This window comes from Stenotrophomonas sp. YJH_SMC_27 (assembly GCF_059369815.1).
Window position 1 is genome coordinate 1 of record NZ_JCAFTA010000009.1, and the last position, 54,298, is coordinate 54,298.

Annotated in this window: 61 protein-coding genes, 1 pseudogene and 1 riboswitch (1 of these 63 cut by a window edge); of the genes and pseudogenes, 23 read left to right on the forward strand and 39 right to left on the reverse strand. The window is 65.7% G+C overall.

Features of this window, described 5'->3' with window-relative positions; all coding sequences use genetic code 11:
• Positions 1-184: 184 nt before the first annotated feature.
• Positions 185-418, reverse strand: coding sequence for a glutaredoxin family protein (locus AC5P7R_RS13905; protein WP_021202031.1), 234 nt, complete (start codon positions 416-418; stop codon positions 185-187).
• A gap of 100 nt (positions 419-518) precedes the next feature.
• On the opposite strand from AC5P7R_RS13905, the gene AC5P7R_RS13910 reads away from it, so the two are divergent.
• Together AC5P7R_RS13910 and AC5P7R_RS13915 are read left to right on the forward strand one after the other, a co-directional pair.
• Positions 519-1,901: an L-serine ammonia-lyase gene (locus AC5P7R_RS13910; protein ID WP_021202030.1), complete on the forward strand. Its 1,383-nt coding sequence runs from the start codon at positions 519-521 to the stop codon at positions 1,899-1,901.
• A gap of 203 nt (positions 1,902-2,104) precedes the next feature.
• Complete coding sequence (locus tag AC5P7R_RS13915; protein ID WP_019660062.1) at positions 2,105-3,100, forward strand: alpha/beta fold hydrolase; 996 nt, start codon at positions 2,105-2,107, stop codon at positions 3,098-3,100.
• A gap of 109 nt (positions 3,101-3,209) precedes the next feature.
• Here the strand turns inward: AC5P7R_RS13915 and AC5P7R_RS13920 are convergent, their stop codons facing one another.
• The 3 genes from AC5P7R_RS13920 to metX are packed head-to-tail and all read right to left on the reverse strand — an operon-like array spanning position 3,210 to position 6,537.
• Entirely contained in the window at positions 3,210-4,277 is a 1,068-nt protein-coding gene (locus AC5P7R_RS13920) for a homoserine dehydrogenase family protein (protein ID WP_111098790.1), read from the reverse strand.
• Positions 4,274-5,509, reverse strand: a complete 1,236-nt coding sequence (locus AC5P7R_RS13925; RefSeq protein WP_495213948.1) for an O-succinylhomoserine (thiol)-lyase — start codon at positions 5,507-5,509, stop codon at positions 4,274-4,276. The genes AC5P7R_RS13920 and AC5P7R_RS13925 overlap by 4 nt, the downstream gene beginning before the upstream one ends.
• On the reverse strand, positions 5,506-6,537 hold the full coding sequence (gene metX / locus AC5P7R_RS13930) for a homoserine O-succinyltransferase MetX (RefSeq protein ID WP_019660065.1): 1,032 nt from the start codon (positions 6,535-6,537) through the stop codon (positions 5,506-5,508). Before metX ends, AC5P7R_RS13925 begins: the two co-directional genes overlap by 4 nt.
• 77 nt (positions 6,538-6,614) lie before the next feature.
• Positions 6,615-6,733: riboswitch (SAM riboswitch) on the reverse strand.
• A gap of 147 nt (positions 6,734-6,880) precedes the next feature.
• Between metX and AC5P7R_RS13935 the strand changes: the two genes are divergently transcribed.
• The 4 genes from AC5P7R_RS13935 (at position 6,881) to AC5P7R_RS13950 (ending at position 12,285) form a co-directional block, all read left to right on the forward strand.
• Positions 6,881-7,765, forward strand: a complete 885-nt coding sequence (locus tag AC5P7R_RS13935) for a M23 family metallopeptidase (RefSeq protein WP_478435951.1) — start codon at positions 6,881-6,883, stop codon at positions 7,763-7,765.
• 66 nt (positions 7,766-7,831) lie between these two features.
• Positions 7,832-9,436, forward strand: coding sequence for a peptide chain release factor 3 (locus AC5P7R_RS13940; RefSeq protein ID WP_019660067.1), 1,605 nt, complete (start codon positions 7,832-7,834; stop codon positions 9,434-9,436).
• 153 nt (positions 9,437-9,589) lie between these two features.
• Positions 9,590-10,228, forward strand: coding sequence for a PAQR family membrane homeostasis protein TrhA (trhA, locus tag AC5P7R_RS13945; RefSeq protein WP_021202025.1), 639 nt, complete (start codon positions 9,590-9,592; stop codon positions 10,226-10,228).
• An 83-nt stretch (positions 10,229-10,311) separates the two neighbouring features.
• Positions 10,312-12,285, forward strand: coding sequence for an AsmA family protein (locus AC5P7R_RS13950; protein ID WP_227854421.1), 1,974 nt, complete (start codon positions 10,312-10,314; stop codon positions 12,283-12,285).
• Positions 12,286-12,772: 487 nt separating this feature from the next.
• On the opposite strand, the gene AC5P7R_RS13955 is transcribed toward AC5P7R_RS13950, so the two are convergent.
• Genes AC5P7R_RS13955 through mtgA form a run of 3 tightly spaced genes read right to left on the reverse strand, consistent with a single transcriptional unit; the run spans position 12,773 to position 14,979 of the window.
• The gene (locus AC5P7R_RS13955) at positions 12,773-13,204 is read right to left on the reverse strand and encodes a CBS domain-containing protein (RefSeq protein WP_019660070.1); all 432 of its coding nucleotides are present in this window, start codon (positions 13,202-13,204) and stop codon (positions 12,773-12,775) included.
• On the reverse strand, positions 13,164-14,183 hold the full coding sequence (locus tag AC5P7R_RS13960; protein WP_021204700.1) for a glycosyltransferase family 2 protein: 1,020 nt from the start codon (positions 14,181-14,183) through the stop codon (positions 13,164-13,166). The genes AC5P7R_RS13955 and AC5P7R_RS13960 overlap by 41 nt, the downstream gene beginning before the upstream one ends.
• 46 nt (positions 14,184-14,229) lie before the next feature.
• On the reverse strand, positions 14,230-14,979 hold the full coding sequence (gene mtgA / locus AC5P7R_RS13965; RefSeq protein WP_021204701.1) for a monofunctional biosynthetic peptidoglycan transglycosylase: 750 nt from the start codon (positions 14,977-14,979) through the stop codon (positions 14,230-14,232).
• 77 nt (positions 14,980-15,056) lie between these two features.
• On the opposite strand from mtgA, the gene hslO reads away from it, so the two are divergent.
• The 3 genes from hslO to AC5P7R_RS13980 all read left to right on the forward strand — a co-directional run bounded on the left by hslO (position 15,057) and on the right by AC5P7R_RS13980 (position 20,057).
• The gene (gene hslO / locus AC5P7R_RS13970) at positions 15,057-15,950 is read left to right on the forward strand and encodes an Hsp33 family molecular chaperone HslO (protein ID WP_021204702.1); all 894 of its coding nucleotides are present in this window, start codon (positions 15,057-15,059) and stop codon (positions 15,948-15,950) included.
• A gap of 116 nt (positions 15,951-16,066) precedes the next feature.
• A complete protein-coding gene (locus AC5P7R_RS13975; protein WP_019660074.1) occupies positions 16,067-16,915 on the forward strand; it encodes an XOO1806 family protein in 849 nt (282 codons plus the stop codon).
• Positions 16,916-17,300: 385 nt separating this feature from the next.
• Positions 17,301-20,057: a TonB-dependent receptor gene (locus AC5P7R_RS13980; RefSeq protein ID WP_021204704.1), complete on the forward strand. Its 2,757-nt coding sequence runs from the start codon at positions 17,301-17,303 to the stop codon at positions 20,055-20,057.
• Positions 20,058-20,195: 138 nt separating this feature from the next.
• Here AC5P7R_RS13980 and AC5P7R_RS13985 read toward each other — a convergent pair whose 3' ends face one another.
• Positions 20,196-20,798, reverse strand: coding sequence for a TetR/AcrR family transcriptional regulator (locus AC5P7R_RS13985; protein WP_005418411.1), 603 nt, complete (start codon positions 20,796-20,798; stop codon positions 20,196-20,198).
• A gap of 144 nt (positions 20,799-20,942) precedes the next feature.
• Here AC5P7R_RS13985 and AC5P7R_RS13990 point away from each other — a divergent pair, with 144 nt between their 5' ends.
• The 3 genes from AC5P7R_RS13990 (at position 20,943) to AC5P7R_RS14000 (ending at position 24,878) form a co-directional block, all read left to right on the forward strand.
• Positions 20,943-21,860, forward strand: a complete 918-nt coding sequence (locus AC5P7R_RS13990) for an alpha/beta fold hydrolase (RefSeq protein WP_021204705.1) — start codon at positions 20,943-20,945, stop codon at positions 21,858-21,860.
• Positions 21,857-24,334: an acyl-CoA dehydrogenase gene (locus tag AC5P7R_RS13995; protein WP_021204706.1), complete on the forward strand. Its 2,478-nt coding sequence runs from the start codon at positions 21,857-21,859 to the stop codon at positions 24,332-24,334. The genes AC5P7R_RS13990 and AC5P7R_RS13995 overlap by 4 nt, the downstream gene beginning before the upstream one ends.
• 76 nt (positions 24,335-24,410) lie before the next feature.
• Entirely contained in the window at positions 24,411-24,878 is a 468-nt protein-coding gene (locus AC5P7R_RS14000; RefSeq protein ID WP_227854420.1) for a hotdog fold domain-containing protein, read from the forward strand.
• A gap of 497 nt (positions 24,879-25,375) precedes the next feature.
• On the opposite strand, the gene AC5P7R_RS14005 is transcribed toward AC5P7R_RS14000, so the two are convergent.
• Positions 25,376-25,726, reverse strand: coding sequence for a DUF1304 domain-containing protein (locus AC5P7R_RS14005; protein ID WP_111098948.1), 351 nt, complete (start codon positions 25,724-25,726; stop codon positions 25,376-25,378).
• Between the two features lie 30 nt (positions 25,727-25,756).
• Positions 25,757-27,085: an NTP/NDP exchange transporter gene (locus tag AC5P7R_RS14010; protein WP_227854419.1), complete on the reverse strand. Its 1,329-nt coding sequence runs from the start codon at positions 27,083-27,085 to the stop codon at positions 25,757-25,759.
• A 284-nt stretch (positions 27,086-27,369) separates the two neighbouring features.
• Here AC5P7R_RS14010 and AC5P7R_RS14015 point away from each other — a divergent pair, with 284 nt between their 5' ends.
• A complete protein-coding gene (locus AC5P7R_RS14015; RefSeq protein WP_019660081.1) occupies positions 27,370-28,773 on the forward strand; it encodes a serine hydrolase domain-containing protein in 1,404 nt (467 codons plus the stop codon).
• A 239-nt stretch (positions 28,774-29,012) separates the two neighbouring features.
• On the opposite strand, the gene AC5P7R_RS14020 is transcribed toward AC5P7R_RS14015, so the two are convergent.
• From AC5P7R_RS14020 to AC5P7R_RS14160, 29 genes and pseudogenes are all read right to left on the reverse strand, one after another.
• Positions 29,013-29,507, reverse strand: coding sequence for a hypothetical protein (locus tag AC5P7R_RS14020; protein WP_019660082.1), 495 nt, complete (start codon positions 29,505-29,507; stop codon positions 29,013-29,015).
• A 774-nt stretch (positions 29,508-30,281) separates the two neighbouring features.
• On the reverse strand, positions 30,282-30,677 hold the full coding sequence (gcvH, locus tag AC5P7R_RS14025; protein ID WP_019660083.1) for a glycine cleavage system protein GcvH: 396 nt from the start codon (positions 30,675-30,677) through the stop codon (positions 30,282-30,284).
• A gap of 94 nt (positions 30,678-30,771) precedes the next feature.
• The gene (gene gcvT, locus AC5P7R_RS14030) at positions 30,772-31,884 is read right to left on the reverse strand and encodes a glycine cleavage system aminomethyltransferase GcvT (RefSeq protein WP_227852384.1); all 1,113 of its coding nucleotides are present in this window, start codon (positions 31,882-31,884) and stop codon (positions 30,772-30,774) included.
• A 134-nt stretch (positions 31,885-32,018) separates the two neighbouring features.
• Positions 32,019-32,450: pseudogene (locus AC5P7R_RS14035) on the reverse strand (NfeD family protein); the annotation flags it as partial.
• A gap of 1 nt (position 32,451) precedes the next feature.
• Complete coding sequence (locus tag AC5P7R_RS14040) at positions 32,452-33,411, reverse strand: SPFH domain-containing protein (protein ID WP_019660086.1); 960 nt, start codon at positions 33,409-33,411, stop codon at positions 32,452-32,454.
• A 66-nt stretch (positions 33,412-33,477) separates the two neighbouring features.
• The gene (locus AC5P7R_RS14045) at positions 33,478-33,780 is read right to left on the reverse strand and encodes an Mpo1-like protein (RefSeq protein ID WP_019660087.1); all 303 of its coding nucleotides are present in this window, start codon (positions 33,778-33,780) and stop codon (positions 33,478-33,480) included.
• A 125-nt stretch (positions 33,781-33,905) separates the two neighbouring features.
• On the reverse strand, positions 33,906-34,235 hold the full coding sequence (locus tag AC5P7R_RS14050) for a YnfA family protein (protein ID WP_010482716.1): 330 nt from the start codon (positions 34,233-34,235) through the stop codon (positions 33,906-33,908).
• Positions 34,232-35,071 (reverse strand): nucleoside triphosphate pyrophosphohydrolase, encoded by an 840-nt coding sequence (gene mazG, locus AC5P7R_RS14055; protein ID WP_111102081.1) that lies wholly within the window; start codon positions 35,069-35,071, stop codon positions 34,232-34,234. Before mazG ends, AC5P7R_RS14050 begins: the two co-directional genes overlap by 4 nt.
• A gap of 13 nt (positions 35,072-35,084) precedes the next feature.
• The gene (cysQ, locus tag AC5P7R_RS14060) at positions 35,085-35,888 is read right to left on the reverse strand and encodes a 3'(2'),5'-bisphosphate nucleotidase CysQ (RefSeq protein WP_021203306.1); all 804 of its coding nucleotides are present in this window, start codon (positions 35,886-35,888) and stop codon (positions 35,085-35,087) included.
• Positions 35,885-36,448: an ADP compounds hydrolase NudE gene (gene nudE / locus AC5P7R_RS14065; RefSeq protein WP_019660090.1), complete on the reverse strand. Its 564-nt coding sequence runs from the start codon at positions 36,446-36,448 to the stop codon at positions 35,885-35,887. The genes cysQ and nudE overlap by 4 nt, the downstream gene beginning before the upstream one ends.
• A 186-nt stretch (positions 36,449-36,634) precedes the next feature.
• On the reverse strand, positions 36,635-36,991 hold the full coding sequence (locus tag AC5P7R_RS14070; RefSeq protein ID WP_088431800.1) for a Mor transcription activator family protein: 357 nt from the start codon (positions 36,989-36,991) through the stop codon (positions 36,635-36,637).
• The gene (locus AC5P7R_RS14075) at positions 36,988-37,455 is read right to left on the reverse strand and encodes a regulatory protein GemA (RefSeq protein WP_088610859.1); all 468 of its coding nucleotides are present in this window, start codon (positions 37,453-37,455) and stop codon (positions 36,988-36,990) included. The genes AC5P7R_RS14070 and AC5P7R_RS14075 overlap by 4 nt, the downstream gene beginning before the upstream one ends.
• Positions 37,456-37,458: 3 nt before the next feature.
• Positions 37,459-38,361, reverse strand: a complete 903-nt coding sequence (locus tag AC5P7R_RS14080) for a recombination-associated protein RdgC (protein WP_125430034.1) — start codon at positions 38,359-38,361, stop codon at positions 37,459-37,461.
• 3 nt (positions 38,362-38,364) lie between these two features.
• On the reverse strand, positions 38,365-38,748 hold the full coding sequence (locus tag AC5P7R_RS14085; RefSeq protein ID WP_088610857.1) for a DUF2528 family protein: 384 nt from the start codon (positions 38,746-38,748) through the stop codon (positions 38,365-38,367).
• A complete protein-coding gene (locus AC5P7R_RS14090; RefSeq protein ID WP_125430037.1) occupies positions 38,748-39,206 on the reverse strand; it encodes a hypothetical protein in 459 nt (152 codons plus the stop codon). The genes AC5P7R_RS14085 and AC5P7R_RS14090 overlap by 1 nt, the downstream gene beginning before the upstream one ends.
• Entirely contained in the window at positions 39,203-39,394 is a 192-nt protein-coding gene (locus AC5P7R_RS14095; protein WP_088610855.1) for a hypothetical protein, read from the reverse strand. Before AC5P7R_RS14095 ends, AC5P7R_RS14090 begins: the two co-directional genes overlap by 4 nt.
• Entirely contained in the window at positions 39,384-39,683 is a 300-nt protein-coding gene (locus AC5P7R_RS14100; protein WP_088610854.1) for a hypothetical protein, read from the reverse strand. Before AC5P7R_RS14100 ends, AC5P7R_RS14095 begins: the two co-directional genes overlap by 11 nt.
• Entirely contained in the window at positions 39,676-40,299 is a 624-nt protein-coding gene (locus AC5P7R_RS14105) for a DUF3164 family protein (protein ID WP_088431786.1), read from the reverse strand. The genes AC5P7R_RS14100 and AC5P7R_RS14105 overlap by 8 nt, the downstream gene beginning before the upstream one ends.
• Positions 40,296-40,550, reverse strand: a complete 255-nt coding sequence (locus tag AC5P7R_RS14110) for a hypothetical protein (RefSeq protein ID WP_088431784.1) — start codon at positions 40,548-40,550, stop codon at positions 40,296-40,298. The genes AC5P7R_RS14105 and AC5P7R_RS14110 overlap by 4 nt, the downstream gene beginning before the upstream one ends.
• Positions 40,550-41,032: a hypothetical protein gene (locus AC5P7R_RS14115; protein ID WP_495213949.1), complete on the reverse strand. Its 483-nt coding sequence runs from the start codon at positions 41,030-41,032 to the stop codon at positions 40,550-40,552. Before AC5P7R_RS14115 ends, AC5P7R_RS14110 begins: the two co-directional genes overlap by 1 nt.
• Positions 41,029-41,337: a Kil protein family gene (locus tag AC5P7R_RS14120; protein ID WP_125430043.1), complete on the reverse strand. Its 309-nt coding sequence runs from the start codon at positions 41,335-41,337 to the stop codon at positions 41,029-41,031. Before AC5P7R_RS14120 ends, AC5P7R_RS14115 begins: the two co-directional genes overlap by 4 nt.
• On the reverse strand, positions 41,327-41,716 hold the full coding sequence (locus AC5P7R_RS14125) for a hypothetical protein (RefSeq protein ID WP_050483564.1): 390 nt from the start codon (positions 41,714-41,716) through the stop codon (positions 41,327-41,329). The genes AC5P7R_RS14120 and AC5P7R_RS14125 overlap by 11 nt, the downstream gene beginning before the upstream one ends.
• Position 41,717: 1 nt before the next feature.
• Positions 41,718-42,023: a hypothetical protein gene (locus AC5P7R_RS14130; RefSeq protein WP_125430046.1), complete on the reverse strand. Its 306-nt coding sequence runs from the start codon at positions 42,021-42,023 to the stop codon at positions 41,718-41,720.
• Positions 42,023-42,265: a hypothetical protein gene (locus AC5P7R_RS14135; protein ID WP_105609247.1), complete on the reverse strand. Its 243-nt coding sequence runs from the start codon at positions 42,263-42,265 to the stop codon at positions 42,023-42,025. Before AC5P7R_RS14135 ends, AC5P7R_RS14130 begins: the two co-directional genes overlap by 1 nt.
• 2 nt (positions 42,266-42,267) lie before the next feature.
• A complete protein-coding gene (locus AC5P7R_RS14140; protein ID WP_125430050.1) occupies positions 42,268-43,443 on the reverse strand; it encodes an ExeA family protein in 1,176 nt (391 codons plus the stop codon).
• A complete protein-coding gene (locus AC5P7R_RS14145) occupies positions 43,440-45,245 on the reverse strand; it encodes a TnsB C-terminal domain-containing protein (protein ID WP_125430053.1) in 1,806 nt (601 codons plus the stop codon). The genes AC5P7R_RS14140 and AC5P7R_RS14145 overlap by 4 nt, the downstream gene beginning before the upstream one ends.
• 2 nt (positions 45,246-45,247) lie before the next feature.
• Positions 45,248-46,165 carry a hypothetical protein gene (locus AC5P7R_RS14150; protein WP_125430056.1) on the reverse strand — a complete coding sequence of 306 codons (918 nt, stop codon included), beginning with the start codon at positions 46,163-46,165 and terminating at the stop codon, positions 45,248-45,250.
• A 15-nt stretch (positions 46,166-46,180) separates the two neighbouring features.
• Positions 46,181-46,489 (reverse strand): helix-turn-helix domain-containing protein, encoded by a 309-nt coding sequence (locus tag AC5P7R_RS14155; RefSeq protein ID WP_032960500.1) that lies wholly within the window; start codon positions 46,487-46,489, stop codon positions 46,181-46,183.
• Positions 46,486-46,698, reverse strand: coding sequence for a helix-turn-helix domain-containing protein (locus AC5P7R_RS14160; RefSeq protein WP_046428369.1), 213 nt, complete (start codon positions 46,696-46,698; stop codon positions 46,486-46,488). The genes AC5P7R_RS14155 and AC5P7R_RS14160 overlap by 4 nt, the downstream gene beginning before the upstream one ends.
• Before the next feature lie 98 nt (positions 46,699-46,796).
• On the opposite strand from AC5P7R_RS14160, the gene AC5P7R_RS14165 reads away from it, so the two are divergent.
• From AC5P7R_RS14165 to AC5P7R_RS14210, 10 genes are all read left to right on the forward strand, one after another.
• Positions 46,797-47,255: a helix-turn-helix domain-containing protein gene (locus AC5P7R_RS14165; RefSeq protein ID WP_125430059.1), complete on the forward strand. Its 459-nt coding sequence runs from the start codon at positions 46,797-46,799 to the stop codon at positions 47,253-47,255.
• Positions 47,252-47,635 (forward strand): hypothetical protein, encoded by a 384-nt coding sequence (locus tag AC5P7R_RS14170; protein WP_125430062.1) that lies wholly within the window; start codon positions 47,252-47,254, stop codon positions 47,633-47,635. Before AC5P7R_RS14165 ends, AC5P7R_RS14170 begins: the two co-directional genes overlap by 4 nt.
• A gap of 199 nt (positions 47,636-47,834) precedes the next feature.
• On the forward strand, positions 47,835-48,566 hold the full coding sequence (locus AC5P7R_RS14175; protein ID WP_125430065.1) for a hypothetical protein: 732 nt from the start codon (positions 47,835-47,837) through the stop codon (positions 48,564-48,566).
• The gene (locus tag AC5P7R_RS14180) at positions 48,563-49,045 is read left to right on the forward strand and encodes a hypothetical protein (RefSeq protein WP_125430068.1); all 483 of its coding nucleotides are present in this window, start codon (positions 48,563-48,565) and stop codon (positions 49,043-49,045) included. Before AC5P7R_RS14175 ends, AC5P7R_RS14180 begins: the two co-directional genes overlap by 4 nt.
• A 258-nt stretch (positions 49,046-49,303) precedes the next feature.
• Complete coding sequence (locus tag AC5P7R_RS14185) at positions 49,304-49,618, forward strand: hypothetical protein (RefSeq protein WP_046428354.1); 315 nt, start codon at positions 49,304-49,306, stop codon at positions 49,616-49,618.
• The gene (locus AC5P7R_RS14190; protein ID WP_225792080.1) at positions 49,608-49,922 is read left to right on the forward strand and encodes a DUF4423 domain-containing protein; all 315 of its coding nucleotides are present in this window, start codon (positions 49,608-49,610) and stop codon (positions 49,920-49,922) included. The genes AC5P7R_RS14185 and AC5P7R_RS14190 overlap by 11 nt, the downstream gene beginning before the upstream one ends.
• 4 nt (positions 49,923-49,926) lie before the next feature.
• Positions 49,927-50,484, forward strand: a complete 558-nt coding sequence (locus tag AC5P7R_RS14195; protein ID WP_046428350.1) for a DUF3486 family protein — start codon at positions 49,927-49,929, stop codon at positions 50,482-50,484.
• A complete protein-coding gene (locus tag AC5P7R_RS14200; protein WP_125430071.1) occupies positions 50,485-52,221 on the forward strand; it encodes a hypothetical protein in 1,737 nt (578 codons plus the stop codon).
• Positions 52,218-53,738, forward strand: a complete 1,521-nt coding sequence (locus AC5P7R_RS14205; protein WP_495213951.1) for a DUF935 domain-containing protein — start codon at positions 52,218-52,220, stop codon at positions 53,736-53,738. Before AC5P7R_RS14200 ends, AC5P7R_RS14205 begins: the two co-directional genes overlap by 4 nt.
• 3 nt (positions 53,739-53,741) lie before the next feature.
• Positions 53,742-54,298, forward strand: partial view of a phage head morphogenesis protein gene (locus AC5P7R_RS14210; protein ID WP_125430077.1) — the 5' portion only. The gene runs 718 nt beyond the window's last position; 557 of the gene's 1,275 nt are visible here — the first part of the coding sequence; the start codon lies at positions 53,742-53,744; its stop codon lies off the right edge, out of view.

Consider the following 54,298-nt stretch of genomic DNA (forward strand, 5'->3'; position numbering starts at 1 on the left):
ATCGACGTTAAGGTGCGGGATGGGGATCGCTCGGCTCGTCTGTCGGCTGCTATCCGCAGATATCATGTTGACGGTCCCTCCACCCTGGCTCCTACATACCGCGTAGGAGCCGGGAGGAACATACAAGCCATGCTCGGCTGCCGTCCAGGTCGCGCTGCGCGCGTCAGCCGAGCATGGCTCGGCTCTACAAAGAGCTTTCAGCCAGCCAGGCCTGCACCGTGGCCGCGTCGAACGGCCAGTCCAGCTCGCGGTCATCGCGCTCGTCGCGGAGCACCGGCACCCGCGCGCCGTAGCGCGATTCCAGCGCCGGCTGGTCATCCAGGAACACCGATTCGAACTCCGGCGCCCGCGCCTTGGCCAGTTCGGCCAGGGCCATGTCGCACAGGTGGCAATCGTCACGCTGGAACAGAGTCAACACCGGTTTTGCTCCCTCTGCCGAAATGCTGCGCCGCAGCCATGGAAGTGCGGCGTGAGCCGCTAGAATAGCGGTCTCTTCCGGTACCCGCAGTACGGCATCCATGGCTGTCAGCACGTTCGACGTTTTCAAGATCGGCATTGGCCCGAGTTCCTCGCACACCGTCGGGCCGATGAAGGCCGCCGAGCGATTCATCCATCGCTGGCTGCTCGATCCGGGCCGCCTGCCCGAGGTCGCGCGCATCCGCGCCGATGTCTATGGCTCGCTGGCGCTGACCGGCCGCGGCCACGGCACCGACAAGGCGATCCTGCTCGGCCTGGAAGGCCAGCGCCCGAACCTGATCGACCCGGACATCATTCCGGCTACGCTCGAGCGCATCCGCAGCAGCAAGCGCATCCAGCTGATGGGCCAGCACGAGATCGCTTTCGACGAGAAGCGCGACCTGGGCATGAACAAGCGCCAGAAGCTGCCGTACCACACCAACGGCATGCGCTTCACCGCCTACAACGCCGAGGACGAAGTAATCGCTACCCGCGATTACTACTCCGTCGGCGGCGGCTTCGTGGTCAACCAGGACGACGCGGCCGACGACCGGATCGTGCCCGATGAGACCCCGTTGCCCTACCCGTTCAAGAGCGGCGACGAGCTGCTGGCGCAGACCGCACGCAGCGGCCTGAGCATTGCCCAGCTGATGTTCGAGAACGAGAAGTGCTGGCGCAGCGAAGACGAGATTCGTGCCCAGCTGCGCGAGATCTGGAGCGCAATGCAGTCTTGCGTGGCGCGCGGTATCCGCGAGGAAGGCGTGCTGCCGGGTGGCCTGAAGGTGGGCCGTCGTGCGCCGGCGCTGTACCGCGAGCTGTCGTCGAAGCCGGAAGCGGCAATGCGCGATCCGCTGACCACGCTGGACTGGGTCAATCTGTACGCACTGGCGGTGAACGAAGAAAATGCCGCCGGTGGCCGTGTGGTAACTGCGCCGACCAACGGTGCCGCCGGCGTGCTGCCGGCGGTGCTGCATTACTTCGACCGTTTCTGCCCCGGCGCCAATGAGCAGCGCGTATTCGACTTCCTGCTGACCTCGGCAGCGATCGGCATCCTGTACAAGGAAAACGCCTCGATCTCGGGCGCCGAAGTGGGTTGCCAGGGCGAAGTGGGCGTGGCCTGCTCGATGGCCGCCGGTGGCCTGGTCGCGGCACTGGGTGGCAATCCCAGCCAGATCGAGAATGCCGCTGAAATCGGCATGGAGCACAACCTCGGCCTGACCTGCGACCCGATTGGCGGCCTGGTGCAGATCCCCTGCATCGAACGCAACGCGATGGGTGCGGTGAAGGCGATCAATGCCTCGCGCATGGCGATGCGCGGCGACGGCAAGCACAAGGTGTCGCTGGACAAGGTGATCAAGACCATGCGCGATACCGGCCGCGACATGCAGGACAAGTACAAGGAAACCAGCCGCGGTGGCCTGGCGGTGAACGTCATCGAGTGTTGAGGTCGACCGGGCCCGGCGCGATGGCGCCGGCCCGCAGCTAGAGTCGACTGTCAGTCGACTATCGCGCGCAGCGCGGGATGTTCGCGGTCTGATCGAAGCGCAGTCGACTGACAGTCGACTCTACCCCGTTGTCCCTGGCCGGTCGGACGACACCATCACTGCGTTGCGGTTAGGCTCGGGGCTCCCCTGCCCAGGACTGCCCCATGCGCGTGATCGCTACCGCCCTGCTTGCCTGCCTTCCGCTGTCCGCCCTCGCCGCGCCCAGCTATGGGCCGCGCCTGGAGGGCTTCGACTACGGCTATCCAGTGAAGACCTTCGCGCTGGAATCGCAGCGACAGCCGCTGGAGATGGCCTACCTGGACATCGCGCCGAAGAAGGCGCCCATCGGCGTGGTGGTGCTGCTGCATGGCAAGAATTTCTGCGCGGCCACCTGGAAGGAATCGATCAAGCCCCTGGTTGCCGCCGGCTACCGGGTGATCGCCCCGGACCAGGTGGGTTTCTGCAAATCCAGCAAGCCCGAGCGCTACCAGTACAGCTTCGCGCAGCTGGCCGCCAACACCCATGCGTTGCTGCAGCAACTGCAGTTGGGTGATGTGCCGGTGCACCTGGTCGGTCATTCGATGGGTGGCATGCTGGCAGTGCGCTACGCGCTGATGTTCCCACAGGACCTGCGCAGCCTGGCACTGGTCAACCCGATCGGGCTGGAGGACTGGAAGGCGCTGGGCGTGCCGTGGCGCAGCGTGGACGCGTGGTACGCCGGCGAAATGAACATCAGCTATGACAGCATCCGCCGCTACCAGCTGGACGTGTACTACGACGGCAAATGGAAGCCGGCCTACGAGCCGTGGGCGCGGATGCAGTCAGGCATGTACGAAGGTCCGGGCAAGCAGGCCGTTGCCTGGAGCCAGGCCCTGGCCTCGGACATGGTGTTCAACCAGCCGGTAGTCTACGAACTGAAGAACCTGCAGGTACCCACCACGTTGTTCATCGGCCAGAAGGACCGTACCGCGATCGGCCGTGACCTGGCGCCGCCGACGGTGAAGGCGACGCTGGGCAACTATCCGGCACTCGGCAGAGCGGCAGCCGCGGCGATTCCGGGCGCGACGCTGATCGAGTTCGCCGAACTGGGCCATTCGCCACAGGTGCAGGACCCGAAGCAGTTCAACAGCGCGCTGTTGAAGGCGTTGAAGTCGCGCTGACCGGCAAGCGTGCCCCTGTAGAGCCGAGCCCGCGCTCGGCTCATGCGGCAGGATGGGGATCCTGCCAGGAGCAGCCGGGCGTGGGCTCGGGTCTACAGGAGCGGTGCGATCAGCCGACGATCCGCAACACATCATCCAGCAGCGCGGCCGCAGTCACTTCCGCACCCGCGCCCGGTCCCTGGATCAACAGCGGCTGCAGGCGATAGCGATCACTATGGATGGCGACGCGGTTGTCGGTGCCCGCGCCCTGCGCCAAGGGATGGTCGGCCGGAAGCTCACGCAGGCCCACCTGTGCACCCTCGGCATCAACGCGGCCAACGAAGCGCAGCACACGACCATTGTCGCGCGCCTGCTGCCAGCGCGCCTGCAACGGCGCATCCAGCTGCTCGAGCGCCGCCACCGCATCCTCCAGCGGCAGCGCTGCCAGCGCTTCAGGCACCAGTGAATCCACCTCTACCTGCGACGCATCCAGCGCCAGCCCGCTGCTGCGGGCCAGGATCAGCAGCTTGCGCCGCACGTCCTCGCCGGACAGGTCAAGTCGCGGATCCGGCTCGGTGTAGCCGGCCGCCAGCGCCTCGCGCACCGCCGCCGAGAACGGCGACTTGCCGTCATAGCGATGGAACAGCCACGCCAGCGAACCGGACAGCACGCCCTCGATGGCATGGATGTGATCACCACCGGCCAGCAGCGCACGCAGGCTGCTCAACAGCGGCAGGCCGGCGCCGACGGTAGCGCTGTCGCCGTAGCGCGCACCCGTGTCTGCGCAACGCTCGGCAATGGCCTGCGCGCGTGCCAGCTGTGCACCACGCCCCAGCTTGTTGGCGGTGACCACGTGCACGCCGCGCGCCAGCCACTGTACGTGGCGCGCGGCTACGTCTTCGCTGGCGGTGGCGTCGACCACCACGTCGCCACGCTCCAGTCCTTCGGCATTCGCCCACGGTGGCGAACTCTGGCCATCGCGCGGTGCACGCCGTGCCAGTTCCAGCGGCACCGCCAGGTCACGATCGATCTCCAACGCAGTGCGTGAATTGGCCAGCCACTGCACGCTGGGCAGTTCCAGCCCACGTGCCTGCAACGCCTGGTAGCGCTGTACGAAGGCCGAGCCGACCGTGCCGGTGCCAAGCAGCGCCAGTCGTCCCACGCCCAGAACAGGAATCTCTGCGGCGAGCGCGCTCATGCATCCACCGCCTGTTTGCGGCGCGCAGCCGCATCAATCACCGCTTCGGCACGCTGCAGAGCGGCGCCGAGATCGGCCAACAGGTCACGCTCGGCCTCGATGCCGACCGACAGGCGCAGCAGGCCTTCGCTGATGCCGGCAGCGGCTCGCGCTTCGACGCTCATCGCGGCGTGGGTCATGGTGGCCGGATGCGCGATCAGGCTTTCGACGCCGCCCAGTGATTCGGCCAGCGTGAAACAGCGCAGGCCATCGACGATTGCACGCACTGCGGCATGCGGATCGTCGCCTTCGCAGTCGGCCAGTTCGAACGAGAGCATCGCACCGAAACCACTCTGCTGGCGCGTGGCGATGCTGTGGCCTGGGTGATCGGCCAGCCCCGGGTAATAGACGCGGCCGACCGCCGGATGCTGGTCCAGCAGGGCAACGATCGACGCGGTGTTTTCCTGGTGCACGCGCAGGCGCGCATCCAGCGTGCGCAAGCCGCGCAGGGTCAGGAAGGCATCGAACGGTGAACCCGTCAGGCCCAGCGCGTTGCCCCACCACACCAGCTGCTCGTGCAGTGCCGGATCACGCGCGACCACTGCCCCGCCCACCACATCGCTGTGGCCGTTGATGTACTTCGTGGTGGAGTGCAGCACCAGGTCCGCACCGAACGACAGCGGTTGCTGCAGCGCTGGCGACAGGAAGGTATTGTCGACCACCACGAGTGCACCGGCCTTGTGCGCGGCATTGATGACGAAGCGCAGGTCGGTGATGCGCAGCAGCGGGTTGGACGGCGTTTCCACCAGCACCAGCTTCGGCTGGGTGGCCAGCGCCTGCGCCAGTGCACGCGGATCGGTCAGGTCGGCGGTGACCAGTTCAAAGTGGCCCTTCCTGGCCAGCGCATTGAACAGGCGCCAGCTGCCGCCGTACGCATCGTGCGGCACCACCAGGGTATCGCCCGGCTGCAGCAGTGCGTTCAGCACCAGGTTGATCGCGCCCATGCCGGTCGCCGTGATGACGCCACCGGCGCCGCCCTCCAGTTCCGCCAGCGCCTCGCCCAACAGGTCGCGGGTCGGGTTGCCACTGCGCGTGTAGTCGTACTGGCGCTTGTTGCCGAAACCTTCAAAGCTGAAGTTCGACGACAGCACGATCGGCGGCGTGACCGCGCCATGCGCAGTGTCCCGATCGATGCCGGCACGGACAGCGGCAGTGGTGCGGCTACAGGACGGCTCGTTGGCGTGCAGGCTCATGCGGACTCTCCAGAAGTACGGAAGGCGGTGGCGAGGATCGCGTCAATGCGATCGGTTTCTTTGAGGAAGGCGTCGTGGCCATAGGGCGAGCGCAGAACGCGCAGGCTGCCGCGCGGGCCCAGCCCTTCGACCAGGCCGACCAGGTCGGCCAGCGGCACCAGGCGGTCGCCCTCCACGGCCACCACCACGGTCGGCGGCAGGATCGCGGCCGGGTCGACGCGGTGCAGATCGATCGATTCGGACAGGCGCAGGTAAGCGGTCACTGGCGTGCGCGCGACGTACTGCGCGCCGGCCGCGTCGAGATAGTCTTCGGCAGCCACGCGCACGCGGCCATTGATCACTTCCGGTGCGGCATCGAAGCGCTCGCCGAATTCTTCCGGGGTGCGGTAGCTGAGCATGGCAAACTGCCGCGCCAGGGCCAGGCCGTGGTCTTCGCCGCACTGCAGCTGGCCCAGCGCGACCGCGCGACGCTGCAATGCGCGCCAGGCGGCGGCATAAGGGTGCGGACGATGCGCACCGCTGGCCAGCACCAACTGGCGCACGCGGGCACGATGCCGGATCGCGAACTGCTGGCCGACCAGCGCGCCATACGAATAGCCGACGAAGGCTTTCAGCGCGCGAATGCCGAGATGATCCAGCACCAGCGCCAATGCGTCGGCCTGATCGGCGGTATCGATCGGCACGTCCAGCGCACCGTCGGCACCGACGAAATCGACGGCCAGCACGCGCAGCAGCTGCGGATCCAGCGCGCGCCCGCTGCCGACCAGGCCTTCGGCCCAGCCCTTCTCGCTGAACTGTGCATTGGAGGCCACGTGGCGATGGGCGGAAATGCCACCGGCCAGTACCACCACCGGCGCATTGGCCGGGCCGACCCATTCATAGCGCAGGCGCACCGGACTGGGACCTGCGTGACGCATCGACAACACTGCGGCGAACTCGCCGCGCTCGGCATGCACGCGGTCTGCGACCGGCACGCTGACGGGGACAAAGGGTTCGGGGCGAATGGCGGTGCTGGCGGCGAAGCTCATGGCGGGATCCGGTTGGGGAATCGGCCATCGAGCCTTCGCGGGGCCCGCGTTCGAGATGCACGTGCGGTGCATGGTTCGAACCATCTTTCGGTGGACGCCACGGTCCCCGCAGGATTTGGCACCTACGCAGACGCTTGCGCGCCTGCGGGCTGCCCCGGCTTCAAAGGGCCTGTCCCTCTGCCGGTCTCGATGGTGGAGTCACGATGCCAGCCCTTTCCGGCACTGTCAATCCCTTCATGCGGATAAAGCGATAGATATTTTCAGGGTCACTCTGCGAGGGCCGTCCCGGTCGCCCCGTTCAGGATCGGGTACAGTCCCGGCGGTCCTCTCGCTGGAAACGCCGATGCCGCGCCTGCCCCTGTCCTGCCTGCTGTTGCCTCTGCTGGCGAGCGCGACCGCACACGCCGGCGACTGGCGGCAGGGCTGGGGACTGGCTCCCCCTTCCGCCCGTGCCACCCGCGCAGGCAGTGCCGAGGGCGCCGCCCCCATGGCCCAGTTGCGCCTGCAGCCGGTCGGTACGCAATGGCAGGCGCGGATCGACAACGGGCTGGCAGGGCCGCTGCAGATCCAGCTGCGCGCCGCCCCCGGACACCCGGTCGAAGGCCTCCCGGTCGAGTCGCTGATCCAGGGCGACAGCAGCCTGGTGGTCGGCCACCTGCCCGCCCCGATCGATGGCCGCATGCTGGATCTGCGACTGCAGTCGGTGCCGGGCAACCCGGCCGCGCAGGCCGAAGATGTCGCCTATCGCCTGCCGTTCGATGCGGTCCGCCTGCGTGTGGACCAGGCGCCGCAGGGGCGATTCAGCCATGACGACGAGGAGAACCGCGACGCGGTCGACTTCGCACTGCCGGTGGGCACCCTGGTGCTGGCCGCGCGCGAGGGCACGGTGATGCAGATCCAGGATGGCTTCCGTGGCAATGGCCAGGACCGCGAGCGCGATGGTGCCCGTGCCAATTTCATCCGCGTGCTGCACAGCGACGGCAGCATGGCCCTGTACGGCCACCTCCAGGACGGCGGCATGCGCGTGCGCCGCGGCCAGGCGGTGGGAGCCGGGCAACCGATCGGCCTGTCCGGCAACAGCGGCTACAGCACTGCGCCGCACCTGCACTTCGTGGTGCAGGTCAACCGCGGCATGGGCCTGCGCTCGGTGCCGGTGCGCATCTTCGCCGGGCCGGGACAGCTGCAGTTCGCCCGCCAGGGCGAAGCAGACGGCGGTACCGGGCGCTGACCGGCCCCGGCCGGTATAATCGGGCGCTTATCTCTTTGAATAGCGCCCCGGGCGGGCGCCACTGCCATGTCCGAAGTCGCCAACGAAGCGTCGCGTCGCCGCACCTTCGCCATCATTTCCCACCCTGACGCCGGCAAGACCACGCTGACCGAAAAGCTGCTGCTGTTCGGAGGCGCGATCCAGATGGCCGGTTCGGTCAAGGGCCGCAAGGCCGCCCGCCACGCCACCTCCGACTGGATGGCACTGGAAAAGGAGCGCGGCATCTCGGTCACCTCCTCGGTGATGCAGTTCCCGTACGAAGGCAAGATCGTCAACCTGCTCGACACCCCCGGCCACGCCGACTTCGGCGAGGACACCTACCGCGTGCTGACTGCGGTGGACTCGGCGCTGATGGTGATCGACGTGGCCAAGGGCGTGGAAGAGCGCACGATCAAGCTGATGGAAGTCTGCCGACTGCGCGACACCCCGATCATGACCTTCATCAACAAGCTCGACCGCGAGGGCAAGGACCCGATCGAGCTGCTGGATGAAGTGGAAACCGTGCTGGGCATCCAGTGCGCCCCGGTCACCTGGCCCATCGGCATGGGCCAGCGCCTGAAGGGCGTGGTGCACCTGCTGACCGGCGAAGTGCACCTGTATGAGCCGGGCCGCAACTTCACCCGCCAGGATTCCACCATCTTCCCGTCCATCGATGCCCCCGGCCTGGCCGAGAAGATCGGTGCACAGATGCTGGCCGACCTGCGCGACGAGCTGGAACTGGTGCAGGGCGCCAGCCACCCGTTCGACCTGGACGCCTACCGCGCCGGCAAGCAGACCCCGGTGTTCTTCGGCTCGGGCGTGAACAACTTCGGCGTGCAGCCACTGCTGGACTTCTTCGTCGAGCACGCGCCATCGCCGCAGGCGCGCTCCACCACCGGCCGCCAGATCGCACCGGAAGAGAACAAGCTGACCGGCTTTGTGTTCAAGATCCAGGCCAACATGGACCCGCAGCACCGTGACCGCGTGGCCTTCATGCGGGTCTGCTCGGGCCGTTTCAGCGCCGGCATGAAGACCTTCCACGTGCGCACCGGCAAGGAAATGAAGCTGGCCAACGCGTTGACCTTCATGGCCAGCGATCGCGAGATCGCGGCCGAGGCGTGGCCGGGCGATGTGATCGGCATCCACAACCACGGCACCATCTCCATCGGCGATACCTTCACCGAAGGCGAAGCGGTCACCTTCACCGGCATTCCCAACTTCGCCCCGGAACTGTTCCGTCGCGCACGCCTGCGCGATCCGCTCAAGCTCAAGCAGCTGCAGAAGGGCCTGGCCCAGCTGTCCGAGGAAGGCGCAACCCAGTTCTTCCGCCCCCTCACCAGCAACGACCTGATCCTGGGTGCGGTGGGTGTGCTGCAGTTCGACGTGGCCGCCTACCGCCTGAAGGACGAGTACGGCGTGGAAGCCACCTTCGAGCCGGTCAGTGTGACCACCGCGCGCTGGGTCCACTGCAGCAACGAGAAGAAGCTGGAAGAATTCCGCGAGAAGAACGCGCTGAACCTGGCCCTGGATGCGGCCGGGCACCTGGTCTACCTGGCGCCGACCCGGGTCAACCTGCAGCTGGCGCAGGAACGCTCGCCGGACGTGCGCTTCTCGGCCACCCGCGAAGCGGCGCATACCGTTTCGGTGGGCTGATGCCACGGAGGCGGATCCGCGCCTGGTAGATCCACGCCATGCGTGGATAGGCGCGGATTCATCCCCCATACGGTGACGGGCGTGCACATGGCGGCCATCGCGGCGATGATAGGGGGACGCGGGTCCCCCTCCCCGCGAACAACGCCCATGCCCATGTCCACGACGTCCATTGCTTCGATCCGTGAAGAAGTCGCCAGCGCCCTGACCCATGGCCTGGGCGCGGTATTCGCCCTGGCCGCCAGTGCGGTGTTGATCACCCTGGCTGCGATCTACGGCGACGGCTGGCAGCTGGCCAGCGCGATCGTATTCGGTATCGCGCTGCTGCTTCTGTACACCGCCTCCACCCTGTATCACGCCATCCAGCATCCGGTCGCCAAGGGCCGGCTGAAGGTGTTCGACCACTGCGCGATCTACGTGCTGATCGCGGGCACCTATACCCCGTTCACCCTGATCGGCCTGCGCGGTCCGTGGGGCTGGGGCCTGTTCACTGCGATCTGGGCGCTGGCGCTGGCGGGTGTGGTGTTCAAGCTGTTCTACACCGGCCGCTTCAAGGTGCTCTCCACGGTGATCTACATCGCCATGGGCTGGCTGGTGATCGTGGCGATCAAGCCGATGTGGGCCTCGATCGACGGTGGCACCCTCGCCTGGCTGTTTGCCGGCGGCCTGTCGTACACGCTGGGCACCTATTTCTACCACCGTGAATCGATCCCGTACTCGCATGCGATCTGGCACCTGTTCGTGATCGGCGGCAGTGTCTGCCACTTTGTCGCGGTCACCATGCAGGTGTTGTAAACGACCGCTCGAACGCAGCGCGTGCACGCCATGCACATGGACGCTTCGCGCCCTGTCCACGAAGAGGGGGCAACCATGGCAGCGTGAATGCTGCCGCCTCCCCTGCTGCAAAGCGCACGCACCGCTGGCGCCTCCGCCGTCCCGGCCCACGTGGCCGGCGCTGGCTGACGATCCTGGTCTTCATGCTGGCGGCAATACTGGTGCTGTTCGCGTTGTGGGACTGGAACTGGTTCAAAGGGCCCGTGGAGCGTGCGGTGCAGGCACGCACCGGCCGCGCACTGCACATCGGGAACCTGGATGTCGACCTCGGCCGCACCAGCACGATCCGCGCCGATGCGATCACCTTCGCCAATGCCAGCTGGGCAAAACAGCCCGCCATGGCCACGGCGGACCGCGTCGAGATCGATGTGCGGGTGTGGCCCCTGCTGCGCGGCAGCGTGCAGCTGCCCGAAGTACGCCTGACCCGGCCGGATGTGCTGCTGGAAACCGCACCGCGCAAGGGAGACCCGGGCAACTGGGATTTCCTCGGCGGCAGCACCGGCGGGGCAAGCCCCCAACTCAAGCGGCTGCGCATCGACGACGGTCGCCTGCAGTTCCTCGACACGCTGGGCCGCACCGACATCCTCGTGGACGTGCGCAGCGGCCAACCGAAGCAGGCCGACACTGCGCCACCGCTGCTGGTGCAGGGTAAAGGCCGCTGGCAGGGCAATCGGTTCACGCTGCGCGGCGGCACTGAATCCCCCCTGGAACTGACCGACAGCGACCACCCGTTCCGCATCCATCTCGATGGCCGGGCCGGCGCCACTCACGCAGTCGCCAGTGGCACGCTGACCAACCCCTTCCAGCTGCGCGTGTTCGACCTGCAGTTCGCGCTCAGCGGCCAGGACCTGGCCGATCTCTATCCTCTGCTCGGCATCGCCATCCCGCCCTCACCGCCCTATGCGTTGAACGGACGCCTCAAACGCGACCACGACGTCTGGCGTTACGACAGCTTCACTGGCAAGGTCGGCGACAGCGACCTGGGGGGCAACCTGCAGTTCGAGGTGGGACGCGATCGTCCACGGCTGACCGCCACGCTGCAATCCAGGCGCCTGGACTTTGATGACCTTGCCGGCTTCGTCGGCGCCCCGCCAAAAACCGGCGGCGGCGAAACGGCCAACGCAGAGCAGAAGGCCGAGGCCGCACGGATTGCCGCCCGTGCACGGGTGCTGCCCGACACGCCCTACAACCTGGGCAAGCTGCGCGCCATGGATGCCGACGTGCGCTGGAAGGCCCACCGCATCAACGCCCCTTCGTTGCCGCTGGACGACATGGATGCGCACCTGTTGCTGGATGACGGCGTGCTGCGGTTGGACCCGCTGAACTTCGGCGTCGCCGGCGGCGACATCCGCAGCACGATCCGCATGGACGCGCGCCGTCCGCAGATCAGCACCGCGCTGAAGGCCAGCGTGCGCGGCGTGCAGCTGGGCCAGTTGTTCCCTGACGCCAAGCTGGCTGAACAGGCCAAGGGTGGCATCGGCGGCGAGGTGGACCTGAGCGGCCACGGCAACTCGGTCGCCGCAATGCTCGGCAGCAGCAGTGGCAAGGTCGGCCTGGCGATGGGCCGCGGCCATGTCGGCAACCTGGTAATGGAACTGGCGGGGCTGGACATCACCGAATCGCTGAAATTCCTGGTGACCGGCGACAAGCAGATCCCCCTGCGCTGCGCCTTCGCCGACTTCGGCGTGCGCGACGGCCTGATGACCAGCCAGGCGATGGCGGTGGACACCACCGACACGATCCTCATCGGCGAAGGCACGGTGAGCCTGCGCGACGAGACCCTGGACCTGCTGCTGAAGCCACGCCCGAAGGACAGGAGCATTCTGGTACTGCGTTCTCCGCTGCACATCAGTGGCACCTTCAAGGACCCGTCATTCCGGCCCGACTTCAAGGCGTTGGGTATTCGTGGCGCCGTGGCCCTGGCGCTGGGCACCATCGCGCCGCCGGCGGCGTTGCTGGCGACGATCGAACTGGGGCCGGGGAAGGATGCCGACTGCGGCGGGCAGTATGCGAAGTAGGCTTACAGCGTTGTTCGCGGCGCCTGCATTGATCGCGGCTTGAGGGGGACGGGTGACGCAGGCAGGGCACGCCGCAAGTACGTCCCTGTAGGCTCGATGGCGCCATCCATGGCGCCAACGGTCCTGCCTGCGTCACCCGTCCCCCTCCCGACAGTTTCCTGCGCGCGCGGAACGAGAGCGGAAATTCAAAGTCAAAAGAAAAAAGCAAAGTCAAAAGCTGTTGCCAACCAAGGTTGGCACCTACAAAAGGCGAGGCACCGCGCATGTACGCACCGCGCTCGCAGAAATGTGTCCAGAGGCGGAGGGCATGGGCGTGCAGGACCGTTGGCGCCATGGATGGCGCCATCGAGCCCCCATGGATGGGTTCACGGCGTGTCCTGCACGCCCATGCCCTCCGCCTCCCCGCAGGACAGGAAGGCGCTGCTCTCAGCTCTGGCTCTGGCTTCGAAAAGCGGGCCGGCGGGCCGCAGGCCCGCCAGCGACACCCTCACCCGGCGACGATGTACTGCTGCAGCTGGTCCAGCTCGCGCCGCTGCGCATCGATCACCGACTTCACCAGATCGCCGATCGAGATCACCCCCAGCACCTGCGCGCCTTCCACCACCGGCAGGTGGCGGATGCGGTAGTCGGTCACCAGCTGCAGGCAATGCTCCACCTGCTCGCCCGGCGAGACCGTCACCACCTGTGCGGTCATGATCTCGGCCACCGCCGTATCTCGTGAGGAACGATCACGCAGCACGATCTTGCGCGCGTAATCGCGCTCGGAAAGAATGCCGACCAGCCGCGGCCCCTCCATCACCAGCACCGCACCAATACCCTTTTCCGCCATCAGCCGGATCGCATCGATCACCGCCGCCTCCGGCGCGACCGCATGCACTTCAGGAGACTTGCCGTCCAACAGTTGCCGTACCGTGGTCATCTGCCTGCCCTCCAAGGGTGGGTTGCAGGGCAGAGTCTGCCACGGCGGATGCTAGCCACGTGTCAACCAGGTACAACGGCCGCTGCTTGGACTCTTCGTACAGTCGCCCCAGGTACTCACCGATCAGGCCCAGCGCGATCAGCTGCACCCCGCCCAGGAAAAGGATCACCGCCATCATCGTCGGCCAGCCCGCCACCCGGTCGCCATACAGCGCCGCCTTGATGATCACCCACACACCGAATACGAAGGCCACCGCCGCCGTTGCCAGCCCCAGGTAGGTCGCCGCCCGCAACGGCACGGTGGAGAAGCCGGTAATGCCCTCCAGCGCGAAGTTCCACAGCCGCCACAGGCTGAACTTGCTGGTGCCGGCCACGCGCGCATGGCGGTGATAGGGGACCGCGATCCGCTTGAAACCCACCCAACTGAAGAGCCCCTTCATGAAGCGGTGGCGCTCACGCATCTCGCGCAGCGCGCTCAGCGCACGCGGCGACAGCAGGCGGAAATCACCGGTATCGGCCGGGATCGGCGTGCGTGACAGACGACCGATCACCCGGTAGAACATCGCCGCCGTGGCGCGCTTGATCCAGGCCTCGCCGTCGCGGGCCATGCGCGTGCCATACACGTTGTCATGGCCCTCACGCCAGCGCGCGACGAACTGCGGCACCAGTTCCGGCGGATCCTGGCCGTCGGCGTCGAGGATCATCGCCGCGCCTTCGCGCACCAGGTCCAGCCCGGCGGTCAGCGCCGCTTCCTTGCCGAAATTGCGCGACAGCTTCAGTGCGGAAACCCGCGCATCGGACTGGGCCAGGCGGGCGATCACCTCCCACGTGCCGTCATGGCTGCCGTCGTCCACGTACAGGATGTGGCCGTCGATGTCGGGCAGCGCGTCGAGCACCGCGCACAACCGCGGATGCAGCAACGGCAATGCCAGGGCCTCGTTGTAGGCGGCGATGACGAAAGTAAGCCGTTCGCGGGTCATGCCCGGATTGTACGTTGCCGCCGCCCGCAGATCAGGCAGCGCGCGCTCACTCTTCCGAAAGGTACGCGGCCCCACCCAGCTGCCGTGCCTGGCGCTGGATCCAGGCCGCACGCCGCTGCACGTACGGCCCTGGCTTTGCCGCGTTGTAGCGCCGCGGCGCCGGCAACACCGCCGCCAGCCGCGCGCTCTCGGCCGGGCTCAACCGCGCCGCATCCTTGCCCCAGAATGTCTGTGCCGCTGCCTGCGCTCCGTACACGCCATCACCGAACTCGGCGATGTTGGCGTACATCTCCAGGATGCGCTCCTTTGGCCACAGCGCTTCGATCAGCACGGTGTACCAGACCTCCAGCCCCTTGCGGATCCAGCTGCGGCCCTGCCAGAGGAACAGGTTCTTGGCCACCTGCTGGCTGATCGTGCTGGCGCCACGCAGTCGCCCGCCCTTGGCATTGTGGTCGCGGGCCTTCTCGATGGCCTGCAGGTCGAAGCCATTGTGGACGGGGAAGCGCTGGTCTTCGGCCGCCACCAGCGAGATCGGCAGGCTCGGCGCCATCTGGTCCAGGTCGCGCCACTGGTAATGCAGTCGATACGACCAGTCAGCCTCTCCCAATGCCTCGCCATAGCGCCACAGCATGACCGTGGATACCGGCGGGTCGATGAACCGCAGCACCAGCACCTGCAGGCAGCTGAAGGCCGCCAGCAACACCGGCAGCCACAGCAGCCGTTTCCAGCGCCAGCGCCTGCGGCGTGGGCCTTCTGTTACGGCTTCCACCTTGTGCTGCTCTCCCCCTGCCCCCATTACTGGTGCATCCTTCTTCTATCTGGTTGTCGGCGCATTATCCGGCAACCGCCCCCGTTTACGCGCGATGTGAGCCGATGACCGCCAACCCCGATTCCCTGATCCGCTTCCTGCTGCCCGACGCTGGCGTCCGTGGCGTCCACGTGCGCCTGCAGGCCACCTGGCAGGAAATCCTGTCCCACGCCGCGTACCCGGACACCGCTGCCGAACTGCTCGGCGAGGCCTGTGTTGCCTCGGCGCTGTTCACTGGCCATACCAAGATCGATGGGCGCCTGTCGATCCAGCTGCGTAGCAGCACCGCCCTGCGCACCCTGTTCGCCGAATGCACCGCCGCCGGTACCCTGCGCGGCATCGCCCAGCTCAGCGAGGGGGCCGATGCGCCGCGCGACCTGTCCAGCCTGGGTGATGACGCCCTTCTCGCGATCACCATCGAAAACCCGGGCCTGGACCCGCGCGAGCCGCAGCGCTACCAGAGCCTGGTCGCACTGACCGCACCGGAGCTGGACGAGGCCTTCGAGGACTACTTCCGCCAGTCCGAGCAGCTGCCGACGCGCCTGCTGCTGGCCGCCGACCGCAATGGCGCCGCCGGCCTGCTGCTGCAGAAGCTGCCAGGCGATGAGGGTGACGAGGACGGCTGGGCGCGTGCCAGCGCCCTGTTCGAGACCCTGGGCAAGGCCGAACTGCTGGCCACCCCGGCCGAGCAGCTGCTGCACCGCCTGTTCCACGAGGAGAAGCCGGAACTGATGGGCGACAAGCCGCTGTCCTTCGCCTGCTCCTGTTCCCGCGAGCGGGTCGCATCGATGCTGCAGTCGCTGGGCGAGGACGAGGCACGTGCCGCGGCCGCGGACACCGGCGCCGTCGAGGTCCGTTGCGAATTCTGCGGGCGGGAGTATCACTTTCCTTTGACGGAGTTCGGCATACTGTTCCACGGTGCCGAGGGGACTGTACCGGCGCCCGAACGCCTTCAGTGAACAGCTTGTCTTGCATCTGGGGGGATCAAGGCTTGTTAAGAATTCATAAACGCCCTACGATCAAGTTCCCGTCTCTACGGGAACTTCCGTTGTCTGTCCTTGTCTGAACTGGTCCGATGCGTACCTTCCTGCGTCTACCGCTGGCCCTGCTGATCGCCCTTGGCGCGATCACGGGCGCGCACGCGCAGAGCAAGGACACCCGGACCGTGCTGCCGGTATGGAACAAGGGCAGCGGCAAGGTCGAGGCATTGCTGTACCTGGAGCCCACCGGTGAACAGGCTGCCGGCGCCCGCTGGCACTTCGGCCGCAACTCGCTGGATGCGGCTTTCGGCCTGTCCTCCGGCGATTCGCTGGGCCTGCTCTGCAACAGCAGCAGCGGGACCAGCATGAGCGGCCTGGCCAGTCACTGCATGCTGGCCAGCCTGGGTGACGATGACGACCTCAACAGCCGCCGCTTCACCGGGACTGCCGCGCTGAACCGCGGCAGCGGCCGCCTCGGCATCACCGCGGGCACGGGCCGTGAAACCCTGCCGGCGTGGCTGTCCGGCCCGAACAAGACACCCTCGCTGCGCGCCGAGCAGAACGATCTGACCGTGTTCGCGCAGAAGAACATCGGCCGCGAGGGTTTTGTCTCGATTGCCGGTACCTACGCCAAGGCGCGGCTGGTACCGTTGGCCGACGCAGCGCCGTCCATCGCCGACCGCTGGGACAGCAAAAGCCTGAGCATTGGCGCCGGGTACGGCAATTTCACCGGCAGCATCATCGGCCGCGTGATCGACGTGCCGGGCAAGCCTGGCAAGTGGGAAGGCCTGGGCATCGGCCTGACCTGGCGCACCCCGTGGTCCGGCCAGCTGACCGTTGGCGCCGAGAACGTGATCAGCCGGGGCAAGAATCCGTTCTCCCCGCGCAATGAAAGCAATGACGATGGCACCGTGCCGTACGTGCGTTACGAACAGGATCTCTGACCCGCCCCACGTGGGTCTTCACTGCAATGACTTCTTCCGGGCGCCGAAAGGCGCCCGTTGCATATGCGCGCTCGTGATACACGCAGCGCGCTTTTCGGCGTACTGGATACCGCGCAACGCATGCCGACACACTGTGATACACATCAACGAGAACTTTTTTCGTCACTTTGCGCTAACAAACGAGACATCGTCAGCGCACGTGCACTTCAACCCTTTGATTTCCAGTGTGAAATTTCATTTTTACCAAAATCACAGGCTTGATTAACGCAGCTTTAATTCTTGGCCAACGCCCGCTACTATCGGTTCAGCCCTCGCGATTTGGGAGCGCTTTTCGCTCCCCCGCCGGGCATTAACCCAGCCAAGATTTCTTGGAGAGAGAGAGCCAATGAATTTCCAGTCCAACAAGCTGCGCGACGCCGTTCTGGTCGCGCTCGTTGCCGGTGTGGCGTCCACAGCCACCGCCCAGGCTCAGGAAGCGACCAACCTTGACCGCATCTCGGTCACCGGTTCGCGCATCAAGAGCACCGACATCGAAACCTCGCAGCCGGTCCTGAGCCTGACCCGCGCCGACATCGAAAAGCAGGGCGTGACCTCGGTCGCCGACATCCTGCAGCGCGTCGCCGCCAACGGCGCCGCGCTGAACCGTACGTTCAACAACGGCGGTGATGGCTCGGCCGGCATCAGCCTGCGTAACCTCGGTTCCGAGCGCACCCTGGTATTGGTCAACGGCCGTCGCTGGACCACCGGCCTGGATGGCAGCGTCGACCTGAACACCATCCCGACCGCGATGATCGAGCGCATCGACGTCCTCAAGGACGGCGCATCGACCATCTATGGTTCGGACGCCATCGCCGGCGTGGTGAACATCATCACCAAGCAGAACTTCGACGGCGCGGAAGCGAACTTCTACAAGGGACAGTACAGCCAGGGCGACGGCGAACGCGAAGCCGCCGATTTCACCATCGGTACCACCACCGATCGCGCGTCACTCGTGCTCGGTGCGTCCTACGTGAATGAAAAGGAAGTGATGGCTGGTGATCGCAAGATCTCCGCCGGTGGTCCGCCGTTCTTTGGCGGCCAGAGCAGCACCGGCCTGCCGGGCTCGTACATCCGCAATGACCAGCGCTACGTCATCATCAATGGTGTTGAGACCCCCTTCAACGCCAATGTCCACGGCTACAACACTTCTCCGGACAACTACCTGCTGACCCCCAACGAGCGCACCTCGCTGTTCGCGGTCGGTTCGTACAACGTTACCGACAACATCACCTTCCGCACCGAGGCGATGTACAACGAGCGCAAGTCCGAGCAGCTGTTGGCGGCCATGCCCGTGACTGGCCAGCGCCTGAGCGCATCGAGCATCTACAACCCCTACGGTGTGGATCTGACCAGCGTGTCGCGTCGTTTCAATGAAACCGGCGGCCGCTCGTTCAATCAGAACGTCAAGAACTGGCACTTCTACGGCGGCTTCGAAGGCTTCTTCGAGATCGCTGACAGGAACTTCGACTGGGATGTCGGCTACCGTTACGACAAGACCGACCAGAACGACCTGACCTATGGTCTGTTCAACCGCCAGCGCCTGGCGGAAGCCTACGGTCCGTCAGCGATCCGCGACGGTCAGCCGGTCTGCCTGACCTCTGCCGGTGCGGTCATCACCGGCTGCGTACCGATCAACCCGCTTGGCGGCCTGGGTTCCATCTCGCAGGCTGCGCTGGACTACGCTTCGTTCACGGCGCATGACTCTGCCAGCCTGGTGTCCAAGAGCTATTACGCCAACATCTCCGGTGAAATCGTGCAGCTCCCGGCGGGTGCGCTTGGCTTTGCAGCCGGTTATGAGGGTCGTAAGGAAAGCGGCCAGTTCGATCCAGATGCCTTCATCGCTGCAGGCCTCAGCACCGGCAACGGTGCAGCTCCCACCAAGGGCGCTTACGACCTGGACGAGTTCTTCCTGGAACTCTCGATTCCTGTGCTGGCCGATCTGCCGGGCGCCAAGCTGCTCGACCTCAGTGTCGCCTCGCGTTTCTCTGACTACAGCAACTTCGGCAACACCACCAACAACAAGTTCGGTTTCCGCTGGAAGCCGATCGACGACCTGATGGTCCGCGGCAACTACTCCGAAGGCTTCCGCGCTCCGAGCATCAACAATCTGTATCGCGGCAACACCGATTCGTTCGAAACCTACGCCGATCCCTGCTCCGCATCCAGCGGTCGTCGCACTGGTGCGGTTGCCGCCCAATGCGCCGCCGAAGGCGTCCCGGCGAACTTCCAGCAGCCCGGTGCCGGCAGCGGTGCGAACAAGCAGACGCCGGAAGCATTCACCTGGAAGTCGAATCCGGATCTGAAGCCGGAAACCTCGACCAGCAAGACGCTGGGCCTGGTGTGGAGCCCGAGCTTCGTGCAGGGCCTGAACGTGACCCTGGACTGGTGGCAGATCAAGATCGAGGACGCCATCACCCGCCCGGCCATCCAGGACATCATGGATCGCTGCTACGGTGGTTCCCCGCAGGAACAGGCAGCCTACTGTGGCCTGATCACCCGTGATCCGAACTACGGCACTGCCACCCAGCGCTACACCATCACAAACGTCGACATGCCGCTGCAGAACCTGTCGTCGTACAAGGTGGAAGGCTGGGATCTGGGCATCCTGTACAAGCTGCCGGAAACCTCGATCGGTCAGTTCACCATCAGCCTGGACGGCACCTACCTGTCCAAGTGGGATACGAAGTCGACCGAAGATGCACCGCTGGATGGCCGCGCCGGCCGTTACCTCGACCAGGATCCGTACTGGCGTATCCGCTCCAACCTGTACGTCGACTGGTCGTACGGCGATTTCGGCGTCAACTACGGCTTGCGCTACAAGTCGGGCATGACCGAAGACTGCCCGTTCGATCCGGTGGGTGACGCCGACCTGGTGGGCTACTGCTCCGATGGCCAGAACGGCAAGAACCACATGGGCGCGACCACCTACCACGACATCCAGTTCCGTTACAACACGCCGTGGAAGGGCACCATCATGGTCGGCCTGAACAACGTGTGGGACAAGGATCCGCCGGTCTCGTACTCGACCTCGTACAACATGTTCGACCCGCAGTACGACCTGCCGGGCCGCTACATGTACATGCAGTACAAGCAGAAGTTCTGATCGATCCACTGATCGGCTGATGCAGCAACGGTCCCGCAAGGGGCCGTTGTTTTTTGTGCATTCCAGGCTGCGGCAGCACCCAACGAAAAAGGCCGCGGCAATTGCCGCGGCCTTCTGCACTCAACAAAGCAACAACGCTCAACCGTTCGGAATCAGCGTCTCGATCAGGTGCTCCACATAGGCTTCGAAATCCTCGCGCGCCTGCTTCGGCTGCTGCAGCTGCAACGACAACTGCAGGAAGCCGACATAGGCGGCGTAGGCCAGGCGTGCGCGATGGCGTGCATCGGTCGAGCTGAGCCCTGCCTGGCGGAACGAGGCAACCAGATAGTCGAGGCGACGCTGCGAAACCCGGTCGATCACCGGCCGCACCATCGGATGGTCCAGCGCCTTCAGCAGCTCGCTGTAGATGATGTGCGGCTGCACTTCATGCGCCACCATCTGGAACAGCTGGCGCAGGCGCACACGCGGATCCGGTACGTCTTCCAGGCTGCCGAACACCTGTTCCTGTTCGAACAGTTCCCAGCGCTCCAGCGCCGCCTGCAGCAATGCATCGCGCGAAGGGAAATGCCAGTAGAAACTGCCCTTGGTCACGCCGAGTCGCCGCGCCAGCGGTTCCACCGCAACGGCGCCTACGCCTTGTTCAGCAATCAGGTCGAGGGCCGCCTGGGCCCAGTCTTCGGCACTCAGGCGGCTGTTGCGGCCGGCGCGCGGTTCGCCGGCGGAAGCGTCAGGTTGATTCATGGACTGATTTAACCATACGCCGGGGTTCGTTGCAGTACGCCGTTGCAGGCGAAACCGTCAAAGCCCCCCCCCCTGGACCCTAACCTGCAACGCACCATACGATGCAGTATTGACTTCCCCCGCAAGCGATCCATACTAGCAAGTATGGTTATGTCCCCTACTCCCGCTGCGTTCCATGACCTGCGCCTGGAGGCCGCCCATGGCGCCCGCCTCGCGGCCACGGCCAGCGAGCACGGTCGTCGTGGTCGCGTGCTGTTCGCGCACGGCTTCGGCCAGACCCGCCACGCCTGGAACGCCACCGCACGCGCCCTGTCTGCGGCCGGCCTGCAGACACTCGCTTACGACGCGCGCGGCCATGGCGATTCAGACTGGAATGCCACCGACCTGCCCTATCACGGCGAACAGTTCGCTGATGACCTGATCGTGCTGGCCGGTGAACAGCCGCGTGCGCCGGTGCTCGTTGCAGCGTCGATGGGCGGGCTGTTCGGCCTGCTGGCTGAGTCGCGCTGGCCCGGCCTGTTCTCGGCGATGGTACTGGTCGACATCACGCCGCGCTGGGATATCGCCGGCGTCGAACGCATCCTCGCCTTCATGACCGCCCATCCCGACGGCTTTGCCTCGCTGGCCCAGGCCGCCGATGTGATCTCAGCCTACATGCCTCACCGCCCGCGCAAATCCGAGCAGTCGCTGCGTGCCTTGCTACGCGAAGACGGACACGGCCGCTGGCGCTGGCATTGGGACCCGCGCCTGGTGGCCGAACTGGCCCGCGACAGCGAGCAGCACCAGGACGCACTGGCCGAGGCCGCGCGCCAGGTGAAGTGCCCGCTGCTGCTGGTCAGCGGCGGCCGCAGCGATCTGGTCACGCCGCAGACCGTGGCCGAATTCCTGGCGTTGGCGCCGCACGCGCGCCATGTACAGCTGCCGCAGGCCACGCATATGGTCGCAGGCGATGACAACGACGCCTTTACCGCTACTGTGTTGGACTATCTGGACGTGTTGCCCGCAGCGGATGCTGCGGCTTCGTCCGCCACAAACGAGCACGTCACCGGAGCACGCTCATGAGCATCGTTCTTCCCTTCCTCGCCCTGCTGCTGGCAGGCGCGTTCGTCGCCTACCACCGCATGCGGCTGGTTACCTGGACGCTGATCAGCGTGGCCCTGCTGGTCGCCTGCTGGTTCATCCCCTACGTCAACCAGACCGCCACGATCGTGGCGGCCGCCGTGTTGGCCGTCATCGCCGTGCCGCTGCTGCTGCCGTTCATCCGCAAGCCGCTGCTGACCGGCCCGATGATGAAGGTGTTCCGCAAGGTGCTGCCGCCGCTGTCGCAGACCGAGCGCATCGCGCTGGAAACCGGTTCGGTCGGATTCGAGGGCGAACTGTTCACCGGTGATCCGGACTGGAACATCCTGCTCAACTACCCCAAGCCGCAGCTGACTGCCGAAGAACAGGCCTTCCTTGATGGCCCCGTCGAAGAGTTGTGCGCGATGGTCAACGACTGGGAAATCACCCACGTCCATGCCGACCTGCCGCCGGAGCTGTGGGCCTTCATCAAGAAGAACAAGTTCTTCGGCATGATCATCCCGAAGGAATATGGCGGCCTGGGCTTCTCCGCGCTGGCCCACCACAAGGTGATCCAGAAGCTGGCCTCGGTGTCCTCGGTGGTCAGCTCCACCGTCGGCGTACCCAACTCGCTGGGCCCGGGTGAACTGCTGGTGCATTACGGCACCCAGGAACAGAAGGACCAGTACCTGCCGCGCTTGGCCGATGGCCGTGAAGTGCCCTGCTTCGGCCTGACCGGTCCGTTCGCCGGTTCCGACGCCACCTCGATTCCCGATTACGGCATCGTCTGCAAGGGCGAGTGGAACGGCGAGCAGGTGCTCGGCGTCAAGCTGACCTTCGACAAGCGCTACATCACCCTGGCACCGGTCGCCTCGCTGATCGGCCTGGCCTTCCGCATGTACGATCCCGATGGCCTGATCGGCGATACCCGCGATATCGGCATCACCCTGGGCCTGCTGCCGCGCGACACAGCCGGCGTGGAGATCGGTCGTCGCCACTTCCCGCTGAACTCGACCTTCCAGAACGGTCCGATCCGGGGCAAGGATGTGTTCATCCCGCTGACCCAGCTGATCGGTGGCGCGGCCATGGCCGGCAAGGGCTGGAACATGCTCAACGAGTGCCTGGCCGTAGGCCGCTCGATCACCCTGCCGTCCACCGCCAGCGGTGGTGCCAAGGCCGGTGCGGCCGTCACCGGCGCCTATGCACGCATCCGCAAGCAGTTCGGCCTGTCGGTCGGCCGCTTCGAGGGCGTCGAGGAGGCGCTGGCCCGCATCGGTGGCAAGGCCTACAAGATCAGCGCACTGTCGCAGGCCACCGCCGCGGCGGTCGACCGCGGTGACGTGCCGTCGGTGCCGTCGGCCATCGCCAAGTATCACTGCACCACTATGAGCCGCGAAGTGATCTCGGACATGATGGACGTGATCGGCGGCAAGGGCATCATCCTGGGGCCGCGCAACTTCGCCGGCCGCAGCTGGCAGGCCGCGCCGATCGCGATCACCGTGGAAGGCGCCAACATCATGACCCGCAGCCTGCTGATCTTCGGCCAGGGTGCGATCCTCTGCCACCCATGGGTGCTGAAGGAGATGAAGGCGGCGCAGGATCCGGACACCCGTGCCGGCCTGCAGGAGTTCGACCGCAGCCTGTTCGGCCACATCCGCTACGGCATCTCCAACGCCGTGCGTTCGTTCTGGTTCGGCCTGACCGGCGCGCGCTTCGGCGCCGCTCCGGGTGACGCCTACACCCGCCGCTACTTCCGCAAGCTGGACCGTTACTCGGCCAACCTGGCCCTGATGGCCGACATCTCGATGATGACCCTCGGCGGCAAGCTGAAGTTCAAGGAATCGCTGTCCGGCCGCCTGGGCGACGTGCTGAGCCACGTCTACATGACCAGCGCAATGCTCAAGCGCTACCACGACGAAGGCGCACCGCAGGCCGACCAGCCGCTGCTGGCCTGGGCCTTCCATGACAGCGTGCACAAGATCGAAGAGTCGCTGTCGGCCGCACTGCGCAACTTCCCGATCCGTCCGATCGGCTGGCTGATGTGGGCACTGATCTTCCCGCTGGGCCGTCGTGCCGAGGCGCCGGGCGATCGCCTGAGCCGCCGTGTCGCCGCCCTGCTGATGGCGCCGAACGAAGCCCGCGACCGCCTGGCCAGTGGCGTGTTCCTGACCCCGTGCGAGAACAACCCGGGTGGCCGCATCAACAGCTACCTGAGCAAGGCGATCATGGCCGAGCCGGTGGAGCGCAAGTTCCTCAAGGCGCTGAAGAGCAAGGGCATCGAGGCGCTGGATTTCAAGAGCCAGCTGGACGAGGCCGTGGCCGAGGGCGTGATCACCCAGGACGAGCGCAGCCTGCTGGAAGAGCTGCGCACGCTCACCCTGGACACGATCACCGTGGACGACTTCGACACCCACGAACTGCGCGCGGCCAGCTACTACGACCGCCAGCACAAGGACCCGCATTCGCAGGCGGCCTGATCGCCCGCGACACACGTTGCCTTCGACGGCGGGCCTCGGCCCGCCGTCGCGTTATCCGCCGACCGGAATACCCCTCATGTCCACACCCCTGCTCTCGCTTTACCAACGCCTGCAGCGCTGGCCTGCTGGCAACTGGCTGTTCTCGCGCGCGGTGTGTTTCAAGGCGCCCTACTTCGCCAGCATCGCGCCGTGCATCACCCGCCTGGAACACGGCCGCTGCGAAGGGACGCTGGCCGACCGCCGCAGGGTACGCAACCACATCGGCACGGTGCATGCGATCGCGATGTGCAACCTGGCCGAACTGACCGCCGGGTTGATGGTCGATGCATCGCTGCCGAAGGGCATGCGCTGGATCCCGAAGGGGATGCAGGTGCAGTACCTGGCCAAGGCACGAGGCACACTGCAGGCGGTGGCGCTGCCGGTACAGCCGATTGTCGTCGCGGCCGAAGGCTATGCGCTGCCGGTGACGGTCAGCGTGCGCGACCGGGCGGGGACGGAAGTGTTCAGCGCGGTCATCGACATGTGGATGTCGCCGGCGAAGTAGGTTCCCGCGAACGGCGCAGCCCCTCGTGGGTGGACGCGGGATGCGGTTTATCGGTTGGGCCGGAGGGGTGGGGCCAGGCGGGGACGCCGCAAGTACGTCCGTGTAGGCTTAGCCGCGCCATCCATGGCGCGGATACCCCGCCCGGCCCCCCCCCTCCGGCCTCGGACGGATCTCTGCGGCGTCCCCCACGGAAGAGAGAAAGAAGAGCAAAAGCAAAAGCGACCCATCGGCCGCTTTTTTCCATGCACGCAGAATCCACGAGCGCAGCGACCCGCTGTTGCTCTTGATCTTCTTTTTTCTTCTCCGTGGGCTGGCCGCGCACGGAACCTGTCTGAGGCCGGGCGGGTTGGGTTCGCGGGGGTGTCCGCGGCATGGATGCCGCGGCCAAGCCTACAGGGACGTACTTGCGGCGTCCCCCGCGAACCCAACCCGCCCGGCCAACCCCATGAGAAGCTCTACGCGACCAACCCACGAGGGGCTGCGCCGTTGGCTGGAAACTACGCCACCGCGCGAAGAACCAACGCCAGGATCGCAGGCACCGCCTGGATCATGAAAATGCGGCGGCTCACGCTGTAGGCGCCATAGCACCCGGCCACCACCACGCAGGCCAGCGAGAACGTCACCAGCACTGGCTGATCGATCACCAGCCCCCCTACGATGCCCGCCGCCAGGAAGCCGTTGTACAGGCCCTGGTTGGCCGCCAGCACGCGCGTGATCTCTGCCTTCTCCGGCGTGTTGCGGAAGGTCTTCAGGCCCAGCGGGCGGGTCCACAGGAACATCTCCAGCACCAGGAAGTACAGGTGCAGCACCGCGACCAGCACGGTCAGCAGCAGCGCGATCAGCGACATCGTTTCTCTCCTCGGGAAGATTGGGCCGCGTCAGCGGTCGCGCGGCAGTTTCTTTTCTTCGCGCAGCACGCCGAACGCGGCCAGGGTCATGAAGCCGGCCACCGCCACGCCACCCATGAACACCACGTGCGAGCCGAACAGGGACAGCCCCTTGTGCAGCCACGCAAAGCTCAGGTCCGCGCCCCGGTAGACCACCGTGTCGATCGCTGCGCCGGCCTTATAGCGCCACTGGCGGTCCACGCGGGTGTAGATGGTTTCGCGCGCCGGCTTGGCCAGCGCGAATTCACTGGCGCGGGTCATCACCTGCGCCACCGCGACCATCAGCGGCATCGGCGAGGCCGCCAGCACCGAGAAGCCGATCAGGATCGCGAAACCAGGAATCAGCAGCGCCGGCGCAATGCCATGCCGGGACAGCAGCCAGCGGGTCAGGGCGAGCTGCATCAGCAGCGCCAGTGCGTTCACCGCCAGGTCGATACGCGAGAAGAAGGCCGTAGCAGCGCCTGCATCGTTGAATGCCTCACGCACGATGCTGGCCTGCTGGTTGTACAGCAGGGTGCCCACGCCCACACCGAACACCACCATGATCGCCAGCCAGCGCAGCAGAGGTTCACGCACGATCAGTTTCAAGCCATCCAGCACGCTGCCGCCCATTGGCTTCTCGCCGGACACCAGTTGCTGCTCGCGTTCGCGCAGCACCGCCCAGTGCCGCAGCCGCCAGATGCACAACAGGCAGACGACCAGGAATCCCGCAGAGACCAGCATCAGGTTGGCGATACCCACGCGCTGCACCAGCGCACTGGTGATGATCGGACCGAGGAAGGCACCGACGGTGCCAGCCGCGCCGATGTAACCGTAGAAAGCACGTGCCTGCGCGTTGGAAAACACATCGGCCATGAAGCTCCAGAACACCGCCACCGCGAACAGGTTGAAGACAGTGATCCAGAAAAAGAACGCCATGCCGCGGCCCGGCACACCGCTATCGAACAGTACGTAGAAGCCCAGCAGGGTGACGATGAAGAACCCATACACCGCCGGCAGGAACACCCGCCGCGGGAAGCGGCTGACCAGCCAGCCGTACACCGGCTGCAGCACCAGCATGATCACGAACACGCAGGAAAACAGGAACTGCAGGACAAAGTCCTTCAACGCAATGCCGTGGCCGGCGAACCAGGCGATCAGCACTGGCGGGAACACCGTTTCCAGGTCCGCCGAGGCAGCCATCGCCTCACGCACCGGGCGCAGCACGTAGTAGCCGCTGAGCAGGCAGAAGAAGTACAGGAACGACCACCACAGCGCCGGCGACTCACGCAGTGCCGCCGTCAGCCCACGCAGCGGCCCCTTGCCCTTCACCGCGCTCACGCGGCGTCCCTCGCCAGAAGACGGCGGTTGGACAGCGGCATGGCAGGCTCCGGGGCGGTGAAGCGCGTACGTTAGCCAATGCACTGCAACATCGCCAGCGTGACGCGCGCACCGATGGCCGCAACGTAGTGGCATGAGAGGCAGGAACGACACGTTCGGACACACTTCCAGAGCGTCGAAATGCCAACTTTTTCAACGAGATGCGCATTCATCTTCGCTTTGTTTGTGCACAGGGGAAAAGCGGCGCTAGAATCGCCATCAGCAGTCGCGCACGGGTCCAACCGATGAAAAAGAACAGCCTGCGTCGTCCGATCCGATCGGCGGCCACCGGTTTGCTGGGCATGTTGATGCCCGTTGCCTTGTCCACCACCGCGCAGACCCCGCCGGCGTTGCCGCCGATGCCGACCAACATCGAAACTGCTGCGGGTCCCACCGTCGCCCACACCCAGCCGGCGGCCTACCGCACCGGCCTGGTGCCCCGCGTGCAGGCCCCGGCGCCCGGCTTCAACGTCGCCAACATCGAATCGATGGCGCAGCAGCTCACCTATGGCGAACGCGTGCCGGGCATGGCGGTGGCGATCGTTCAGGGCGGCCGTATCCTCAGCGCGCGCGGCTATGGCGTCACCGACGTCAACAATCCGCTGCCAGTTGATGCGCACACCGTGTTCCGCCTGGCCTCGCTGTCCAAGGCCTTCGCCGGCACCATGGCCGGCCTGCTGGTCAACGACGGCACGCTGCGCTGGGACAGCAAGGTCACCGACTACGTGCCGGGTTTCCGCCTGAACTCGCCGGAAGCCACTGATCGCCTGACCGTGGCCGACGTGCTCAGCCATCGCGTCGGCCTGCCGTACAACGCCTACGACCGCGACATCGAAGGCAACGCCGAGTACTACGCGTTGACCCAGAAACTGGCCAACACCAGCCTGAAGTGCCTGCCGGGCGAGTGCTATGCCTACCAGAACGTGGCCTTCAGCCTGATCGGCGATGTCGTCTACGCGGCCTCCGGCAGCTTCTACGAACAGTCGGTCGAGCGCCGTATCTTCAAGCCGCTGGGCATGAACGATGCCAGCCTCGGCCTGGCCGGCATCCAGGCCAGCTCGCGCTGGGCGCGTCCGCACGTGCGCAGCCGCAACGGCTGGGTCTCGCTGACGCCGAAGCCGACCTACTACCGGGTCGCCCCGGCGGCCGGCGTCAATGCCAGTGCCAGCGACATGGCGCAGTGGCTGCTCGCCCACACCGGCCACCGCCCCGACGTGCTGCCCGCACCGCTGCTGGCCACGCTGCATTCGAGCCTGATCAGCACCCCCGGCGAGATGCGTTCAGGCTGGCGCCGTGAGCGCCTGCATTCGGCGGGCTATGCCCTGGGCTGGCGCACCTTCGACTACGCCGGCCACGACGTGGTGTTCCATGCCGGTGCCGTACAGGGTTACCGCGGCCTGGTCGCGCTGGTGCCGGAACGCGATCTGGGCATCGCCATCATGTGGAACGGCGAAAGCAGCCTGCCCAGCGGCCTGCTGCCGACCGTGCTCGACTCCGCGCTCGGCCTGCCGGCGCAGCGCTGGCTGGACGTGGACACCGACTTCGGAAGCGACAACCTGATGGCCGAGGGCAGCAGCCCTGCGCAGCAGCAGGACAAGCGCAAGGGCAAGGGCGCCTCGAGCAACCGCGCGGTGGCTTCCCCGCGCTGATCCGGCGGGCTCGACCGTGAGCATCAAGGGCGGCCTGGGGGCCGCCCTTTTTGTTGTTTTGTAGGACCTGGCCATGCCCGGCCAGCTCGGAAGACAGGCCCCTGCTCCACAGATGCAGCGCGTCAAACGTCAGAAAGGCAGTCGGCCATGGCTCGGTGCTGGCAATGGCCCCATAAAAAAACCCCCTCCCCGCTGGGCAGCCAGGGAAGGGGTTTCAGGATGCGGCTATCGGGAAGTACTTAGATCAGCGGTGCCGGGGTTGCCGGCAGAGCGACCGGAGCGGCCTTCTTCTTGCGGGCGGCCGGCTTGCGCTTGGCAACCTTCTTCGCTGCCTTCTTCGGGGCAGCCTTCTTGGTGGCCTTCTTCGCGGTCTTCTTCACTGCCTTCTTGGCGGTCTTCTTGACGGCCTTCTTGGCAGTTGCCTTCTTCGCGACCTTCTTGGCCGGCTTGCGGGCCGTTGCCTTCTTGGCAGTCTTCTTGGTGGCCTTCTTGGCTACCTTCTTGGTGGCCTTCTTGGCAGTGGACTTCTTGGCGACCTTCTTCGCCGCCTTCTTCACTGCCTTCTTCGCAGTGGCCTTCTTGGCGACCTTCTTCGCAGCCTTCTTCACCGCCTTCTTGGCAGTCGCCTTCTTCGCGACCTTCTTCACTGCCTTCTTGGCAGCGGCCTTCTTCGCGACCTTCTTCACCGCTTTCTTGGCGGCGGGCTTTTTCTTCGCAGCTTTCTTGGTTGCCATGGGATGGCTCCTCGTCAGTGATAGGGAGTTGAAACGCCCAGGTGGATCAAACCCGCGGATGCTGCGTGCGGGGACCGCCGGCGCGTCAGGCGCGCCGTTACGGATGCGGCAATGCCAGCCTCGATCGGCGGAGCGGGCATCGGAACGGGAGTTGCCTTGCATTTCTCCGGGGGAAGCGGGGCCATGTCCACCGTCATCAGGGTCGCGGTGGTCTTGAAGGGGCTGCTTCGCATCGGACGATTGATTCTGCGCACTCGGTTGGGCAGGCAAGGTCTGCTGAGGCGAAACCTAATCACGGTTTTTTTTACTGTCAACAACCCCCGCGAAAAATTTTCACATCCGCGCCATCCATGGTGGTGCCTGCACGGTCGCCACGCTCCGCGCTCGACGACCGCCGAAGCGCCACGCACGCATGCTGCCTGCAGCAACAACCATGCAAGCGTTGAACAAAAAGTACTTGAAATAAGCACTCTGCGCAGATGCATGCACGTCGGTGGCCACTGCGTGCACACATCGCCAGCACCGGCTGCCGCTGGCACCAACGCCAGCACAACGGCGCCGCAACGGGGGGCAAAAAGTTTTCACATCCGAGTACGTCGGCGCGGGGCGGAAACGCGGATTTGCGCAAAACTGCGCACGCCGATCGGCACCGATTGTCAGTCCGCTGATGCCACGCCGAGGGTGCCAAGCGAACCGGCCGTCATGAGTCCGACGCACTCGCCAAAACGAAAACGGCCACCCGAAGGTGGCCGTTTCAGAATCCGCAAGCGCGACTCAGTGGTCGTCGCTCTCCAGGACTTCGGCGTACGCGTCCGGATCCAGCAGATCGTTGACCTCTTCGGCGTTGGCCAGTTCGACCACGAACATCCAGCCTTCGCCGTAGGCATCTTCGTTGATGGTTTCCGGCTTGTCGGACAGGGCTGAGTTGACCTCGACGACCTTGCCGCTGATCGGGCTGTAGACGTCCGAGGCGGCCTTCACCGACTCGACAACGGCGATCTGTTCGCCGGCCTTGGCCTCGGCGCCGACTTCGGGCAGTTCGACGTAGACCAGGTCACCCAGCAGGCCCTGGGCGTGGTCGGAAATACCGACGGTGACGCGGCCATTGCCTTCGACACGGGCCCACTCATGGGACTTGAGGAACTTGAGGTCGCCGGGGATCTCGCTCATGGGACTGCTCCAGAGATATGCAGGGGGTGGAAAAAACGGGGCTAGTGTAACCAACCGGCCGTCACTGCTGTCAGTGACGACCGGCACGTTCGGATCAGGCGTCGGCGAGCACGCCGGGCTGGGCCTGGCCTTCGCGCACGAACGGGAACTTGACCACGCGTACCGGCACCTGCCGGCCGCGGATGTCGACGGTGACCTGGCCGAGTTCACCGGCCGGCACGCGGGCGAAGGCGATGCCCTTGGCCAGCGTCGGCGAGAAGGTGCCGGACAGGATCTCGCCCTCGCCGCCGGCCGTCGTCACTGCCTGGCCGTGGCGCAGCACGCCCTTTTCGTCCATCACCAGGCCGATCATCTGGCGCGCGGTGCCGGCAGCCTTCTGCGCTTCCAGCGCGCCGCGGCCGATGAAGTCGCGGCCTTCGTCCAGCGACACGGTCCAGGCCAATGCTGCCTCATATGGGCTGATCTCTTCGTCCATGTCCTGGCCGTACAGGTTCATGCCGGCTTCCAGGCGCAGCGTGTCGCGCGCGCCGAGGCCTGCCGGCTTCACGCCTGCCGCCAGCAGGCGGTTCCAGAACGCGACCACGGCATCCTGCGGCAGCAGGATTTCGAAGCCGTCTTCGCCGGTGTAGCCGGTGCGGGCGACAAACAGCTCGACGCCATCGTCGGACTGCACCTGCAGGGCGGCGAAGCGGCCCAGCTTGGTCAGCGCGGCGCGGTCGGCTTCGCGGGCCAGGCTGATGACGATGTCGCGCGCCTGCGGCCCCTGCACGGCCAGGATGGCCAGGTCCGGACGCTGCTCGACGGACACGCCGAACGGTGCGGCCTGCTCACGCAGCCAGGCCAGATCCTTTTCGCGGGTCGAGGCATTGACCACCATGCGGAAGAAGTCGTCGCCCAGGTAGTAGACGATCAGGTCGTCGATGACGCCGCCACGGGGATTCAGCATGCACGAGTACAGTGCCTTGCCGGTGACCTTCAGCTTGTCGATCGAGTTGGCCAGCAGGCGGCGCAGGAACGGCTTGACCTGCTCACCGCGCAGATCGACCACGGTCATGTGGCTGACGTCGAACACACCGGACTCACGGCGCACCAGGTGGTGCTCGTCGAGCTGCGAGCCGTAGTGGATGGGCATGTCCCAACCCCCGAAATCGACCATCTTGGCGCCAAGGGCGCGGTGGGTATCGTTGAGCAGCGTCTTCTGGGTCATGACCGGGTCCGGCAGCAGAGGAAACAAGAACCCCCATTATCCCAGATCGGTCACCCACAGGTCGCGCCGCAGCGCAGCGCCGGAGCCGAGCCCACGCGACGCCCGCACGAAGAGGCCCGGCTCCACAAGGAGCGGCCCGCAGCCTCAACCTGCAGCGTGCTGCCCTGTACCGCCAGCACCCGTACCCACGTACCCGCCGGCAGCTCCGGGCCGCTCACCGGCCAGGACGCGTCATCGATGCTGACCCGGCCCTGCCCGCTGACGATGCCCTGCTGCAAGGGCACCACCCGACCGACCAGCTGCTCGGCACGGCGGTTGAGCAACGGCGCATCGCTGGGCCGCGCCCTTTTCCTGCCCCAGCGCCGGTAGCACTGGATCGAGACCACGCTCAGCACGACGAAGGCAACGACCTGCCACAGCAACGGAATGCCGCTGAACACCGCAACCAGGACGAACACGGCCGCTGCGCCAATGCCGATCCACAGCATGAACGCCCCGGGTGCCAACGCCTCTGCCGCGAACAGCAGCAGCGCCAACGCGCCCCAACCGACGACTTCCCAGCGCATGTCAGCCTCCGATCGGCGGTGGCCGCTTGCCTGCGGCCTTGGTGGTCTGGTCGCCCAGTGCCTGCTTGGCCAGTTCGGCCACGCCAGCGATCGAACCGATCACGCCGCTGGCCTCCATCGGCATCAGCACCAGCTTCTGGTTCGGCGAGCTGGCCAGTTCCTTGAACGCCTCGACGTACTTCTGGGCGACGAAGTAGTTGATCGCCTGCACGTCACCTTCGGCAATCGCCGCCGACACCATCTGGGTCGCCTTGGCTTCGGCCTCGGCCAGGCGCTCGCGGGCCTCCGCATCGCGGAACGCGGCTTCGCGACGGCCCTCAGCCTCCAGCACGGTAGCCTGCTTTTCGCCATCGGCGCGCAGGATCTCCGACTGGCGCGAACCCTCTGCCTCGAGGATCTGCGCGCGCTTCTCGCGCTCAGCCTTCATCTGCCGCGCCATCGCATCCAGCAGGTCGCGCGGCGGCTGGATGTCGCGGATCTCGATGCGGTTGACCTTCACGCCCCAGGGATTGGTGGCATGGTCGACCACGCTCAGCAGCTGGGCATTGATCACCTCGCGCTGGCTGAGCGATTCATCCAGGTCCATCGAGCCGATCACGGTACGGATGTTGGTCTGCACCAGGGCGATCATTGCCACTTCCAGATTCGCGACCTCATAAGCGGCCTTGGCAGCGTCCAGGACCTGGAAGAACACCACGCCGTCCACGCGCACGGCGGCGTTGTCCTTGGTGATCACCTCCTGGCTGGGCACATCCAGCACCTGCTCCATCATGTTCACCTTGCGCCCCACCCCGTACACGATCGGGATCAGGAAATGCAGGCCCGGCGTCATGGTGTGCGTGTAGCGCCCGAAGCGCTCGACGGTCCATTCGAAGCCCTGGGGCACCATCCGTACCGCTTTGAACAGGATGACCACGGCCACGAAGGCCAGTACCACGGTAAAGAACATGGTCGGGAACATCTCGCTTTCCTTATCTGTGACGTCCAGGCCCCAGCATAGCGCGTGAAGGCCACATTCACAGCGGAACTACCAGGGCACGCGCCCGCGCAGGATGTCGGCGAACATCACCCAGTCGCCCATGAACGAGTACAGCGGATGCTGGAAGGTGGCCGGACGGTTCTTCTCGAAGAAGAAATGGCCGACCCAGGCGAATCCATAGCCGCAGGCCAGCGCAGCGAGCAACAGCATCGGCTGCCCGCGCAGGCCCGCTGCCATGACCAGCACCAGCACGCCGCAGCTGCCGATGAAGTGCAGCCGCCGCGAAACCGGGTGGCGGTGCTCGCTGAGATAGAACGGATAGAACTCGCGGAAGCTGGCGAAGCGGGACATGCGCGTGCTCCGGGAACCAGGGCCGCCACCATCATGCACCATCGCTGCCCTTGCAGCATCGAGCCATGCTCGGCTTGCGCGCGCCGGCGCAGTGGGAAGGAAGAGCGGCCGAGCATGGCTCGGCCCTACACCGATGAGGTGCGCGGACCGAACATGATCACTGCCATGCCGGCCAGGCACAGGGCGGCACCGAACAGGTCCCACCGGCTGGGACGGATGCCGTCGACCAGCCACAACCAGAACAGCGCCGTGCCGATGTAGACCCCACCGTAGGCGGCATAGACCCGCCCACTGGCGGTCGGGTGCAGGGTCAGCAGCCAGGCGAACAGCGCCAGGCTGGCGGCCGCCGGCAGCAGCAGCCAGATGCTGCCGCCCTTGCGCAGCCACAGCCACGGCAGATAGCAGCCGACGATCTCGGCCAGCGCGGTCAGCAGGAACAGGCCGAGTGTCTTCACGCTTTCTCCGCTGCCTTGGCTTGCTGCCACAGCGCTTCCTGCGCCTCCAGGTCCATCGCGGCCAGCGCTTCCCCCTGCGCGTCGGCCTGCGCTTCCATCGCACGGAAGCGACGTTCGAACTTGTGGTTGGCCCCGCGCAGCGCCGCACCCAGGTCGATGTCGGCATGGCGGGCCAGGTTGGCGCAGACGAACAGCAGGTCACCCAGCTCTTCCTGCAGGCGCGCCTTGTTGCCGGCGATATCGCCGCGCTCGAACTCCTCGCGCAGCTCCTGCAGTTCCTCGGCCGCCTTGTCCAGCACCGGCAGCGGACCTGGCCAGTCGAAACCGACCTTGGCCGCGCGCGACTGCAGCTTCACCGCACGTTGCCACTCCGGCAAGCCGCGCGAGATGCCGGCCAGTGCGGAGGTGTCCTGCTCGCCCTTGGCCGCACGCTCGGCACGCTTGATCGCCTCCCAGTTGCGCGTCACGCCGTGGGCATCGTCGACGCTCACCTCGGCGAACACGTGCGGGTGGCGGCGCTGCATCTTGTCGCTGATCGCGCGGGCCACGTCTGCGAAGGCGAAGCTGCCCTGCTCTTCGGCCATGCGCGCATGGAACACCACCTGTAGCAGCAGATCGCCCAGTTCATCGCAAAGATCATCGAGATCGCCGCGATCGATCGCATCGGCCACTTCGTAGGCTTCCTCGATGGTATATGGCGCGATGGTTGCGAAGTTCTGCTCCAGGTCCCAAGGGCAGCCGCCCTGCGGGTCGCGCAGGCGCGCCATGATCGCCAGCAGGCGCTCCAGCTCATGGGTGGCGGCGCTGCCGGTGGTGGGAGTGTCGTGCGCGCTCATGCGGCCTCCAGGGTCAGTCGGACAACCAGTCGCGCCATGGCAGGCTGGTGTCACCAAGGGCAATGAAATCGCCGTTCAACAGGGTTTCGCGGCGGTTGTAACGGAACGGCTTGCCGGTCGCGGCCGACAGCACCGCGCCGCCGGCGGCGTGCAGCACGCACTGGCCAGCGGCGGTATCCCATTCGGAGGTCGGGCCCAGCCGCGGATAGACATCCAGGCCACCTTCGGCGATCCGGCAGAACTTCAGCGACGAGCCCTGCGCGATGGTCTCGATGCGGCCCATCCTTGCCAGCAGGGCCTCGGTTTCCGGTGAGCGGTGCGAGCGGCTGGCAGCAACCCGCAGCGGTGCGGTGGCCGGCGTGCGGGTGCGCAGCACGGTGTCGTGCAGGCCCTGCCGGCGATAGGCCAGCTCGCCGCGCATGGCATGCCAGACGATGCCGGTCACCGGGGCCAGCACCACGCCGAAGGCCGGTGCGCCCTGGTAGATCAGCGCGATGTTGACACTGAACTCGCCGTTGCGCTTGACGAATTCACGGGTGCCGTCGAGCGGATCGACCAGCCAGTACGCGCCCCAGTGGCGGCGCTGCTCCCAGGCCACCTGTGCCGATTCTTCGGACAGGATTGGCAGGTCCGGGGTCAGCTGCTGCAGGCCCTGTTCAATGACCTGGTTGGCCGCCAGGTCGGCACTGGTGACAGGGCTGCTGTCGTCCTTGATCTGTACATCGAAGCCATCGGCATAGACCTGCATGATGGCCCGTCCGGCGTCCTGGGCGATGGCGATGGCGGTCTCGCGCAGGTCCGTGGTCAGCTTGATCATCGCAGTCCCTGCAGCCACTGGCGGGCGATGAACAGTGCCGCCAGCGAGCGCCCCTCGGAAAAGTCCTCGCGCAGCATCAGCTGGTCCAGCTCGGCCAGCTTCCACGGGATGACTTCCAGTTCTTCCGGCTCGTCGCCGGCCAGCTTTTCCGGGTACAGGTCGCGTGCCACCACCAGCCACGACTGGTGGCTCATGTAGGTCGGGGCCAGGGTCATCGCGCGCAGCACATCGACCCGGCGCGCGCCGAAACCGGCCTCTTCCTTCAGCTCGCGGTCGGCGGCCTGCTCGGGGGTCTCGCCGGCATCGATCCGCCCCTTGACCAACCCCAGTTCATAGCGGTGCATGCCGGCAGCGTATTCACGTACCAGCAGTACGGTCTCGTCGTCGAGCATCGGCACCACCACCACTGCGCCATGACCTCGGCTGACCAGACGTTCGAACCGGCGGCGTTCGCCGTTGGAGAACTCCAGGTCCAGATGCTGCCGCTGGAAGGGGCCGTTCTCCTCATCGGTGATCCGATGGATGATCGGCAAGCGACGCCCGGCACGGTCATCGTTCATGTGGAATCTCCGCGGCGGCCGGCGCCTGCGCCGGTGCCGATAGAATGTGCAGGCAGCAACATGTTCATGAGTGTGCAGGGGTGAGATATATCAGGGGGGAGGCTGCGATATCTAGCCGGAAGACCCCGGAAGATGGCGGAAGTTGAAAGCCCGCCTCGCAAAGAGATTGCACTACGTGCAATTGGCTCAGGGGGCGAAAAGCCCCATCTGGCGGAGGTCGCGATCGCGCAGCTCGGCGCGTCGGAGCAGCTTACGGATGCCACGTTCAGTCATGTCGTACTTCCTGGCCAACTCCGCGTAGGAGGCCCCGTCGCGGTGGGCGGCCAGTATCTCACGCTCTCGCTGGCTCAGCTTGAAGGCGTGATTCTTGGGGAACGAAAGCACCTGGCCGGACCAGTTCTCGGCCAGCCTGTCAGCAACCGCTGCTCCTACCTGGTCGGCGCGGTCCTGGTCGAGCCCCAGCTCCCTGGCGACGTCAGCCGCCTGGGCGGCGGCATCGGCCAAAAGCTCACTGCGGCGCGCTTCCATCAGGTTCCTGCTCATGGGACGTCCTTCGGTACAGCATGTGCGCGACGGTTCGCATCGTACTGGAGAGCGGCAATCACCTTCTGCAGCTGCTCCTTGTTGCACCACTCGATGCGGGTGACCTTGCACATGCGCAATGCCAGGCTGTGGGCGTAGGCCCAAGGCCGGCCGGCGTCGGCGAGGAGTGCCTCAACCTTGGCCAGCTGAGGAGCCAGATCGCCCTTGGGACGCCCGGCCCAGCGCTCTGCGGCACGGGCCGCGCGCGCCGGCATGCCGCCCAGGCGGCGCAGCTCATTGGCGATCGCGTCCAGCTGGCGCTGGTCGCAGCTGCCAGCGCTACGGTGCGGCTGGCCGCTCTGGCCGGACACGCGCTGCACCAGGTCGCGGTACACGTCCTCGGCCAAGCCGAGCGCCTTGGCGGCGGCATGGATGGCCGCCAAGGTGCGCTTGCGGCGATCGGTTGGCGGACGGCTGCGGGCCATTGTTCAGGCCTCCCCTTCCAGTTGGAACGTGAGCTGCAGGACGTCGAACAGCCTGCTGAGCTGGCCGGTCTGCAGTGCGAAGCGGGCGTCCAGTTCCTGCCGTTGCTCGTCCTCGGCCAGTTCCGCCAAAGAGTCAAAGGCGCCGTCGAGGAACTTGAGTTTCCGGATGACCAGGTCGTCGCTGATCACGAAGGACAGGGTGTCCTCCATGATCAAAGCCAGCCGATAGACCTGCTTGCCTGCCTCAAGGTGCTTTTCCACCTCATCGCAGCGTAGTTCTTGGTGCTGGCAGCGGATCGTGGCACCGCCTTCAACCGGGTCGCGTAGCTCACATTCCTCGCCCAAGGACAGGCCGACCGGGAGCTGCTCGCCAGCTACCCAGCCTGTCAGCACGGAACGGGGGGCGACCGCAGCGCGGAGCCTATTGGCCGGGAAGCTCCCGAGCAGGCCCCTGACTTCTGAGACGGCGTCGCTCGCGGCCGTGCTGCTGCCGGTGTCGACAAACGCAATGCCCCGCTGGGTATCCACGAACATGTCCACGCGGGCCGACTTGACCAGGGCGCGGGGCAGCAGCTCATGCAGCAGGTCGTCCTTCATGCGGCGCCGCTCGCGGCCACCTGGACGCCGGCCCTGCGCTTCCAGCGCCTGCAGCCGGGTCTCCAGCATTTCATTGACGCTCGCGTCCGGAATGATCTTGGTCTCGGTACCGATCGCCAGCCAGAGGAACGCACCGGAGCGGTGCGACAACGCCGCACCGCTCTCACGCCCATACGGAGAAATGAACCCGCGCGACGACAGTTCCAGCGGCCCTACCGGCTGCAGCTGGGACAGCGGTAGCAGCTTCTCCACCTGCGACCAGTCGATCACCGGCGAGAACTGGAACATCGTGACGTTCCGCATGAACATCGATCAGGCCCCCAGCTCGGTCAGCTGCAGAAGAGTGGAGTCGAGATCCGGTCGGCCATCCCAAGCGACCAGCTTCACGCCGTGCGCAGTAGGCCAGCCTTCCTGATCATCGAACTCCTGCTGCATGCCACGCGACGTGAGGTCGCCCCGAGCGTCCAGGACCATACCGATGAAGTCGGCTGCGGCCATCTTGATCACCGCGACGACAGCGTCGTCGTCGGCACCGGCCAAGCGAGCGTCTGCCCCCGTCCAGAATGCGTTGATCTGAGTGGCCACCTCCGGGGTCAGCTGGGCGTGGTCAATCTCCAGGATCACCCACGCATCGCCCCAGTCCTGTTCGATCTTGTATCGCTTCACCTGCTTGCAGGCAGTGGTTTGCGCAGACATCAGTTCTTCTCCTTCAACAGTTGGGCCTGGGCGGCAGTAAGGGCGGTCTGCCAGGCGGGAACCTCCTCGCCCAGCGAATCGAGCAACCGGCGGATGCCCGGTCGGGCGCCGACGACGATCCGGCCGCCGTCCCGGACCACTGCGATGACCTGGGTCTTCCTGGTCAGCGGATCGCGGCGTGCCGGAGCTGCGGCCATCCCGCCCCAGCGCAGGCCCTTCGGCACCTGGGCGCACCATGCGAGCCAGTGGCCGAGTGCGTCACCCTTCGCGGCCTGGTCGACCGCTTCGGGGACACCGGGCACCAGCAGGCAGCCCTGGCTCTCGCCCTGACCGTGGCGGGCGCGGGCGCTGACGACCTTGCGCAGCTGCGCGGCTTCGCCGCTGGCAACGAGGATTGCGTTCTCCGGCAGGTGTTCGCCGAACTCGATCAGGCCGGTGGCCCAGCAGTAGGCGATCACGCCGCCACCCCCGGCGCCTGCAGGCGCTCGATGAAGGAGTACTCGATGCCACAGCCGCCATCCTGCTCCTGGCAGATCACATACAGCACCAGCTGCTCAGGATCGTTTTCGACCGTGGCGAGACTCGCGAACAGCGCGGCGACGCCGCAGCTGGGGCAGTACGTGGCAAGTCGCTGTTCACCGTTCATCGGAATGCTCCTTGTCGAAGAACTGGACCAGGGTCGGCGCGTCGATTCGCCGTTTCATAGCCCAGGGGAACGCGTCGACGCCGCGACGCTCGATGTAGGCGATCGCGTTGTTGACGCGCTGCAGGTCCGCCGGGGAATTGGCGCCCTGACGCGTGTCGAACATCGGATGGCCGTTCTCGTCGCGCTGCTCGTAGGCGAACAGCTCGACCTCGGAACGCACGGTGGCATCGGCAATGTCGCTGGCCAGCACCGCCAGGTAGCAGGCGTCGTGGAGGGCATGGTTAGACATGCTTCACCGCCGCGATATCCAGGCTGATGGGCTGGTACTGCCCCTGTGCATCGCGCTCGTAGAAGCGCACATAGGTCTTGCTGCCCACCACGGTCACTGCATCGCTGATCGCCGCCATCGCCTGCGTCCAGCGCGGATCGTCGAACTTCAGCCGGCGCAGGGACAGCACTTCGCCGGTTTTGATACTGCCGTCGTTGTCGACACGGAAGGCGTTGTTCACCAGGGTGCGCAGCTCAGCCCGGGAGCCCTCGGTCCAGTCGTTGAGGCACTCATCGATCAGTGCCTTGGCCGCCTGCAGGCGCTCATCGAACTGGATCGAATCCTGGACCGCACGGACGATCTTGTAGCGGCCGTCATAGCTCATCAGGGTCACGTTGCCCTTGTCGCCGCCAATGCTGGCGCCGTACTGCTCGGCGCTCAGCTGCACGAACGCGGCGATATCGCCGAAGGCAGTACCCCGGAACTCGGCCATCTGCTGATGCAGCTTCTTGGCGCCGCTGATCAGTTCAGCGACCAGCTGGTCGCGCGCAAGGTCGATCGCCGCGATCTGATTCTCCTGAACGAGACGGCCCTTGCGATCCTCGCGATAGCCTTCGGGAATGGTGCTGGTGGTCATTGGGTGCCTCCTTGGACGGCGGAATCGGTATGCAGATACATGGGGCGAAGCTGCTCGGGGATGCCCTCGACATGGACGGGGCTTACAGCTGTGAACCAGTCGGCTCGCCATCGGCGAGCAGCGTCGAGGGAAATGCCGAGCAGACGCGCGATGCGCAGCGGCGTCAGGGAGCGCTGGTCCTGCGCCTTGGCCCACAGGGCAAACCGCATGGCCCGCAGGTGGTCGTATCGCTGGCGGCCAGTGCGAGCCATCACTCCACCCCGCCGAGGATTCGGTCAAAGTGCGAATGCAGGGAATCCACGATGCGCCCACCCAGGTACGGCGGCAGCTCGCCCTCGCGCTCCTCCTGCGACAAGCATGGCGTGCCGACCGAAGGCAGCAGCGGTCCTTCGTTGATCGCCGGGCCGACGTACTGCTGAGCGCCCTGTGTGCGACGCTCGCCATCGCAGCGCTTCGGCGCGCTGCTGGCCATCTTTGCGTGCTGAGCCTGGGCGGCGGCCAACTGTTTCGGGTCGATCTTCCAGTCCTGGTTCAGGCGATAGCGCCGGGCCAGTCGGCCGCCGACATGCTCGACCATGCCGCATTGGACTGCTTTGGTCAGGGCGTGCTGCACGTAGCCGCGGTACTCAAAACCGTGGGCCATGACGCCGTCGATCAGCGTGCGAGAATCGAGGATGTTGGTGCCCAGCACGGAGGCGAAGGCCGCCTGCAGACGGATGCTCGGCGCAGTCACAGCACCACCTCGCGGCTTTCGAAGGTGTCGCGCCTGGAACGGATGGTGACGACCACCGGCGGACGCTCGGTCCATTCCAGCTGCAGGCCCTGGTACTCCGCCGCCAGCACGCGATCGCGGCCGCCACTGCCATTGGGGCTCCAGCGCTTGAGGTGGCCTTCAATCTCGGCCGGCGGCTGGGTGATGATCAGCACCGGGCGGCGCCCGTTGCTGTAGTGGGCCAGCACGTCGATGCCGGCGTTTTCCAGTTCGCGCGCGGTGTTGGCGGCAGCGAAAAGCATGTCAGAGCTACGATCAACGTTCATCGTTGGTGTCCTCGTCGGTGATGGGCTTGGTCAGCCCGAGTTGTCCGTACAGATCCGGCAGGGCTACGCGCTTCATGGCGCACACCTGCTGCAGGGAGGTCATGGCGCGACCGGTCAGGTACTCGCAGCACCGGTCCAGTTCTTCCGCGCTGGCGGCTAGGTGGTAGCCGTTCGCTGGGTGGGCGCAGATGGGGTGCCCATCGCGACGCAGCTTCTCGATGATCTGGCGCAGCCGCCGCTCGTCGGCGGTGTTGAAGCGCTGCGTGACGGCGTGCACCAGGTCGCGGGCGGTGATGCCGTTGACGGCACCACGGCGGCCCTGCAGCTCCGCCAGCACCGCCTCGGGGGACAGCTCTTGCGGTAGCAGGGCCAGCTGCATGTCAGTCGGCCCCCCTATCGATGCCGGCAGCGATGGCCAGGTCGAGGATCTCGTCCAGTTCCAACAACCAGCGTTTGTCGGTGGCGTGCGAAATCACCATCACACCGCTGTGAATCCAGACCTCGACCGTGTAATCGCGCTTGGTCTCAGGATCCTGGACCTGGACCGATCCCACACGCGACGCGGTTGGGAACAGGGGTGCATGCACCAGCGCCCCAATGGCCTTCCTCCGCTGAGGATGCTTAGCGCTGTGGCGCTGGCGATTCCGCACCTGGCCAAGGCAGCGCTTTAGGGTGGGCACAGCCATCATTCCTCCTCGTCCTGGTCGTCATCGCGGAGCTGATCGATAAGGGCGCGCAGCTGCTGCTGGGACAGGCCGGCCAGACAGGTGTCCATGCTCTGGCCGTCCAGCCACTCAATGCCTGCGCGGCGGAAGATGTCGCGGTGCATGACCGTCACCTGGCGATGAGGCAGCTCCGCATCCCGCAGCACCTGGACAGCAAACCCGCGCAGGTACTGCGTGCCTTCGGTGGTGGAAGCGATCGCCATGCTCAGACCCCCCGGACCACGTCGGCGGTGACGGTCGGCACGCCCAGGTTGGCCGCACGGTTCATGGCTGCTGCCAGGGTGTTCTGGACCGCCAACGGATACAGCAGCGTTCCGGTACCCCGTGGCGGCACCAGCTTCACCCGCAGCGCCTCGATCGCAGAGCGATCCATGATCTTTTCCAGCGGCACGCTCAGCTGGCGGAAGCGGTGCGCGAGGTAGTTCTCCAGCTCACCGTCGAGCGCCGGCAGGTGCATGATTTCAATGCGTTGCACGACCTCCCGCACTTCCGGGTTGTGTTCGGAGAGCTTGTCGCCCAGCTCGGGCTGGCCGATCAGGATCACCGACAGCAGCGGGCGCAGGCCGTCCTTCAGTTCACGGAAGCGCTTGAGGTGCTTGAGCGTCGGCAACGGCAGGCTGTGCGCCTCTTCGATCACCAGCACGTGGCTGTGGCCAGCGCGGGCGCTATCGCGCAGGCTTTCGTGCAGCTGGCGGAAGCGGGCCTCCGGGCTGCTCTTTGGCTTGGCCAGCGGCGACACCGCTGCCATGATCGCCTCGGCGATGTGGTGGCTGCGAAGGGTCTTGCCGACACTGTCGCTGCCCTCGCTGGCCAGCACATAGGGCTGGATCACGATGACTGCCTGCTCCTCGCGCTGGATGCGATCGACCATGTCTTCGCGCAGGGTCGACTTGCCTGCACCGCTCTCACCGATCACGGCAGCGAAACCGCCGTTGCGGGCGATCTGATACATGCTCTCGCGCACGTACCGGATATCCGGGGACAGGAAGACCTCGTCGTGGCTGGCGGGGTCGGCGAAAGGGTTGCCTGGCAGGCCGAAGTGCCTACGGGCCTGTGGGGTCAGTGCCTGGTATCGCAGTAGCATAGGGTCTTCCTCGTCGTTGATTTCGGTAGCGGTATCGGGGTCTTGCGGTGGGGAAACCGGGGCCGGCGTGTTAGCGCACGCCGGCTCCTCCTCCAGGTGCCAGTCGACGGCCGGGGCGCCGCTTTCCAGCAGGAACACAGAGATGGCGGAGCGGACTCGGGGCTGGTCGCAGCCAGTCGGCAGCACGCCGTGGTTAATCAAGGCATTCAGGGCCGGGCGGCTGAGGGACACTGCCTTTGCCAACGTCCCCTGCTTGATGCCGGCGCGGGCGAGGATCGATTTCAGACGCAGCGTCACGCGGCACCTCCGTTGATGACGCGCAGGCCGCCACGCTCGGGTTCGACCAGGGCGATCGCCCAGGCCTCGACCTCATGCACCGGCAGACCCTCGGGCCAGCGCTGGCTGGTGCGTGCATACATTTCCGGTGACCAGGTATTGCCCGACCGCTCGACCAGCGGCTTGAGGCGCATGGCGGCCTCAACGTGGTTGAGCGGGGGCAACTCGGCCCGGACGACCTCGGGCTCGATGCGCTGAGCTGCCAGCACCTGGGGCGCGTCCAGCTCGGCCAGGGTTCCCGATCGCGGCAGGCTGGGAGCGACATTCGCCTCGCGAATGTGCTTCATCGGGTCGACCTTGCCGCCGAACGGCACGCGGCGGGCCTTGCGCGCGGCGATCGCCTCGGCGTCGCTCTTGACCTCCATCGCCAGGCGATCCAGTTCCTTTCGCGCCGCGTCCGCCGGCGTCTCGGGCGCGCCCCGATACTCAGTGCCAACCTGGGCAGCGGTATCGAGGAAGCCCCAGTCGTCATGCTGCAGGCGCGGTGCAACGAAGTGAATCGGCGCACTGTCCTGTTCGCCCGGCATCAGCACACGCACGCTGTTGTCCGGCTCCAGTGCGTTGACCACCACGTCCACGCGCTGGCCGTTGATGAGGCCCGGAATGCCACGCACGTCGTACTGCTTGCCACGGAAGCGGATGATGCAGTCACGCACCGTGCATGCCTTCGGCGTGCTGGTAGCCAGCTGCCGCAGTACCTGGACATCCGGAGCAATGCGCAGCTGGTCCGGGGTGATGCGCAGCCATCCATCGCGCCTGGTCATGCCAGTGCGGGTGTGGATGCGGGTTGCGTTGTACGCCCGCGCCCACTGCTGGGCCAGGGTGTTCATCTCCTCCAGGCTGGTGACCGGCGACCTGGCCTTGAGCATCGCTTCGAAGTGGGTCTCGATCAGGTAGTTCGCGTTCTCCACCTGGCCCTTCGCACGGGCATTGCCGACCTCGTTGATGATCACTTCGATGCCGCAGGCCGACAGGAAGCTGCGCGTCGTCGCCGCAACCATCGCACTGCCGGGGTCCATCATCAGCAGCTTCGGGATACCGTGCATCGTGCCCATCTCGCGCCGCGTCATTGCGTGGATCAGGGCCGACAGCAGATTGGCGCTGCTCTCGGCACCCAGCACGTAGAACAGCTCGATCGCACCGCTCGCGTGGTCGGTGATCGCATAGCGCCACAGGCGGTTCTCAGCGATCTTGGTGAAGTTCTCCGGCTTGCCGCGATAGAAGCGGCGCTTGTCCATCACCTCGGTGCCATTCGCTGCCAGATAGAACTGGCGGCTCACCGAGGCGTCGATCTGCCAGAGATGGTTCGGGTGCGGCGAGGCCAGGCGCGCAGCTGGAGTCGGTGCCGCCAGCTGGTCGCGATGGAAGCCGTAAGCACGAATGGCGCGGCAGATTGAGGACACGCTCAACGGCACCAGCTCGCCGGTCGTCTTGTCGACGCGCAGTGCTTCGATGCGGTCATTGGCGCGCAGAATCTCCACGGCGTCCTCGACCGGCAGGGTGCCGGTGCCGGTAAGGCGCCGGGTCTCTTCGACCAGGGCGGCGATGGCGGCGGCTTCGTCGCGGGTAAGCGCGAGTTCACCGGCATCCGATCGCTTCTTGCGGGGCTTGATGCCGCCCGTCACCTGCTGCAGGCGACGGTAGGCGGTCTGAACCGAGCAACCCATCTGCTCGGCCAGCTCGGCCGCGATGCGGCTCTTGCTACCGTGCGGCGCCGCCAGCAGTTTGCCGGCCGCCGCTTGGATGAGGGCTTCGGCGGACATGCTCAGGCCTCCGAGCCGTCATGTACCAGCGGCAGGGAGAGCGGCAGCTCCTCGTCGTCACGGACGGTGCGCACCGCATTGAGCAGGCGGCCGATGGTGTCGCTGAGGAAGACCGCTGCGTCGGTGTCCTGGTCGGTCTCGGAGGCGTGCGTGGCGAGTGTGCGGAACGCCGCCATCAGACCGGCCTTTCCATTGCCCAGCGCGGCCAGGACGGCCTGCTCGGCCTCGGTGACGGCCTGCTTGAGGATGATCAGCTGTTGATCGGCATCGGCGGTCTTCCAGCGCCGCTGCGCCTTGGCCGTCTTCTCATGTTCCCTGTTCAGGTCATCGGACAACTTGCTGATTCGTTGGTCTTTTGCCTCGATATCAGCACGAGCGTTGCGGACGGCCTCGCGCAGTTCGCGCACGGACATGTTGCCGACGTCATCGAGTTCCAGTTCGCCGGTCTCACCGGTCTCCGCCAGCTCCTTGAACTGCTCCTCCGGAAGCGAAAGCAGCTCGATGAGCTTGCTCTCGCTCTTGATCGCGGTGACCAATTGCGTCGACGTCGACGCATTCGGCAAGGCAGCAACACGCCGGGCCGCTTCCATCATCCGCTGTGCCTGACGCGGTTCCATGCCCAAGCGCTGCAGCATTCCCGCCCACTCTCCGTGGACGCTGCACTCGCGAGCCACCAGCAGGTAGCTGCCAGCGCGCAGGAAAGCTTCGCACCCGCGATGCAGCTCGCGGCGGATCGCCGCTTCGTAGTGGTCCGGGTGCCATGCAAGACCCTCGCCGAACTGTTCAACCAGCGCGAGCTGGCGCTCACGCATCTGCTCCATCTGTGCCGCGTCATTGGCGTCGGTCTTGCCAATGAACTCCGGCCCCACTACCTCGGCCTGTGCGACTGCCTTGCGGCCTGCGGTGTCTTTCTTGGTCATTGCTGTCCTCGTCGATCAGTTGGGGTTGCGGGAATAGCGCTGCTCGGTCTCCTCCAGGCGCTGGCGCACGCGCGCCAGCTCCTGTTCGTGAGCGCGAGCCAGCTGGATCAGTCGGGGGGAAAGGCGCCAGTACTCATCGCGGCCGGCGATGCGCTCTGCGATGCCTTCGTCGGCCAGTACCTCCAGGTCACGCAGGACCGTCGAAGGCGTTGCCTTGATTGAATCGGCCAACTGCTTGAGGCGCAGCCCGTCGAAGGCGTGCCCCTGCAGGGCGAAGATCAGGCGCAATGCCCGCCGCACGGGTTGCTGTGCCGGGGCATTCATGCCTGCACCCGATCGATGCAGGCCGCCTTCACGATCCGGCTGCGCATTGCGCGGCCCTTCGGGCCGTTCCAGGTGCCAAGCAATGCGGCACGCGCGTTGGTCACAGTGGTGCCGTTGGCACGGCACCACTCGGTCAGGGTCTTGCCCTGCAGTACGAAGCCGGCGCGCACACGTTTGTGAAGATCAAGGCCGGGGTCAGTGGAACGCATTGGGTTATCCTTCGGTTCTTATTGCCGGGGTGTAAAAGGGCCGTTGACGACTCCGGAACAATCCTAAGTGTAAAAAGTACACCTTGCAAGGGGTTCGTGTGGTTTCTTCACTCATCCGCCAGATCATGGAAGACGGGGGATTCAGGCAGGTCGACCTGGCTGAAAGGCTTGGCATACCTATCGATCGCGTAAAGAACCTGACCTCGGGGCGGGTTAAGAAGCTGTCGTCGGACGAAATGCGCGGCTTGGTGGAAAAACTACACGTTCGCGCCGAGTTCCTCGCTACAGGCAGCGGCCCGGTGTTCGCGCAGCCAGCAGAAGTCGAGCTGGGCCGCCGAATGAAGCTGCTTTCGGATGCGTCACAGAAGGCGTCGACCCTGGACCTTCCCGAGAGCTACCAGGCGCTCGTCCGCGACATCCTGGTCGGTGCAGCGTTGGGGCAGTCGGACCTGCTGCAGTCCACCATTGACGGGTTCGTCCACGACGTCCGTTCCGCTACGGATGAGTCCACCGTTGCCCTTAAACCCCGGAAGACGACAAGGAGAAAGTCACCATGAAGAAGCTGTATTTCGCAGCCATCGCTCTGCTGCTACTGACCGCTGCAAAGGCGACGGTTGGGCAGGAGTTCAATGCTGCCAACCTGGCTCAGCTGGAAGTCGGAAAGACCACGCTCGCCGAAGCTGTCGTGCTGCTCGGTGCGGAGCCACAGAGTTCGACTGTGGGCAAAAGCGGAGCAATCGCGTATCTCTGGCAGCACGTCCAGTCTAAGTCCAGTGTTTGGACGGGGCGTTCCGACACACAGATCAAACACGTGATGCTGGTGTTCAACACGGACGGAACCTTCCAGCGCATCCTGCAGCTGCGTGGCGTTGACTTGGATCCAGACGCGCGGAAGAGATTGATGGAACAGCCTGCAGCTCTGCATGCGGCGAACTGATTGAAGGCCACCTCCGGGTGGCCTTCTTCGTTCCCGCCCACTATCTCGCGCGCGCGAGGAAGGCTTGGAACGCGTGCAAATGACCTGCGCACTGTCGAAATAGAGACTGCATCCCATCGATTCGGTGCGTTCGGGGCGCGCCTGGTCGACGGGCGCTCCTCGTCGTGTCCCGTCGGCCCTTCTATTTCAGGAGCAGGCCATGACGACCAAGACCACGCGCGGCATCCGCAACAACAATCCGGGCAACATCGAACGCATCTCCGCCAACAAGTGGCAGGGGCGCATGTCCCGCGAGCAGATGACCGAGGAGCAGCGCAGGGAAACGCGCTTCGAAGTGTTCTCGGCGCCGACCTGGGGTATCCGCGCGATGGCGCTGCTGCTGATCAACTACCAGGACAAGCACGGCTGCAGCAACGTGCGGCAGCTGATCGATCGCTGGGCGCCGCCGAACGAGAACAACACCGACGCCTACGTTGCCGCCGTGGCGGGGGCCGTCGGTGTCGCCCCGACCCAGTTCATCAATACCCACGAATACCGTCGCATGCGCCCGATGGTCGAGGCCATCATTCGCCACGAGAACGGCCAGCAGCCTTACAGCTCGGACGTGATCGAGGAAGGTCTGCGCCTGGCCGGCGTCGTCAACCCTGGCGCGAAGCCGCTGGTTGCCGTGCCTGCGTCCGTCACCACGGCAGCCGCTACTGCAGCCGCAGCGGGCGGCACGATGGCCGCCGTGGAAGCCGCGCAGCAGCTGCAGCCGGTCATCCAAGGCGTGCTGCCGGCGATCCAACAAGTCAATGCTGTGGCGCAGGCCACCACCGGCATGCCCAGCTGGCTGCGCCTTGCGATTGCCGTCGGCGTGATGGCACTGGCCGGCGCCAGCATCTTCACTTGGTGGCGCCTGCGCCGTGCCCGCAAGGCGGTGAGTGCGTGAACCCGCATCTGACCGCCAAGCACCTCGTGGGTGCTGCTACGGGTCCGGTCGTGGTGCGGTTCGCCCTGGCCGTGGTGGTTGTCGCCTTTTTCTTGGGGCTCTGGCTGGGCCACCGGTGGGGCGCGGGAAGCCAGGTCGATCGGGTCAACGCTTTGTCCGACCAGGTCATCGCACTCAGCGCGGAGCGCGATACCGCGCGCAATGTCGCCGCCGGCAACGCCGGTGCCGTTGCCACATTGCGGGCCGCCCTCAAACGGGAGGCAGATACGAAGCTGGCCCAGCAGCGCGCAGCAATCGCCGAACTGGATTCCCGTGCAGACCGCATCGCTCAACTCGAACGCCTGGCGGCACAGCGCCAGCAGGCCCTGACCAAGAAGGTGGATTCCGATGAAGACTGCAACGTGCTTCGCACCACTCCTGTGTGCGCTGCTCTTGCTCGCGGGCTGTGGGGAGACGAAGCAACCGCTGACCCGCACTGAACTGGTCGAGTGGCCGGTCCTGGTCTACGTCGAGCTGCCCCCGGCACTCACCGATCCGCTGCAGGCCCCGGTCCCACCGCAGCCGATGTGCCGTCTGCAGGACGGCACGCTCACTCCATGCGCGATCGACGCGATCGTGCGAGAGGCCGCATGGCAGCAGCTGCTGCAGCGGGTCAACGATGATCGCGCGACCTCGGGGCGGCTCAGTGGCGCCAGAAAAATGTCACAACCCAATCTCAGTGGCGGAGACGCCACGAAATGAAGATCTCGCTGGAGTTGTGGCAGGCCCTTTCGCTTGTGCTCGCACTTCTCGGGACGCTGGTGGGGCTGGTCAAGTGGGGCATCAGCCAGATCAAGGCGAGCATTGACCAGCGCATGGCTGGGTTTGAAAAGGCCGCCGAGGGTTGGCGCAAGCAGGAACTGGACCTACTGGGACTGCGGGCGGAACTGGCCAGGGAGTACGTGCGAAGGGACGACCACATCCGAAGCCAGACGGTCATTGAGGCAAAGCTCGACGCGATCAACTCAGAGATCAAGTCGATCCAGATCCAAGGAGCAAGACGTGAGCATTAAGTTGGACATGGACAAAGTTCGGCGGGAGAACCTGCGCTGGGTGATGCTGTTGGGTCTGCACAACGCGGCACCCTACGGTGCTTACGAGGAGATCCTCCTCAGCATCGCGCACGCCTTGTATCCCGATGCCACCCAGCTGGAGGTGCGTCGCGCCCTGGACTATCTGGAAGACCGCCGCATGATCGAGCTGGACAAGCGGCCGGATGGGCGCTGGCATGCCGACATGACCCGCCTCGGTACCGATATCGCCGAGTACACCGCGCAGTGCGATCCTGGCATCGCTCGGCCCGAACGGTATTGGTGACGCCATGCCCCCGGCCAGCAAGATCGATCAGCTTCCCCAGGACATCCGTGCCGAGCTGGACACCCGCCTGATTGCTTCCGGCTTCGGCGGGTACGTCGGGCTGGCCGAATGGCTCACGGAGAAGGGCTTCAGCATCGGCAAGAGCGCTGTTGGCGCCTATGGCCAGAAGCTGGAGCGGCGCCTTGCCGCAGTAAAAGCCAGCACCGAAGCTGCCCGCCTGATCAGTCAGGCAGCGCCTGATGATGCCGACGAACGCAGCAACGCGATTATCAGCATCGTTCAGACCGAGATCTTCGACGCGCTGCTGGCGCTGCAGGAGCTGGAAGAGGGTGACGAAGATGGGATGGATCCTGGCAAGCGCATCGCGCTCCTGGGAAAGGCGGCCAAGAACATCGCCACCCTCAGCCGTGCCAGCGTGAACCGCCACAAGTGGGCAACTGAGGTGCGGGAGAAAGCGCTTCAGGAGGCCTCGCAGCGAGTGGAGGACGCGGCGCGTGCGCGCGGCCTTGGCGCCGACGACGTTGCCTTCTGGCGGAACACCGTCCTGCAGGGAGTCGGCTGAGTGTCCGATCTGACGCCACTGCCGGATACTGAGCGCGTTCTGGATTGGGATGACCTTCCGGAGAGCGTCCGCACCATCTCGTCCAACTTCGACCCACGTGAGGCCGGCGTACTGATGGCCCACCAGTCCGAATGGATCCGGATGCAGGAAGGGCTCGATATTGCAGTATGTGAGAAGGGGCGCCGCACCGGCATCACCTTCGCGCAGGCGCTGACCGACACGATCACCGCCGCTTCCTCCAAGGAAGCCGGCGGCGACAACGTGTGGTACATGGCCGACACGAAAGAGAAAGGTCTGGAGTTCATTGGCTACGTTGCCAAGTTCGCGCCGATCATTGCGCGCGGGCAGGCATCACGTGTTGAACAGCACATCTTCCAGGACCAGGCGCCTGACGGCACAAGCCGCCAGATCCAGGCGTTCCGCGTCCGCTTCGCCAGCGGGTTCCGTGTCACCGCCCTGTCCTCGCGTCCCGAGAACATCCACGGCCTGCAGGGCGTGGTCGACCTGGACGAAGCGGCGCTCCACAAGGACGTCGCCAAGGTGCTGGAGTCGGCCACCGCACTGCTCATCTGGGGCGGTCGCATCCGGGTATGGTCAACGCACCGGGGCAAGAAGAACCCGTTCAACCAGCTGGTGCAGGACATTCGTGCAGGGCGCTACGGTGCAAAGGCGAAGGTGATCCGGATCAGCTTCGACGATGCCGTGGCCAACGGCCTCTACGAGCGGGCCTGCGCCATGCGCGGCAAGATCGCCACTCCGGATGGAAAGCGCGAGTGGTACAACGCGATCCGATCCGCCTATGGCCCGCGCAAGGCTGCCATGCGCGAGGAGCTGGACGTCATCCCCCGCGACGGCGATGGTTCGGCCATTCCTTCGGTGTGGCTGGACCGCGCAATGGCGGAGACCCGCCCGGTGCTGCGGATCGTATTCGACGACGATTTCCCCAAGCGTCCCGAGAAGGAGCGCGAGGTCTGGTGCGCATCTTGGATTGCCACGCAGCTGATGCCGGCACTCAGGGCGGCCGCCAAGGGCTTTGCGGGCCGCTGGGCGGTTGGCATGGACTTCGCCCGCCATCGTCACTTCTCGGTGATCAAGCCGGCGCGAATCGAACAGGATCTGCGCCGCGTGGTGCCGTTCCTGATCGAGCTGGCCAATGCTCCCACACGCCAGCAGGAGCAGATCCTGTGGGCGTTGCTGGACTTCCTGAAAATGGATGCTGCAGGGCGCTGGTCGTTTGCAGGGGATGCCACCGGCCCCGGCCAGACGCTGATGGAGTACACCGGCGACCGATACGGCCGTGCCGAGCTGGATAAGGAGAGCGGGCGCTACAAGGGCGGCCCCATCCACGAGGTGACGCTGTCGCGACCCTGGTACGGCGAATGGATGCCCAAGTACATCGCGCTATTCGAAGACGGCTTCATCAGCCTTCCCAGGGACGCCTCGCTGGAGGATGACCACAGGGCGGTCGAATTCGTCGATGGCATCCCGATGGTCCCCAAACTGGAGCGCAAGGATCTGCAAGATGCCGACCTGGTGCGCCACGGCGACGGCGCTATCGCTGGCGTTCTGATGCAGTTCGCGGCGCTGAATCATGTGCCCCGTGGCTCGATCGAGTTCCAGGCGACCGGGCAACGCGTGTACGTGGGCGAGGCGCTTGATGATGGAGTTGTAGCAACCACCTCCGACAGGGGCTTCGGCACCGTGTCGGGTGGCAATGATTTTGGAGGCTTCGCATGACCACCGCCCGCCCTGAACTGAACCGCGAGGTGGCCACCACTGCGGACGGAATGGACATCACCCGCGGCTACACCGGGCCACTGATGCTTCCGTTCGACAGCGTGCTGCGCAATCGCGGCGGCTACGACTTGCAGATCTACGAGCAGGTGCTTTCTGATCCCGAGGTCAAGGCGACGTTTGGCTCGCGCCAGGACTCAGTGGTCGCCTGCGAATGGCAGGTTGAGCCGGGCGGAAAGCGCGCCATTGACCGTGCAGCAGCGGATCATCTACGCGATCAGCTCCACGACATTGGCTGGGATAACGTGACCCGCAAGATGCACTTCGGTGTCTTCTATGGCTACGCCCCGGCGGAGATCATCTACAAGGCTGACGGCAACCGTATCGCGATGAGTGCGATCAAGGTGCGGAACCGTCGGCGCTTCCGATTCGGCAAGGATGGCGATCTGCGCCTGCTCACTCAGTCCCACATCGCTGAGGGTATCCCCGCGCCGGCTCCATACTTCTGGAACTACTGCGCCGGCGCCGATCATGACGATGAGCCCTACGGCCTCGGCCTGGCGCATTGGCTGTACTGGCCAGTGCTGTTCAAGCGCAATGGATTGAAGTTCTGGCTGATCTTCCTGGAGAAGTTCGGCATGCCCACGGCGGTGGGCAAGTACGACGAGAACGCCACTGCTGAAGAGCGGAACAGGCTGCTGGGCGCGACCCGCGCCATCCAGACCGACAGCGGCATCATCATGCCCAAGGCAATGGAAGTGGACTTGCTTGAGGCGGGTCGTAGCGGGACGGCGGACTACAAGGCGCTGCAGGACTACATGGACGCCACGATCCAGAAGGTCGTCCTCGGGCAGACCGCCAGCACGCAAGGCACGGCCGGAAAACTTGGCAACGACGAACTGCAGGCCGAGGTCCGCAGGGACATCATCAAGGCCGACGCCGACCTGATCTGTGAGTCCTTCACCAAAGGGCCGGCCCGTTGGCTGACGGAAATGAACTTCCCAGGTGCGGAAGTCCCGCGTGTCTATCGGGTCACTGATGAGGCTGAGGATCTTGACGCAGCGGCATCTCGTGACGAGAAGCTCTATCGCCTGGGCTATCGCCCCAAGCCCGTCTACATCGAGCAGACATATGGACCGAACTATGAGCTGATGGAGCCACCAGCCGAGCCGCAGACGCCACCGACTGCCATCGACGACGCGCGTTTCGCCGACCCGGAAAAGTCGGTCCTGGCGCTGCTCCGGCGTCACTATCCGGCGGCGTTCGCAGAAGCGGACGGCCAGCAGGTTGGGGGCATGACGGCCCAGCTCGACCGCTCAACGCGCGAAGCCGGCGCGGCGTGGGTTCAGGGGCTGCAGCAGCTGACAGATAACGCCACCTCGTTGGAGGAGCTGTACGACCAGGTCCTGGCAGCGGCGCCGGAGATGAGTCTGGAGGAGTTCGCCAACGGCGTCGCCCTTGGCCTGAGCGCCGCCCACCTGCGCGGGCGAGACGACGCACAGCGCGCCGCCGGAGGCTGATCGATGGCAACCGTGGGCTATGGCCAAGTTCCCTTTGAGCAGCAGATCGCGTTCTTCCGTCGCAAGCGCAACATCGTCACGGAAAGCTGGCTGGACGTATGGGAGTCAGAGCATGACCAAGGTTTCATGGTCGCCGGCGCCAACCGTGATGAGCTGGTGGCGGACTTTGCCACGGCGATCCGCAAGGCCATCGACGATGGAGTGACGCTGGAGCAGTTCCGTCGTGATTTCGACCGCATCGTGGCCACGCATGGCTGGGACTACAACGGTGGACGCAACTGGCGCTCCCGCGTCATCTACGAAACCAACCTGCGCCAGAGCTACAACGCGGGCCGATGGCATCAGCTGCAGGCCCTGAAGAAGTCCAGGCCGTGGTGGCGCTACCGCCACAGCGACGCAGTCGAGACGCCCCGTCCACTGCACCAGGCCTGGGACGGCATGGTTCTGCACTGTGATGATCCGTGGTGGCAGTGGTTCTTCCCGGCCAACGGCTGGGGCTGCCAGTGCTATGTCGAGGCGCTGAACGATCGTGACCTGGCACGGCTGGGTAAGGACGGTCC

Coding starts and splice junctions, on each gene's coding strand:
- AC5P7R_RS14170 (WP_125430062.1), top strand. CDS start 47,252: ATGAAGAAGCTGTATTTCGCAGCCATCGCTCTGCTGCTACTGACCGCT.
- AC5P7R_RS14105 (WP_088431786.1), bottom strand. CDS start 40,299: ATGACCACCAGCACCATTCCCGAAGGCTATCGCGAGGATCGCAAGGGC.
- AC5P7R_RS14110 (WP_088431784.1), bottom strand. CDS start 40,550: ATGGCTCGCACTGGCCGCCAGCGATACGACCACCTGCGGGCCATGCGG.
- gcvT (WP_227852384.1), bottom strand. CDS start 31,884: ATGACCCAGAAGACGCTGCTCAACGATACCCACCGCGCCCTTGGCGCC.
- AC5P7R_RS13925 (WP_495213948.1), bottom strand. CDS start 5,509: ATGAGCCTGCACGCCAACGAGCCGTCCTGTAGCCGCACCACTGCCGCT.
- trhA (WP_021202025.1), top strand. CDS start 9,590: ATGTCCACGACGTCCATTGCTTCGATCCGTGAAGAAGTCGCCAGCGCC.
- AC5P7R_RS14015 (WP_019660081.1), top strand. CDS start 27,370: ATGAAAAAGAACAGCCTGCGTCGTCCGATCCGATCGGCGGCCACCGGT.
- AC5P7R_RS14135 (WP_105609247.1), bottom strand. CDS start 42,265: ATGGCGATCGCTTCCACCACCGAAGGCACGCAGTACCTGCGCGGGTTT.
- AC5P7R_RS14155 (WP_032960500.1), bottom strand. CDS start 46,489: ATGAATGCCCCGGCACAGCAACCCGTGCGGCGGGCATTGCGCCTGATC.
- AC5P7R_RS13980 (WP_021204704.1), top strand. CDS start 17,301: ATGAATTTCCAGTCCAACAAGCTGCGCGACGCCGTTCTGGTCGCGCTC.
- AC5P7R_RS14045 (WP_019660087.1), bottom strand. CDS start 33,780: ATGTCCCGCTTCGCCAGCTTCCGCGAGTTCTATCCGTTCTATCTCAGC.
- hslO (WP_021204702.1), top strand. CDS start 15,057: ATGACCGCCAACCCCGATTCCCTGATCCGCTTCCTGCTGCCCGACGCT.
- metX (WP_019660065.1), bottom strand. CDS start 6,537: ATGAGCTTCGCCGCCAGCACCGCCATTCGCCCCGAACCCTTTGTCCCC.
- AC5P7R_RS14100 (WP_088610854.1), bottom strand. CDS start 39,683: ATGTCTAACCATGCCCTCCACGACGCCTGCTACCTGGCGGTGCTGGCC.
- AC5P7R_RS13910 (WP_021202030.1), top strand. CDS start 519: ATGGCTGTCAGCACGTTCGACGTTTTCAAGATCGGCATTGGCCCGAGT.
- AC5P7R_RS14120 (WP_125430043.1), bottom strand. CDS start 41,337: ATGAACGTTGATCGTAGCTCTGACATGCTTTTCGCTGCCGCCAACACC.
- AC5P7R_RS14130 (WP_125430046.1), bottom strand. CDS start 42,023: ATGGCTGTGCCCACCCTAAAGCGCTGCCTTGGCCAGGTGCGGAATCGC.
- AC5P7R_RS14150 (WP_125430056.1), bottom strand. CDS start 46,165: ATGACCAAGAAAGACACCGCAGGCCGCAAGGCAGTCGCACAGGCCGAG.
- AC5P7R_RS14145 (WP_125430053.1), bottom strand. CDS start 45,245: ATGTCCGCCGAAGCCCTCATCCAAGCGGCGGCCGGCAAACTGCTGGCG.
- AC5P7R_RS13920 (WP_111098790.1), bottom strand. CDS start 4,277: ATGAGCGCGCTCGCCGCAGAGATTCCTGTTCTGGGCGTGGGACGACTG.
- AC5P7R_RS13960 (WP_021204700.1), bottom strand. CDS start 14,183: ATGACCCGCGAACGGCTTACTTTCGTCATCGCCGCCTACAACGAGGCC.
- cysQ (WP_021203306.1), bottom strand. CDS start 35,888: ATGATCAAGCTGACCACGGACCTGCGCGAGACCGCCATCGCCATCGCC.
- AC5P7R_RS13955 (WP_019660070.1), bottom strand. CDS start 13,204: ATGACCACGGTACGGCAACTGTTGGACGGCAAGTCTCCTGAAGTGCAT.
- AC5P7R_RS14000 (WP_227854420.1), top strand. CDS start 24,411: ATGTCCACACCCCTGCTCTCGCTTTACCAACGCCTGCAGCGCTGGCCT.
- AC5P7R_RS13985 (WP_005418411.1), bottom strand. CDS start 20,798: ATGAATCAACCTGACGCTTCCGCCGGCGAACCGCGCGCCGGCCGCAAC.
- AC5P7R_RS14005 (WP_111098948.1), bottom strand. CDS start 25,726: ATGTCGCTGATCGCGCTGCTGCTGACCGTGCTGGTCGCGGTGCTGCAC.
- gcvH (WP_019660083.1), bottom strand. CDS start 30,677: ATGAGCGAGATCCCCGGCGACCTCAAGTTCCTCAAGTCCCATGAGTGG.
- AC5P7R_RS14185 (WP_046428354.1), top strand. CDS start 49,304: ATGAAGATCTCGCTGGAGTTGTGGCAGGCCCTTTCGCTTGTGCTCGCA.
- AC5P7R_RS14205 (WP_495213951.1), top strand. CDS start 52,218: ATGACCACCGCCCGCCCTGAACTGAACCGCGAGGTGGCCACCACTGCG.
- AC5P7R_RS13940 (WP_019660067.1), top strand. CDS start 7,832: ATGTCCGAAGTCGCCAACGAAGCGTCGCGTCGCCGCACCTTCGCCATC.
- AC5P7R_RS14040 (WP_019660086.1), bottom strand. CDS start 33,411: ATGTTCCCGACCATGTTCTTTACCGTGGTACTGGCCTTCGTGGCCGTG.
- AC5P7R_RS13990 (WP_021204705.1), top strand. CDS start 20,943: ATGGTTATGTCCCCTACTCCCGCTGCGTTCCATGACCTGCGCCTGGAG.
- AC5P7R_RS14195 (WP_046428350.1), top strand. CDS start 49,927: ATGCCCCCGGCCAGCAAGATCGATCAGCTTCCCCAGGACATCCGTGCC.
- nudE (WP_019660090.1), bottom strand. CDS start 36,448: ATGAACGATGACCGTGCCGGGCGTCGCTTGCCGATCATCCATCGGATC.
- AC5P7R_RS14125 (WP_050483564.1), bottom strand. CDS start 41,716: ATGCAGCTGGCCCTGCTACCGCAAGAGCTGTCCCCCGAGGCGGTGCTG.
- AC5P7R_RS14085 (WP_088610857.1), bottom strand. CDS start 38,748: ATGTCTGCGCAAACCACTGCCTGCAAGCAGGTGAAGCGATACAAGATC.
- AC5P7R_RS14160 (WP_046428369.1), bottom strand. CDS start 46,698: ATGCGTTCCACTGACCCCGGCCTTGATCTTCACAAACGTGTGCGCGCC.
- AC5P7R_RS14020 (WP_019660082.1), bottom strand. CDS start 29,507: ATGGCAACCAAGAAAGCTGCGAAGAAAAAGCCCGCCGCCAAGAAAGCG.
- AC5P7R_RS13995 (WP_021204706.1), top strand. CDS start 21,857: ATGAGCATCGTTCTTCCCTTCCTCGCCCTGCTGCTGGCAGGCGCGTTC.
- mtgA (WP_021204701.1), bottom strand. CDS start 14,979: ATGGGGGCAGGGGGAGAGCAGCACAAGGTGGAAGCCGTAACAGAAGGC.
- mazG (WP_111102081.1), bottom strand. CDS start 35,071: ATGAGCGCGCACGACACTCCCACCACCGGCAGCGCCGCCACCCATGAG.
- AC5P7R_RS14070 (WP_088431800.1), bottom strand. CDS start 36,991: ATGAGCAGGAACCTGATGGAAGCGCGCCGCAGTGAGCTTTTGGCCGAT.
- AC5P7R_RS13935 (WP_478435951.1), top strand. CDS start 6,881: ATGCCGCGCCTGCCCCTGTCCTGCCTGCTGTTGCCTCTGCTGGCGAGC.
- AC5P7R_RS13975 (WP_019660074.1), top strand. CDS start 16,067: ATGCGTACCTTCCTGCGTCTACCGCTGGCCCTGCTGATCGCCCTTGGC.
- AC5P7R_RS14075 (WP_088610859.1), bottom strand. CDS start 37,455: ATGGCCCGCAGCCGTCCGCCAACCGATCGCCGCAAGCGCACCTTGGCG.
- AC5P7R_RS14095 (WP_088610855.1), bottom strand. CDS start 39,394: ATGAACGGTGAACAGCGACTTGCCACGTACTGCCCCAGCTGCGGCGTC.
- AC5P7R_RS14080 (WP_125430034.1), bottom strand. CDS start 38,361: ATGTTCATGCGGAACGTCACGATGTTCCAGTTCTCGCCGGTGATCGAC.
- AC5P7R_RS14175 (WP_125430065.1), top strand. CDS start 47,835: ATGACGACCAAGACCACGCGCGGCATCCGCAACAACAATCCGGGCAAC.
- AC5P7R_RS13915 (WP_019660062.1), top strand. CDS start 2,105: ATGCGCGTGATCGCTACCGCCCTGCTTGCCTGCCTTCCGCTGTCCGCC.